This is a genomic window from Pseudomonas sp. NA-150, from assembly GCF_044336365.1.
Lineage (GTDB): Bacteria > Pseudomonadota > Gammaproteobacteria > Pseudomonadales > Pseudomonadaceae > Aquipseudomonas.
This window is the reverse complement of sequence record NZ_CP172305.1, coordinates 1487501-1545171: the sequence shown is the minus strand read 5'-3', so window position 1 is coordinate 1545171 and position 57671 is coordinate 1487501. Positions and strand designations below refer to the sequence as shown.

The following is a 57671-nucleotide window of genomic DNA, read 5'->3' as shown; positions in this document are numbered from 1 at the left end:
CTGTTGCTGACTGCTTTGCCATCGCCCGCAGCGCCCTTGTCGCCTTTGCTGGTACCCGATACCAGGCTCAGGTTATCCGGGGTTTCGACCTTGCGCGGCGCAGCTTCAGCCTTGGCGTGGCGAGTCGCATCTACCTGACGCGGGCCAGCAGGCAAGGCTCGGCGCTGACGCCAGGCGAGGTTTTGTTCGTGAACCTGAGCGACCGCCTGCGGTTGCGCAGTCGCGGCGACTTGCTGGGCATCGGGAAGACGCAACACCTGGCCGGTTTTCAAGCGGTTGATGTTGCCTGCGATAAACGCGTCGGGGTTCAGCGCCTGAATCGCCAGCATGGTCTGTTGAACGGAGCCACCGGTGCGCAGACGCGCTGCGATTACCCACAAGGTATCGCGCTTGGTGGTGGTGTATTGAGCTGGCTTGGCCTCGACCGCTGGCGTTGCCGCTGGCATTTCCACCGGAGCGGGCGCTGATTGAGGCGCTTCGGCTGGCGCCGGGGCAGTGGCAGGCAGTTGTGCCGTGGCTGCGGCTTCCGGGGTCGCCTTGGGCGGATCAAGCAGAACACTGTACTCGCGCAGCAAGCGACCGTTCGGCCACAGCACTTGCACGAGGAATTTCATGTAGGGGTCGCGGATCGGTTTGGTCGATGTAATCCGCAGCACGCTTTTGCCGCTGGCATTGATCACTGGGGTAAACGTCAAATCATCGAGAAACGCCTGGCGATCAACCCCCGCGTGGGCGAAATCGGCGCTGTTCGCCAGACTCGGCACCACCTGCCCTGCCCTGAGATCTTTGGCATCGAGCAGTTCGATTTCCGCTACCAAAGGCTGGTTCAGGGTCGACTTCAGGGTCAATTCCCCGAGCCCCAGCGCGTGGGCCATACCAGACGACAGCGCAGAAGCAGCAGCGATTGCTAATACCAGTTTACGAACCTGAACCATAGCCCATCCCTTGTCTTGATAATCCTCGGTAACCGAGAAGGTAAAGCCTGCGTTAGATGTTCGCTTAAAATTGTTGCCAAGTATCTTTTACACAAGATCTTTTATCAACAATTCAGCCACTTGCACAGCGTTCAACGCTGCACCCTTACGAACGTTGTCAGATGCTACCCACAGGTTAAGTTCCGCCGGGTCATCAATTCCCGCGCGCACTCGCCCTATATAGACCACATCTTGACCGACTGCATCGCCGACCGCCGTAGGATAATCGCCTGCTTCGACCAGCTCGATACCCGGCGCAGCCTCTAGCGCGGCATTTACAGCCGCCAGGTCGACTGCCGTAACGGCTTGCAGAGAGACGCTGAAACTATCGCCAAAAAACACCGGAACTTGAGCGCAGGTGGCGGAGACCCTCAGTAAAGGCATCGCCAACAGTTCGCGCAACTCCGCGACCAGTCGTTTTTCCAGTGAACCATGGCCTTGGGCATCTGGCTTGCCGGCCTGAGCCAATACGTTGAATGCCATCTGATGATCGAAAAAGCGCGGTTCCAGCGGACGCACATTCAACAACTCGGCGGTTTGCCGCGCCAGTTCGGCGACGCCTTCGCGACCCTGACTCGAAACGGCCAAAAATGCAGTGATATTGACCCGTTGTACGTCGATGATCCCGCGCAACGGCGCCATTGCCATGGCCACTGCGGTGGCGGAAGGACTTGGGCTGGCAACAAGCCAGGGCTTTTTCAACGTCGAGATCAAGGCAGCATTGATTTCCGCAACGATATTGGGCGCTTCTTCAGTCGGCAAACCGCCCGACAAATCGATCACCGAACACCCCGCCGCCGTCGCCCGCGCCACATAGCTGCGCGTGATCGCCGGACCTGCGGCGAAGAAGACCAGTTGAACCTTGCTGAAATCGAACTCGTCCACTTCGCGCACGCGCACGTTCTTGCCACGAAAGGGTACTGAGTGACCGGCCGATTCGGTGCTGGCCAACAGGTGCAGCTCAGCGACCGGGAAATCGCGCTCTTCGAGGATCTGGACGAGGGTTTCGCCGACAGTACCGGTGGCGCCGATCACGGCAATATCAAAGGACTGGTGCATGCAAAAACCTCAGGGGTAAAACGGGGAGCGGCACTTTAACTGCCGAGTCAATGACAGGCAATTAAGCGCCGGGTGACAAACAGTGTTTAGTTCACTTCAGGGCTCAAGGCCAATGCGGAAGAACTCGCCGCGGCTCCATACACCCAGCCAGGTCTGTCCGTCGATTTCTCGCGTCACCGCCAGATCGACCAGTTGATAAAAGACGTTGCGGTGGACCAACGCCTCCAGATTGACCCGCACGTTGATATAGGGCGCGGGTTCCTGGGTCAGCGGGTCGATTTCCACGCGCAGGGGATGAGCGGGGCCGGCTTCGGCCTGATCGTCGACATTGGTGGTAAAGCGCAGAACCTGCTGCTCACCCTCGCCCTCCACTTCCAGACTCACGGCCACGAAGGGTGCGTCGTCGACCTTGATCCTGACCTTCTCCACCGGAGTGATCAGAAAATAGTCGTCATCGTCGCGGCGCATGATGGTGGAGAACAGGCGCACCATAGGCTTGCGCCCGATGGGCGTACCCAGGTAATACCAGGTGCCATCGCGGGCGATACGCATATCGATATCGCCGCAGAAATCGGGGTTCCACAAGTGAACCGGCGGCAACCCTTTCGATTTCGGAATCTGTGCGAACAGATCATTGGCCTTGCCCGGGTCACTCATTTTTTATTCCTTGGCCCCACCGATCAAACTACGAGCGTAATCCTCCAACGGTGGACCAAGCAAATCTTCTGGCTTGGTATTGTGCATCGTCAGCAAACCGCCTCGGCTGCGAATGCGCGCGGTATCGATCAAATAACGGGTATTGGTTTCGATCAGCATGAGCTGAATCACCCCGCTGTCGACACCCAGGCGATCCAGCGCTTGCTGGTCGTGCCACTCGTCAGTGTTGCCAATGCGGTCATCGGCCTTGGCAAAACGGGTGTACAGCAAATAGTTCGCGCCGGCAGCCCGCGCCTCGCTCAGCGCGTCATCAAGCCCCATAGGGTTTTGGGCGCGACGGACCAACGGGAAGTACTCGATGAAACCGTTGAACGCTTCCTCGGCCACTACGTTAGGCCGTGGATAGGCGCCACCCGGTGGCACGAAAGCACCTTGGGCGATATAGATGAAGGAGTCCGGCTGTAGACGCCGGTTGTAGGCACGGGTGGTATTGCTGTGATCAAGAAAACCCGCATCACTCATCGAGTCGTGGACACCTTCCCCCATGTCACTGACATTCATGCAACCGCTCAACGCCAACAGTGTCAGTAGCAAAACCAGGCTACGCATCATTCCCTCCAGGTGCCGGTGACGGAAAACCGGCGAATGGCCCGGAGATGCAGCTTCCGCGCCAGCGGACGAAAAGACATGAGAATAGAGCCGGGAATTTGAAGGGGTGCTAACCGCCGATGATTTTCATGATGGTGGCGCCGCCGGAAAACGCGACTTCCTGCTTGTCACCCAAGGCTTTCATCAACAGCCCCTGCAATGCCGGCAACGCTTCATGGCGCGGCTTGTTCAGCAGATTGCCAATGTAATGACGATTACTCGACGACAAACAACCATGCAGCCAGCCGGTGGACGACAGGCGCAAGCGCGAGCAGGTACGGCAGAACGGCACGCTTTCATTGGCAATTACACCAAAATGGCCGTGACCGGGGATTTGATAACGCACGGCGGTGGCGTCCACCGGAGCGTCGGCTTGCAGGTACTCGTATTGCTCACCGATCACTTCCAGCAGCTGTTGCAGGCTGACGAACTGCTGCAGGAAGGCGTTCGAGTCGCTGGCCAGGTGGCCCATGCGCATCAATTCGATGAAGCGCAGCTCGTATCCGCGCTCAAGGCAGTAATCCAGCAGCGGCATTACCTGATCCAGGTTTTGCCCGCGCAATGGCACCATGTTGACTTTGATCTTGATCCCGGCCGCCCGCGCCTGGGCCATGCCGTCGAGCACGGTCGCCAGATCGCCACCCCGGGCGATCCTGCGAAAAGCTTCGGCATCCAGGGTATCGAGCGAGACGTTGATCCGGCGGATACCGGCGTCCAGCAACAGCGGCAGCTTGCGTGCGAGCAATTGGCCGTTCGTGGTCAGGCTGATGTCCGACAAACCCAACTTGCCGACCTGGCCCATGAAGGATTCCAGCTTCGGACTCACCAGAGGCTCACCCCCGGTAATGCGCAAGCGTTCGATACCGGCCGCTTCGATCAAGTAGGCCACGCCCCGCGCCATGGCGTCGGCCGACAATTCATCCTGCGCAGCCACCAGCCGCTTGCCGTCGGGCACGCAGTAGGTACAGGCGTAGTTGCAAGCTGATGTCAGGCTGATGCGCAAATTGCGAAAACGCCTGCCTTGACGGTCAACGATCATGAACAGCTCCGGCGAGGAAAATGAAGGCCGCTAAAACCTGACTTAGAAATCAAGTTTTAGCAAGCCCCAGACTTCAGTATATTCCTGCGCCACGACACCCGCTCGCATCGCGTGATGCCATAAAGCCGCCGAATGACTCAGCTAACGGGAGGGACATCCGTGTCGCGCTTGCGCTTATTACCCATGCGCACGCCGATATCCATCAGGAACTGGAAGAAACCTTCCTGATCTTCGAGCACGTTGCTCCAGAATGGCGAGTGATACAGCGCCACGGCGCCATGCACCAGCGCCCAAGACGCGCAGTAGTGGAAGTACGGCGGTACGTCTTCCAGCTTGCCTTCGCTGATTCGCCCCTTGATCAGCAGCGTCAGGCGTTCGAAGTTCGAAGCACGGATCTTGTGCAGTTCCTCGACCATCTCCGGCACCTGATTGCCCTTGACCACCTTTTCTTCCAGGCGATCAAACAGCCGATAACGCTGGGGATCGCGCATGCGGAATTCGAAATAGGCGCGGGATAACGCTTCCTTATCCTTGTCGACGTCGGCAGAGTGCAGCAGCTCGTTCAAATCACGCTCGTAGTCGAGCATCAGGCGCAGGTAAATCTCCGCCTTGGACTTGAAGTGCTTGTAAATAGTGCCTTTGCCGATACCCACGGCGTCAGCGATCATCTCGACGGTGACACTGTCTTCACCTTGATCGAGGAACAGCTTTAGCGCGGTATCGAGAATTTCTTGCTCGCGGCGACGAAACTCACGGACCTTACGAGGTTCTTTTTGCATAAGAGAAGGTCTGTAGGGGTCAAAATCGAAGCCGCGTATTATGCCTAACTTGCGCCAAATTGCACGGATCATCCGACCATGTCTATGTTTCACGATGAATTTACACAAGCACCAACTTTGAAATATTTGAACCACGCGGCGGTGGCTCCATGGCCAAAACGTGCGGCCGTGGCCGTCGCCCGTTTCGCGCAAGAGAACGTTTTACTGGGCGCGCGGGACTATCCGGACTGGATGGTCGTCGAACAACGCCTGCGTGAACGCCTGATGCGACTGCTGAATGCGCCGTCGACCGACGACATTGCTTTGGTCAAAAACACGTCAGAAGCCCTATCATTTGTCGCTTTTGGCCTCGACTGGAAATCTGGCGACCAGATCGTCATCAGCGACGAAGAGTTTCCGTCGAACCGCATCGTCTGGGAGGCCTTGGCTCCTCAGGGCGTGGAAGTGGTGCAGGTCAGCCTCAAGGGCGATGATCCGGAAGCCGCCCTGCTCGCCGCCTGCGGCCCTCGCACCCGTTTGATGTCGATCAGCGCCGTGCAATTCGCCACCGGCCTGCGCCTGAACCTGGAAGTCCTCGGTCAAGGCTGCAAGCAGCGCAACGTGCTGTTCTGCATCGATGCCATCCAGCAACTGGGCGCCCTGCCGCTGGACGTCCAGGCTACTCAGTGCGATTTCGCCATGGCCGATGGCCATAAATGGTTGCTGGGTCCTGAAGGGTTGGGCGTGTTCTATTGCCGCGCTGAATTGCGTCCGCAACTCAAGCTCAGCGAGTTCGGCTGGCACATGCTTGAGCACATGGGTGACTACAACCGTACTGGCTGGGAGCCCGCGGTTTCCGCTCGTCGTTTTGAATGTGGCAGCCCGAACGTGCTCGGCAGCATGGCGCTGGAAGCCAGCCTGTCGCTGCTAGAAGAAGTGGGCATGGTGCAGGTAGGAAAACTGATCGGCGAGCGCGTGCTGCAACTGGAAGAAGGTCTGAAAGCCATTCCGGGCGCCCGCCTGCACACCTCGTCCAACCCCGAGCGCCGCGCCGGCATTCTGTCGTTCAGCCTTGACGGCGTGGAGAACAGCTCGGTTTTCCAACAGCTGATGCGTGAACAGGTGGTCTGCATCACTCGCGGGCCGGGCGTGCGTTTTTCTCCGCACTTCTATACCGAAGAGCGCGTAATCGAAGAAACTCTGGCAATTGTGCGTCGTTTGGCCGTTTTGTGAGAACTCAACGGAAGCGGGGGTATTCCAAAAACGTTTAAGCAAAGAGCCGAACGGGCTGGACGCCCGTCAATCCTGACCAATACTTAATTCGTTGGCGCTGCATCTCCCCCAAGTGAAGCGCCAGTAAAGGTACCAATGGATAGTGTGCCTTTGTTTTACTCCTAATGGTCTTAACCCGGATTCACCCCCCAGAACCCGGGTTTTTTTTGCCTGCCAGAAAGTGCTTAGCGGGCAACGTGCGCCAGTGGAAACAGGCGCATGAAGTTGACGGTGGTCTGCTCGGCAAAGCGCTCGTAGGCCTCACCGCGCAACATCGCCAGAAACTCCGCCACCTCCCGCACATATTGCGGCAAATTCGGTTTGCCACGATAGGGGATCGGCGCCAGATAAGGCGAATCGGTTTCCACCAGCAGACGATCGGCAGGCACCTGACGCGCCACATCGCGCAAGGCATCGGCGTTGCGGAAGGTCACGATACCCGACAGCGAGATATAGAAGCCCATGTTCAGCGCGGCCTTGGCCATGTCCCAGTCTTCGGTGAAGCAATGCAAAACGCCGCCTTGTGGCAAGGCTGCGTCACGGATCAAATCCAGGGTGTCCTGGCGCGCGCCACGGGTATGGACGATCACCGGCTTGCCAGTGACCTTGGCCGCTTCCAGGTGCAGGCGAAAGGATTCCTGCTGCAGCTCGGCGGCTTCGGGTTCGTAGTGATAGTCGAGGCCGGTCTCGCCAATCGCCACCACACGCGGGTGATTCAACTCGCCCAACAACCAGTCCAGCGCAGGTGCGGCACCCGGCTGCAGATCCAGCGGGTGAATGCCCACGGAGCAATCCACATCTTCGTAGCGCTCAGCCAGCGCTTTCACCGCACCGGCGTTCTCGGCACTGACGCCGATGCACAGGAAATGTCCGACACCGCGCCCGCGCGCTGCCTCCAGCGCGGCATCCAGGGAGCCGGCGTGTTCAGCGAGATCGAGGCGGTCGAGGTGGCAATGGGAATCTACAAGCATGGTTAGCGTGACAACTACATCGTGTGGGTAGGACGGTCGGACTTGAGAGCGCCGGCCAGGTACGTTTCTATTTTGTTGCGCGCGGCGTTGTCGCCGTCGTTGAACTGCACGCCCACGCCAGCGGCACGGTTACCCTGGGCGCCCTTGGGGGTGATCCAGGTTACTTTGCCGGTTACGGGGATTTTTTCCGGCTCGTCCATCAGATTGAGCAGCATGAACACCTCATCGCCCAGCTTGTAGCTTTTGCTGGTCGGGATGAACAAACCACCGTTCTTGATGAATGGCATATAGGCGGCATACAGCACCGATTTGTCCTTGATCGTCAGGGACAAGATGCCGTTACGCGGACCTGGACTCAGCGGCACACTCATGACAACTCCTGGGGGGGGTGTTCCGAATAGCGGAGTCTACCCCTGTCCGGGCAAACCTGCCCACTGCACCAACAAGGCTTCCAGCAACAGCACGCGGTTGAGGTTGGCCTTGGCCATGACTTTCTGCCGCTGCGCCAGCACCCAGTCCTGAATAGCCAGCACTTTGCCCTGCGTGGATTTTTGCGCCAGGTATTGCACCACCTTGCGCATATCGCCCAGGCCAAGCCCTTCTTCATCTTGAGTCAGCTGATAGCGCAGCATCAGGTGCGACCAATCGCAGAACCAATCGAATAGCAGCAACAACGGAATATCCTTCCACCCTTCTGCTAATTGCGTCGGCGATTGCTGTTGCTTGAGCAGCTTTTTCACCCCGTCGACCACCTGTGCGCGCTGCTCGCGTACACCTTGCGCGTGCAGGCTCACTGCCGCCAGTGGCGAACCGGCGGCCAGGGTCAATAGTTCGAAACGCTCCTCTTCAGCGCAATCCGGCAAGGTCTTGGCCAACCACTCCAGACTCATCGCCTCGCTCGGAAGCGGGCAGGCCTGCTGCACGCAACGGCTTTTGACCGTCGGCAGCAAACGGCTTGGCTGGTGACTGACCAGCAGCAACACGGTATTGCCGGAAGGCTCTTCAAGACTCTTGAGCAGGGCGTTGGCCGCGTTGATGTTCATCGACTCGACCGGCTCGATCAACACCACCTTGCGCCCGCCCATCTGCGCGGTCTGCACCACGAAGCTGACCAGATCGCGGACCTGGTCGACCTTGATCGCCTTGTCCGCCTCTTCGGGCTCCAGCACGTAATTGTCCGGGTGACTGCCGGCCGCCAGCAGCATGCATGACTTGCACTGGCCGCAGGCGTTCAAACCGTCTGGGCGCTGACACAGCAGCAGCGCCATCAGCCGTTCGGCCAGGGCGCGCTTGCCGATGCCGATCGGGCCATGCAACAGGTACGCGTGGGCGTGCTGCGTGCGGCCCGCCATTTGCTGCCAGAGCTGGTCCTGCCAGGGATAGGCTTCAGCCACGGTGCAGATCCAATAATTCAGGCAACAACAGGTCGAGGGATTGCTGGACCTCGGCCAACGACAGGGCCGCATTGACCAGGCGATAGCGCTGCGGATCGGCGGCGGCGCGATTCAGATAGGTGGTCCGTACCGCATCGAAAAAAGTCCGGCCTTCCTGCTCGAAACGATCGAGCCGACCGCGCGCAGTGGCACGGGCCAGGCCGACTTCTACCGGCAGGTCGAAGACCAGTGTCAGGTCAGGCCGCAGGTCGCCCTGAACAAAGCTTTCCAGGGTCGCGATACGCTCCCGGGACAGGCCACGGCCGCCACCTTGGTAGGCGTAGGTGGCATCTTGTATTCGTTCTTGAGAAAGTGTAAACATAAGGCTACTATACGCTCCTTGAGATAAATGTAAACCCTTGCCCTTGACCCTGAAAGCCCTGTAAACACGGGGCCTGGAGCCAGAAATGCCTACCATCATTGGCCTTGCCGCAGTAGCTCGATCGGGGAAGGACACTGTTGCCTCGATGCTGCTGGAGCACGACGGGGTAGCCGCGCATGCCTTAGCCGATCCGCTCAAAGCAGGATGCCAAGCCCTGTTTGGCCTGTCTGATGAAGAAGCGTGGTCAGATGATTTCAAAGAAAAAACAATCCAGATCTGGAATGCGTCCCCTCGCCAGATGTTCCAGCGAGTAGGTACCGAATGGTTGCGAGATCATAACTCAGACCACTGGTTGCTGCGCGCAGATCGCCAGCTTAACCACCCAGAGATCATCACTCACCCGCCCACCTCTGAAGTCCTGGCCTCACCCTCTTCATCTATATGGCTAGCGGTGCAGTCGATATGGGGCCTCAGTTATGAGCAGACTTGGCAGCCCGAAGATCGCGATCAGCTCGACCCGTTCTGGTCGCTGACACCGAACGATATGTTCTCCGTGCTATCTGGCTACCTACACAACGACTTTCCACAATACGAAGCTCTTCGAGCAAAACTTCCAATTGTGACTCCGACTGCGAAACTTGCGAACAGCACAGGAAAGAGCATCTTTGTAATCAAAGACATTAGATTCGAGAATGAAGCCGCTTTCTGGCGTAGTCATAGCGGTGTGATCTGGCACATCACAAGAAACAGCGCCATGAAAGTTAACTCACACTCTTCGGAGCATGGGATAAAAGTCGCACCCGGCGATAAAGTCATTGAAAACAATGGTACACTAGAACAACTTAGAACAAAAGTGGACCACGCTTGGAACAGCGTCCACTCATGATTGAGCTTTTATAATGATTATTGAAGAAACACTTGCGATACGTGAAGTAGAAGCGCGTTGCGGCAGGACTGTCAGAGCCCCATACCTTGATCACGCCTATTTTGATGTGTCGTCAAATCTTTGCCTTACGCTGCACTACATATTCGTTCGGTACGCTCCGGCTGTCGTGCATATGAATGGATTTAGATTAAGCAGAGCTATCTACCTATTTTTTGACTATCTTGTTGAACACTTGACTCACAATCCCATCGAACTGCATCCCAACCAGTTCACAGATATTACGATTGAGATCATCCTTGGGTATCAAGATTATCTGCTTCGAAACAAGCTGCCCATAGCGCATGCCGAAAAATTGAAGAGCGCATTGAGTAGTGTTGCTAAACAACATGGCACTATTCCGCTGTTACTTTTTCCAATCGTCGGACGCCCAAAACCAAAAAAGACAGAGCCGCTGAGTGAAGGTGCGTACGAGGCACTTAAGACTGCGCTCGTAATTCATATTGACTCTCTGTATGAAAAAATAGAATTTCGTAAGGTTGTAGACCTTGCCCCACCTTATGATTACCACTCAATACCGCCTAATGATCCAGATAACCCTGTAAAAGTTAGGTCCTGGGAAGTCGATCACGGCAGAAGTTTGAGAACCTTGTTGGATCACGGGTTCCCCATGTCCATGTCGCTGGACGAGCTTTCTGCATTAATGAGTAACAACGGGCTGAGTAGCTATAAGCGTGACTGCGATACCATCCTGAAAGTCATACTACACAAATACGTGATTTGCTCTAGGCATAAAGGGGATCTAAATCTCGACGAATTATTGGGAATGTACTTCCCAAGCTCAATGGATCAGAGCGCAATCGTTCTATTCCTCTTAATGCAATCCGGATGGAATAAAGAGTCTGTTCTAGGTATTGACGGTACTGATTTTGAGCACGTTTTGACAGGCTCAATAAACGAGAGTTTAGCTGTCATTTTTTCCGAGAAATATCGATCCCAGGGTTTAGAAAAGCCTTATGACGCTCCGAAGCAAATTACTGCATCGAGTGATCGGGAAGATCGGTACTCTATCTACAATCTCATTTTGCTTGCGGGTAAACTGTCCCTCCCACTCAAAGATTTTGCGTTCGACACAAACCCTTTCCTCAAATCTTGGGACGAAAAAAATGAGCTGTTTCTGTTCTTGCGGGCTTGGGGCGACTGGTTCAAGAATGGAAGTCGGCACTCTTCGATTTCGATCCTCAACTCCTATCTGAACGGGGTTGAGCGTTTCCTTAAAACCTATGAGGTTGTCGAGGACGGCAAACGCTTGCTCAGATCGGGTGATGTGACGAGACGGTTGCGGCCAACTTGGTTGCTTCACAAAAAGCGAACCACCGCGTTGAGCATCATCTCATCCCATTTTGGCCACACCACCACTACAACCACCGACATTTATTACGATAGTTCTGGTGCTGCTATGCAAGAGCGGACGCAGCGCTTACGAGACGAATTGGAAGAGGTTGTGACACTCCTCGTGAACCGCCAGTTTACCGGCCTTCTCGGTAAGCAAGCGAATGAGCGCGCAAGTGCTGTTGTAAAGATTTTCACCCTCCCGGGCAAGGATAAACCTTTGTGGGGCTGTGAAGACCAGCTCAATCCGGATTGGCTTGGTCATGAAACTCACGTTCAACCGGGCCGCAAATGCTATCACATCGAAAAATGCATCGGCTGCTCTCGCGTGCGCATTTACGATGACTCTGTCCCCTATCTCATGGAACGCTCAGCTCACATTGAGTATGAACTTGAACTTGAAAGTGAGGGACCCCGGACTGCTGACCTGAAGTGGGAGAAACAGATCCTTGAGTATCTCATCAACGATTGTCATGACGAAGAAACGGTCAAGCAAGCTATTCGATACCGTCGCCGAAATGCTCCGCTCTTGCCGCGCGACATGTCGAGCCTTCAGTTAATTTTCGATGACGAGGTGAATGATGACTGACCGTTTAAAGGCTGACAATTCCGATACTGATTATCTCGATGAACAGGATCGTATCATTGCTGAGTTTGAGGCTGATGCTGATGAAGCTGCCATGGCGGCCTTTGAAGCACTGCTTGAAGAAACTGCCGGGAGTCTTGACTCTACCAAAAGCGGCTTACTGAACAAACTGGCAATGTTCCCGGATGGAGATTTTCCAGTATCGTTATATTCCAATTATAGAGATCCGGTCTGGAAGTTTACAGACGAGGCCAAGGGCAACCCTCATAACCTTTACCTTGACCGGGATCTCCCAGGTTCGAATGAGCTGAAGAGCGCAATCGTTTATCACCTGATACCCGCGTTCACGCCATTTACCAGAATAAAATCTTTTGCATCGACAAGATCTAAGTCTCACGACTACCGGTTTGTAGAGCTGTATCTGTTGGCCCCGAATCGGCTGAGTGCCATACCTGAGCATATCAATCTCATTACGACGCCAATGCTTAACCAAGCGCTAGATGACGCCAAAGCCAGCGGTCAATCGAGCCACTATTCAGGTCTGTTTTTCTTTTTGCGTTTCTGGATGGCGCTATCGACTCACAAGCTCATTCCGGAAGGCATGCGATTAGCCGATAGCATTGGAAGCATCGACTCAAGAGAGCGTCACAGGGACGTTGTGGACCACTTCAATGGCTCATTGCAGTCCTGGATCCCGTTTTCTGAATCCGAGCTTGAAAAACTTGTCAACAATTCGCTGTTCTGGCTGGAACAAGCGACTCCGCGCCTTCTGAAAGCACGAGAGTTTGCCATAACGAGTGGAATTGATAAGTACACGAAAGGTAAGCTAAGGCGCGTGAAGAGGCAATACGACTTCGAAGAAGCGATGAGTATTGAGATCGACGGCACTGTTGTTATGAAATACACGATGAGTGATGCCCCGCACCAGGGCTATGTCACCTATTCGTACCACTGGGTAGGTGAATACGCTCAGGCAGTCGATAAAGTCCGAAATGCGGTATTCGTATTCGTTGCACTTGTCACCGGTATGCGTCGAAGCGAACTCGGTATGTTGACGTTTGACGATGTAACGCGAGACGAAGCCGGCCGATATTGGATTGATGTTACACGGTTCAAAACATCTTACGATCCGAACTACAGCGGTGAAACGGAGCGAGTGCCTTTGCCCGGGTACGTTGGTCGCATTATCGAAAATCTCAAGACGCTTCGAAGTGTCTATACCTTTTACAAAAACGGCTTGATATTTCAGACCACGTTCGCGGTAACTGCCGTCGTCAACGAGCAACCAATACTGCCTCAGAACATCATTTGGTATCTCGAAGAGGCTTGTGGCATTGAGCGTATTCACCCACATCGATTCCGCAAGACTATTGCTGAAATTTTGATTAACAGGAGTGAACGGAACATCGACGTCATTCGTTTGCTCTTTGGACACCAGAGTTACGCGATGACGTTGAAATATATCTCCAGGAATCCCTATCTTGTGCGTTCAGTCGCCATGGCCTTGGAAGAGAGCTACTCCAAAGAGTTTCATGAGATCGTTTCCGCCGTCCGAGACGGTAGTTATTCCGGCGACGCGGCCGATCGTTTGGCGAAGCAAATTTCGTTGCGCCCCGAGGAGTTTAAAGGCAAGCGGCTCAAGGTCTCGATTCTGATCTATGTTACTCACCTCCTTAGCGCAGGCACCCCGATCTATGTCGGCCGGACGGCGGTGGGAACGTATTGTGTGACGGGCGAAGATTTTGATGAAACCAGCCTTCCGCCTTGCCTCATTGGTAGAACCCGGCCTGAGGGTCGCATTCGCCCAGACCCTACAAATTGTCAGATCGAGTGTCGAAATGCGGTGGTGGTCGCCAAAGCAGAACAGGCTATGCAGGAAAACGTAGTCTTCTATGAAACCCTGCTGCGGGAGGGGAGCGATTCGTTGAGCGCAAAGGCCAGACGGAAAGTTCAGAGTAAAATCGATGCTCACAAACATCACCTGGCCAATTTGCATAATAAAGGAATGGCCCACTCCTTGAGCATTCCTGTACTGGAGGTCTCATGATGGTATCCAAAGTGAAACCGGATGAACTAAAGGAGACACGGCGCAAACTCATAGATCTCATAGCAGAACACCAAGCCACTCTTCCCAACAAGAAGCTGAGTATTATCGAGCTGTCGAAACGCGCTAAATTATCTCCACAAACTCTCCACCGCTACTATAAAGACCTTAAAAAATATGCATACGGGGAAAAACCTATTGGCGACTTGATTACTGATAATACCAGCCCTCGCACCAAGGAGCTGATCAATCAGAGTCAAGCTAACCTTAAACAGCTTCAGAACAAGATGGGAGATTTGGAAGCCGATCACGATAAAGAGATGAAAAAAACGCTAGATAGCTACATCACATCACTCATGATGAATGATGTGACCCTGCATGGCGCAAATGACATCCGCGCAACGCTGGAAAAGCAGACTCTTCATAACCTGGAGCTTAAGAAGCAGCTTAATAAACTAGAGATCGACCTGGCGCGCGCTCAATCAGCCGCATACGTCACGGCCAATAACGGCACTGTCAGCGAAGGCAAGGGAGAGAAAATAAAGGTCGACGTTGACCTTACAAAGGCTTTCGAACTGTATGCGTCGACAGGGTCAAGAGATGACTTCGAAGATAAGAAAGACGCGGCGATAGCGGCTGCTCAGAAAAGCATCAATAAGCTCGCGGTGGACAAACAGTACAGCATAGTACTTTTTGCGGAACGCTATTTGGCGCGTTTCGCTATATTCTTCGACAGGTTCAAATGCACTGATGACAGTTTGCACATAGTCGTACGTGTTCCAATTTTTGACCGAGATTCGCTTCGTATATTTCTATCGAAACTGCCGCCAACTCAATCCCTAACAATATATGTCCCTCATCTGGAATCAACGAGTGAAGTGAATGCTCAAAGAGGGTTTTATTTCGGAAGCGTTCCAAAGTTGGAGATCGATGCGGCAGACAAGGCCGATCCAATATTGCTAAAGCAAGGTTTCCATAGTGTCATTCACTACAAAATTAAACAGGGTGAATGAGAATGCTGCATATAGAACGAAAAGTACTCCAGTATGAATCTCCTGATCTCGGCATTGAAGTCGCTCATTACGCGTTGATTGCTCACGAGCCAAAGCGTAAAATTTTACTGAGCCATCCTAATTTATTTCTATATTCAACGACTCGCTCATCATTAAAAACATCTTCTAGATATTCAAATATTATATCAAGGTTCTATAGATTTCTCTCAACCGAAGATAAATTCAAGGAACGTGATATTTCTGAGTACCATGCGTTTGCAGATAACAGAGACATCAAGCGCTGGCAGCTATCAAGACAAGAAACAAGGGTTATAAAGCAAAGCACCAAGCCGACATTAGAAACCACGTACGAAGACGCGAAGATTGTTTTATTCTTTTTTAACTGGCTCAATACTCATGGCTATGTAACCAATGTCAATGTTGAGTTGAAAACCTCGATCGCTAACTTCAAAACGGACAGATTGCTGAACTACATTCAAGCTAAAGCTCGCGTCACTATCAATGCAAAGAACATTCGAGTACTAGAAAAAGAAGCTAGGCAGAGTCAGAGACGCTCTCTAATCAATGAATCGGAGATTCGTCTTTACTTGAAATGCTTCACTGACCCTGTATATGCGGTTATGTTTAAGCTGGCCCTTGGTACCGCCATGCGGCCAATGGACTTATGCACCACGCCTTATATTGGAAACGGAAAAAATCGACATATCATGCCTTATTCGGAAATGAATAAGGAGCCTAAAACGTTTGAACTCACAATATATGGGAGTAAGGGGAACAAAACTCGCACAATTGTCGTTCACCGTGATGACCTCAAAGAATTGGATGAGCAATACATTAAGCCGCACTTGGAAACGCGTCGAAAAAAATACAAGGAGCGGGTTGGACAAGACTGCCCACTGTCGATCTTATTTCTAAATGAACAAGGATTTCCAGTTACCCCAGAAAAAATCACATCTCGCGGAAATGCTGCAAAAGTAAAGGCAATGACACTTGATGAGAATTTCCGGGAATCCGTTAATTTCTATGAATCAAGACACTGGTGGCCAACCATGTTTCTCATCCGGTTTTTTAAAGAGGACTTGTTATCAAATTCTGCCGACGTAATGTGGGCAGCTTGTGGCCAGGCACTTATTAATCAAATGGGACATGACGATATAAAAACCACTTTCGCTCACTATGTCGACATGGCGCGAATAGTGATGTTGGCGAACAAGGGCCGAGTGACGGAACTCATCACCGAGGCGCACGACGGGGTCCACGCTTTTATAAACCAAGTCACTTCCGGGAAACTTGTGATGGGTGATTGAAGCGTCCACAAGCTGGTCGGCATGCATACTGAGGCTGCGAAAGAGCGGGATTCGCTTGCGCTGGAAGTGATGAGGCTGAAGTGGGAGTTGAGTGACAAGCTCCGAGGCCTGAATACACCGGCGAGTCGATGACCGCGGTAGTTAGCGCAGGTTTTCCGCTTCCCCTTAACCTCTGGTCAATCTGGAAAGACTTCAAGCGCGGCCGACTTATGACTAAAACGCCACCTTCACACCGAACATTCCTTCATAGCCGTGGCTGTTACCGTCAAATGCTTGCTGATAACCGGCAGAGACGTAAAAGGTCGTACGTTTGTCGGCCTCAACGTCGAGGCCCAGGTTGACCTCGCCAAAGGTGCCGCCAATATCGGACTCGAAGGGTACGAACCCGCTTTCTGAGGAGAACTCTGTTTTCGGCTGTCCCTTAAATTCGCGCCAGACACTGGGGCGCACCCAGGCATTGGTCCGCAGCCACTTGCCTTTATCTTCGCGAAACCAATCTTTGGCGATGCGCACACCCAGCCGACCGATCAATGAGTTAACGTCTTTAAAGCGGACATCGGCACCGATGTCGCTGCTACTGTCCAGATCGACGGTGGTGTATATCAACTGCGCTTGCGGTTCGACGAACAGGTCCTTTTTGACCTCGAACGGATACCCGCCTTCCAGCGACGCGGTGTAGCCCCAGCCGTGGGTGGTCAGCTTGCCGATTTCATTGGGTCGGGACTCGACGTCGAAGTGGTTGAACTGCAAGACGCCATCCACGTACCAGCCTGCCGGGCCAAAGTGCGTCCAGTACCCACCCAAACCCACGGTACGCAAGGTGTCGTCGCCAGCGTTGAGGCGGGTGGTGTGTGTGACGCCGCCTCTCAGGGTCCCGGCCGACAGCGACAGACCGGCCAGGTCGGTTGCGCCATGGGTGTCCACAGCATGATAGAGGTCCAGCCCGACCTGGAAGGCGTTGAGGTCATAGTTGTAACCCAGACTGCTGCCGGAAGCACTGCCGCCTTGATCCTTTTCACCACTGCGATAAATCAATCGTCCCCAACCCAGCGATGGGCCATAGTTTTGTTGATCCTCGGTAGGAAGAGGGTCGGTGCTCAGGCGACGCTCCTCACCTACCCGTTCATGCAGGGTGTCGATGAGCGCGCGGCTGTAGACCAGCGCCATTGCCGGCACCGCGCTGTACAACGAGGTTTCCGGGCGATAGTTCGGGCGTGGTGGTTCAGGTGGTTCAGGTGGGGTCGGTGGAGTCGGTGGCATCGGTTCTTCCGTAGAGCGCAAATACCAAGCTTGATCGTTACTACCGTCAACGCTGGAACGCTGCAATGTGTACTCATAGGGTCCCGCAACTACCCTGTGACTCAGCACGAAGGCCGTCTGCGCCGTTGTACCAGAATTGGTGGCGTCTACAACCTCAATGCCATTGCCCAACGTGACTGCGCCTGCACCGCCCGCATTCGTGATGCGCAGACCGGTGTTCCCCGAAGCCGAGCCGCCGCTAACGACGAGCTTGTCCGAAGGTGAGCCGTCGCCCCCCAACACAGTGTTCAAAGCGATCACACCATTGCTACCTGTGTAGTTCGTCGCCGTCAGGGTCTTGAATACGCCCCCCGACGGAGGCGTGAAAGCAATCAGGCTGGCCGAGTTGGTCAGGTCCGTTAAATTCGAATCGGCAGTTACGTTCCAGATCGAGCGGTCTTGCAACGACAGGTTGGAGGTACTTCCCGACTGAGTAGCGGCCCTGCCGGTGAGGGTCGATGCGCTGGCATTGACGGTGGATATGCCAGGGGTTGCTCCGGCAACAACATCTATGAGTGCTGTTCCACCAGTCACTGTCGCATGAGTTAGATTGACAGTGGCATCGGGCCCGGAGACGTGGATAGCGGCACCATTATCTGAAGTCAATGTGCCGTCGCTCAGCGAGGCGACTTCGCTCGATGATGATGGGGCCGATATCGCTCCGGTGTATTCGTCGGAAGATTGAGGCCCGCCCGCACTATTCTCGATCCCCAAGTCGCCACCTGATGATCCGCCGGGCACTGCCGCCGGGCGACCGACCGAGCCAGAGGCGCCAATCAGAGAGATGCCATGGGCTCCTGCGCCTTGGGCATGAATTATCGTATTGGCCGCCGAGAATACGCCGCCGCTGCCTACCCGCACGCCGTCGGAACCAGCGCCGCTGGTGGTGATCGTAGCGGATGCGCCGGCTGCATCAGCACCAAACTGCGCCTTTGCGCTGGTGTCGACTACGACCCCAACAGCACCTAAGCCCTGGGTTGTCAGCTGAAGCCCATTAGCGGATAACGTCGCAGCATCCTCCACATAGAGACCGTGAGCGCCTTGACCACTTGTCGTCGTGGTGCCGTCAGTTACTTGAACCGAGCTGCCAGAGCCAGTGGAAACAATGCCCATGCTAGAGATTCCGCTGGTGCTGACACTGGGATTGATCAGCGTGGCTGCTCCTCCCGCTTTGGCGATGACGCCATGTGCGTACTGATTCCCCGTCGTCGTGATGCTGCCTCCAGACATCGCTAAGGTGCTGCCAGGGCCGGTCACCGAGGCACCATAAGAAGTGAGTCCTGTGGTAAGTACAGTAACGTTCGACGTCGTAATCTTGGATGCGCTCAGTGCCGCCACGCCATTAGCCGTGTTGCCGCGCGTCTCAACGCTGATGCTATCCGCGGACATCGTCGAGCTTTCTGACCCACGCAGGCCGGTCCCGGTCACGCCCTCGGTGAGGATGGAACCACCATTAACCGTGGCGTTGGTACCGTGTTGTACATTGATGCCATAGCTGCCATAGCTGGCCCCGCCACTGAGAACGTTTGTGCCCGTTGTGTGGATGGCTGTGTTGTCTACGTTGAGAGTTCCAGCATCTCCAATGATGCCGGCGCCGACTGAGCCACTCGAATTGATAACACTGTTGGACACCGTTGCCGTGCCTCCGTTATCGGCCAGTACGGCATAGGCCCCCGTTATTCCACTGGCGGGTCCGCTGGTCGTGATGGTCGAATTGTTCAACGTCATCTTCGCTTGGCTGCCGGATATCCATGCCCCAGTGGCCGCCTGTCCGCTTGTACGCAGCGTGAGGTTCGCGGCAGTGACCGTCGATGTACCTAGCGCATAGATACCGTAGCCAAAGACCCCGCTCGTAGTGATCGCCATGTTCGAGCTGCCTGCAAGGATCGTGACGGCACTATTGCTGGCGTACAGCCCGATAGCGAAGGTTGTAGCCGCCGTCGTTGTAATTCCAATGGGGGGGACTAGCGCTGAAACCGAGGGGTCAAAGGTCAGGTTCGCATTACTCAGCTGTACGCCGATGCCTGAAACCGGCCTGAAATATGTATTGGGACCAACGGTGTTAACCCCGCTGTAGAACTGGGTCGTTGTATAAGTACCCGTCGGAACCTGGGCATAGCAGACGATGGGAACTTGCAACAACAGCATCAATGCACTGCGGCCAAGCACGCAATTATTATTGTGCTTTCCGTTTTCGGAGGACGGTTGGGTGCGGCAGAGCAAACGAGTACGCATGGTTCTAGCTCCTTGAACGTTGTCAGCCACCACTCACTCTGACAGGAAGCCTTCAGGGCAGACTTTCCTGCTGTTCCAAGTTCGTGTCTCCTGCCGGGCATCCATAGGTCATGTTTGTGGCGCTTTAGACCAGAAGCCAGACCCCCTACTCAACCCACTAATCCGCTGGAAAATTATGAGCAGCCGCCTAACGTTGTCGGCCATTTCAACGGGTTCGCATGCTGATCTAGAATTTCACTTTGAACCCGAGCATTCCTTCATAGCCGTGGCTGTTACCGTCAAATGCTTGCTGGTAACCGGCAGAGACGTAAAAGGTCGTACGTTTGTCGGCCTCAACGTCGAGGCCCAGGTTGACCTCGCCAAAGGTGCCGCCAATATCGGACTCGAAGGGTACGAACCCGCTTTCTGAGGAGAACTCTGTTTTCGGCTGTCCCTTAAATTCGCGCCAGACACTGGGGCGCACCCAGGCATTGGTCCGCAGCCACTTGCCTTTATCTTCGCGAAACCAATCTTTGGCAATGCGCACACCCAGCCGGCCGATCAGTGAGTTAACGTCTTCAAAGCGGACATCGGCACCAATGTCGCTGCTACTGTCCAGATCGACGGTGGTGTATATCAACTGCGCTTGCGGCTCGACGAACAGGTCCTTTTTGACCTCGAACGGATACCCGCCTTCCAGCGACGCGGTGTAGCCCCAGCCGTGGGTGGTCAGCTTGCCGATTTCATTGGGTCGGGACTCGACGTCAAAGTGGTTGAACTGCAAGACGCCATCCACGTACCAGCCTGCCGGGCCAAAGTGCGTCCAGTACCCACCCAAACCCACGGTACGCAAGGTGTCGTCGCCAGCGTTGAGGCGGGTGGTGTGTGTGACGCCGCCTCTCAGGGTCCCGGCCGACAGCGACAGACCCGCCTGGTCAGTGGCGCCACTGGAGTTTGCTGCATGGTACAAATCCAGACCGACCTGGAAGGCGTTGAGGTCATAGTTGTAACCCGGACTGCTGCCGGAAGCACTGCCGCCTTGATCCTTTTCACCACTGCGATAAATCAATCGTCCCCAACCCAGCGATGGGCCATAGTTTTGTTGATCCTCGGTAGGAAGAGGGTCGGTGCTCAGGCGACGCTCCTCACCTACCCGTTCATGCAGGGTGTCGATGAGCGCGCGGCTGTAGACCAGCGCCATTGCCGGGACCGCGCTGTACAGCGAGGTTTCCGGGCGGTAGTTCGGACGTGGTGGTTCGGGCGGCGTAGGTGGTGTAGGTGGCGTCGGTGTCGGTGGTGTTGGCCCAGGCGGGCCGGGTGGGGTCGGTGGTGCAGGCGGTGTCGGTTCTGCTGTGGAGCGTAAAAACCAAGCTTGATCGTTACTACCGTCAACACTCGCACGTTGCAATGTGTATTCATAAGGTCCGGCGACAACACGGCCCCCCAGGCGAAATGCATCGGCCGCGGTGGTCCCTCCATTCAACGTATCGACTACCAGGATGCCGTTTCCGGTCGTCAGTGCTCCTCTCCCGGCAGCGTTCTTGATCAGCAGGCTGCTGCTGCCCGTGGCACCGCCACCATTGATTATCAACTTGTCCGAGGGTGAGGCGTCGGCGCCCAACACCGTGTTGAGCGCGATACGGCCGTCGCCGCTATAGCTGTTCACGGTGAGCGTCTTGAACACACCGCCGGCCGGTGCCGTGAAATTGATCAGACTGGGATCGTTGATCAGACTCGTCAGGTTGGAGTTGCCGGTGAGGTTCCAGAGGCTGTTCACCAAGGTGAGATTTGCAGTGCTGCCGGTTTCGGTCAATGCCGCGCCGGTAATGGTCGAGTTTGTTGCGGTGATCGTTGCGCTACCAGGGTTGGTTCCGGCTTGTAGCGTCTCCACGCCGGGTGTCGCCGACAATTCGCCGAGCGGGTCTGAGGACAACGGTTGTGCGCCGATCAGCAGCCCCTCCCGTGCCGAAGCAACAAAGGCGTTTGCAGTGGCAACGCGCAACCACAGCTGGTCGCCGGTGACATGGGTATCACTCAGGTCGACCCGTGCTCCGCCGCCAGCAATGGCGATCGAGGGAGCCGAACTACTGGTCAGGTTGCTGCCAGTGAAACTGGCGTTACCAGTGGTACCCGCCGCGCCGGTTATAAATAAGGTACTGGCATCGGCCGCGTTGGCATTCACCGTTACACCGGATCCCGTTAGCGTGGCGCCATTAGAAACCTTCGTGCCATGGCCGCCGGCGCCCGTCGTGGTCACCGAAAGATCGGTCAACGCCACAAGACTGCCCACGCCGTCAGCGACAGCACCCGGAGCCGAGCTATTGGTTGTGCTGATATTTCCGCGCAGCATTGTTGCCTGGCCGCTGTCCATGGCGTAGACACCGATCGCAGTGCGACCTGACGTTTGCACGCTTACATCGGTGGCGTTCACCACAGCCCCAGGCCCACTGGCAACCAGCCCCGATGCCCGCGCGCCCTGCGTCGCTATCGAGCCACGGTTCAGCGTGATGTTGCCATTAGCCAACGCATAAGCGCCGTAGGCATCGGCTCCCTGCGTCGCGACGGTGGTGTCCGTCCCGGTGATGCTCGCGCCCGCGCGCCAGGCATACATGCCATATCCCAACGAACCGAGCGTCTGCACCCCGACCCGCGTTACCTCAGTGATGCTGCTATCCCTGGCCTGGACCCCATAGCCGCTGCTGCCCCGAGTCAGAACAGTGAGGTCGGTTGCTGTCGTTTTCGCATTCACCCCGGAGGATCTCACGCCAATGCCGAACGCGCCGTCGGTGACCACCGAACCTCCGTTTGCCGTGAGCTGCCCACCTGCTGCCGTATTGATGCCATAGGCGCCGTACGAGTTGCCAGCGAAGAGGAGCGCGGTCAAGGATTCGGTGTGGACTGCCACATTGGACAAGGCCAGTTTGCCGCCTTGGACGTAAGCACCGATGGCCGACTCACCCGTGGTGGTGATCGAGCCGCCGGTCAGGCTCATCTGCGTGTTGGCTCCCAGGGCAAAGGCACCATAGGCGCCGATAACGGAACTCGTCACAGTGGCGGCGCCTGTGGTCCGAATAGTTGCGCCAGAAAGCGTGACGTTGCCACTCCCTTCAGCCTGGACTGCCGATGCCCCTGCACCACTCGCCGAAATCGACAGAGGTGACAACCCGGTATTGGTGATGAGCCCGCTGCCCAGAACGTACAACGCGTGTTGGAGCGAGGCGCTCGACATCACCACGATTGGACCGGCGCTGCTGTTCAATACAAGCTGCCCGGTCCCGCTCAAACGGATGGCCGAGCCGGAAGTCGGTGAAATAGTGGTGTTACCGACGACAGTATCGGTTCCGCTGGTCCGAGTGACCGTTGAGGTGATAGTGCCTGGTCCGACCTGACTCCATGCCGGTAGGGAGGCAATCAGGAGGACCGGCCCAAGCATCGTGACCAGATACGCCGCTCGGAGATGTCCATAATAAAAAGCCTGGTTCAAAGTGCCTCCATGCAGAATATAGATTGGATCTCGGTATCGCAGTAATCGCCAGCGTTGAAGCGCGGTAAAATGGCAGGGTTCCGCTTGGCGCACCCATTTGCTCAACGAAGATGGCGTCGGTCTGTCCTTTGCAGCTGGGAGGCTGATTGAGGTGGCTGGTATGTCCTAGTTATAGATGTAGCCCTACTCAATTCGGCATTTCGGTGGACGTAGTTCCTTGACAAGTACTCTCACGAAATGCGCTGGGTATATGTATTTTCCTCCAAAGCCTGTTGATAATCGACAAACAGTGGGTAATTCAGCGATCAACACCCTCGACAGACGGTTCTCGATTTTTTACCGTTAGCGAGGACGTCTGATTAATAAAATTTCGTCATTATGGGTGCGACTATGGATGTTCAATCAACACCACCATTGAGTCATTCTGTCGCTACCGCTAGAACTTAGCACCTCTATAAATCCACTCAAGCAGGCAGCTGTGTCCATTCATGCCGTCGAACTTGTTGTGTAAAGTACTGTAGCTCTTGGATCCAAACCTTGCAAAATTATTGCACATGCATAAATGGCATTAAACAGAGGATCTAATAGAGCGATTTGATCTATAAAGCGAATTTTACAAATTTAAGCAGTGATACCAATTCCCCTCTTACTTGGGAAGTGGGCAGTCTAGTAGTTGCTTGGTTTTCAATGTCTGTCTGAAAAGCCTCGCTGAATTAGTCGGACTCTAACATCGTAGTGATGTCACCTACAGGCTCATCGTTATGGCAACAGCTATTGTCCGGGATTGCCAAGACCGACTGGGTGCGGGACACCACAAACATCAGTCGGCCCAATCCAGCACAATTGTTGCGCGTGCGTAAGTAGAAACGATTTACTAAACTACGGCCGTGGCGGCCACGCGAGCGTAAAGGCATGACCATTTCCCTCGCAGCTTATTTACCCATGTTGGTGTTGTGTAATGAGACAGAAACCGCCGCACACTCTCACTGGCTGCCGGCCTCGCACCTTTCAAACTCCGGCAGTACGTTGGTGTGCTTGCTGGACATGTGCTCAATACTCAGGTTCGGCGGGAAACGGATAGGGATCGTTTCCACGCTGAAGCGGGTTTGACCTCAGATCGCACGCGAGAAATGTATCGGCGATCACGTGTGCATCGTCGAGGCCTGCGATGATTGGACGAAGCTCGTCCGCTGTCATGTCAGTCACCAGTTCGACTTCAACATCTGGGAAAAGCTGATCTGGAAGGATCGTCAGACGGTGCACTGCTCTGGTGCCAGGCGAAAGCATCAACTCGAAGACATGCTGGATAGCATCTGCGCGGAAAGAAAAAATATTCATGGCGATGATGGGACTTTGGAGAGAGTGGGTGGAATTAGCTGGAGGAACGCGGGTGGAAAGATTTGCCACTTATGGTTGAGGTCCAGGTGTGTACAGAATCGAAGGAGCTGCAACCAGCCTTTGATGCTGAGCATCATGCCAACAGCGACATCAATTAGCCACCACCCTGAAAAACTGTTGACCGTAGCTTTTCTGATTTGTTGGATCTTCGCTGGAAGCACCTGTAGCCGCACTCGTCTCAATACTCGAACTGCCAGGTTACTGAGGGCATGGGTTACAGCGTTCATCGATAGGTCCCGTTAGGAATCCGCTAGGCGGAATAGGTTCAGGGGGTGGGCGGCGTCCCCCCCGACCTTTTACGGCTCGTTCATAATTACAGTATTACGCTTAAACCCGGTGATCAAACCCAAGCAACCTGTAGGGGCAACTGCATGGCGTTGAGCACTTGTCTGCAATCCAGCTGACAAGGCATGCGGTCGTGCTGACCATCAGCCTGGATTCAATTTGACCACCTCACGCCGCACGCCATCGTCAAAAACGATACAACGAAGGCCCTCGTGCCGGTCGGGAGTCGGCAGTCGGCAAAAATGCGGACTGTCGTTTTGGCAGCTACCCAACCCAACAGCCGTTGAATCTCTTTGCCAGTTGCTTGCAGGTCCATCGAGCGTGCGGCTAAGCAGTGAGCACGCGCCTTGCCAGTGATCCTCGTAGTTGGGCGCACGATGCAAAGCGCGATTGTGTTCAGCCCTTAGCCTGCTCTGAACCCGTATCGGAAGTGACGGCCGGCACGAGCGCCTTTGATTTCTCCCGACTACGCCATTGGCTGCGTTGCCGCGAAGCTTGCTGCTTCGCATGTAGCGCCTGATCGGCGGTTACAGTGCCCACGTGCTGACCGCTCAAGTCTAAGCGGGGTGCATTCTCAACCATGGCTACCCAGTACCGAGTGCCTCGACACCACGTGGAGATGCCAAGCTTAAGCTGTTCGCGTGTTATTCCGAGTAGTTCCAGGTGTTGCTCAGCATCCTTCAAAATCCCTTCTTTAAGCGAAACTTTGGGAGCTGGATTCACAGGGAAGGCCAATGGAAAATGCTTCTGCAATGGCCAGATCGCTTTAAGCGCTGGATCCTGGTCACGAGGTTTCGCCTGCGGGGAGGACTTCGGCTTGAGGTGTATCGCGCTATCGGCTCCTGCATGCGCTTTTTCAGCTTGCAGGCGCTCACGTAGTTCAGCTAGTTGTTCAAAACCCATCGTTCAATTCACTGCTTTAGGAGATTGCGTGGCGCAAGGATATTCCATGCAGCGCTTGAGAGCAGCTGAAACAGGATGAATCGCCGCAGGTTTCGTGGGCGCACGTTGAGCGCACGTTGAGCGCTTCTGGCTGACTGCCGCCAGGCGCGAAGTGCTCTATTGCATCGAGAATCGCCGGTCGTGACCGGCGACTATCGACCCAAAGCTGCCGGTGGCGAATGGTAGCGTTCGGCCAAAAACAATCGTTGGCGATGGACTGCTTCCGGCCATGAACCGAAGCACTTTCTACTCTTTACAACTGTTAGTCTGGTGAGGCAGTTGATAAGCTGAGTTCAGTACGATAGGCCGACGGGCGAAGCTCAGGCAAGGCAAAAATAGATGATAAAGTGAAATCTATTATGCACTCGTGTGAGCACAATTTACTAGGAAAGGCTAATGTCTGATTCCACTAAAGCACAAGAATATACAAGGGATACCTCGATTCAGATACCCGAGCGTCGTTCAGAAACAATATTGGATGATCTGGGAATCGCTCTAAATGATGCAATGGCTAGTAGCGTGCTAACGCCCTATGGACCAGTACCATTGGCAAACGCGCTGGAATCCACCGACATTGAAATTTCCAGACCCGCCTCGATACAGCTTAATGCGATCATAAAAAAAATTGAACCGATTCTAAGGCGTGATAATCGGTTTCCTGGAGATGATAACTATGCTCTCCGGTCGGCGATAACGAGAAGCGGAATATATCCAAACAAATCTATTGAGGCGATGTTGTATCGAGCAAAAAAAAGTGGCTCCACGCCAGATGCAATTGCTTGGCTTATTCGCGTCTTAGCTACAAAGAATGGCAATGTTAATTTGGTTGAAACCTTGTGGGGGCTTTCAATTCAAGAGCCTTTGCAGTTGACTGAGAATATTCAGTTATTGCCTTTGTCCAAGCTGCCGGAAAGTGCTCAGAAGAAATTTTTCGTCCCTGGTGCAGATAGAGGATTTAAGTGCAGTTGGACAATACCAAGGGTAATCAGTGATTCTCCCGGGGGTGCGCTTGTAGGGCAGATGGAACTGAAATATTGCGTGCATAAATATGCTCCAGAGCAGCAGCAATGGGATGAGCTGGCGAAAGATCAGAATTTAATTGCTGGCCTAATGGAAGAGTTTCACGACATCGCCATGCTTATAACTTTGATTGGTTATAATCCTGTTATAGGGACAGCCATCTGGATGGAGTACGAAGACGCCGATTTGAAGTGCTATGGCGACTTCCTAAGCTCTTGGAGCGCTCGTTCAATTGAAACCATTCCACGCGCGGGTCAAGTTTATCAGCCTGTGGATCTCTCAGAAATTCAAAATATCATTTCTGATTTTCAGCGCTTGAACACTCAAGCCAAATTAAAGGTTCGCGTGGCCTTAGAGCGTTTTAATCTCGCGCTCCGCCGAGGTAGTTTGGGCGATAGGGCAATTGACCTTTCGATTGCGCTGGAATCTTTAGTAGGAGGAAACGAATCGAGTGAGGTCACTCATAAGGTTACAACACGAACAGCAAGGCTTCTTGGTAGCGATCTAACCCAGCGGAGCCGTATACGAGACATCGTCAAGGCAACTTATACTTATAGAAGCGCAATGGTGCACAACGGCCAGCAGCCAACTAAAGCAAAAATGATTTTAGAGGAAAGAACTGAAGCGAAAGAAATTTTAAAGCAGGCAGGTGTTGTCTGTGCGGACTTAATAAAAACTATTTTGCGATTGGGTGACACTCCAGAGTGGCAAAGTTTCGATATTGCACCTTAGTTTGCCGTCAGTGGCTGTTGGCGTGCAACCATTTCGAAAGAGTCTGGCTTCTAAGAAGATAAATAGGGCTTTTTACCCCTTGTTTGTTAGTGGTGGCTTTTTCGTTGATTGTCATTAATAGATAATCACATTTGAATTGAATTGACATAGTTTAAGTAGGTCATTAGCTGCCCTCCACGAAGGGCATCTTTTGGCCGATTCTGTTGAAAAAGTCGATTTTCTCAAACTGCCAGAAGACTGGTCGGTGAAAGCGCCTTTTTGCACGCACCTACGTGAAATCTGAGTTCGAATGCCTCTGCGACGATTCTAGAATTCAATCTCAGACACGCACTTTTTGGCAATGGAAACGAAGGTCGACTTTTTCAACAGAATCGGCCGATAGCTGCCTTTCGTGGCCGGCAAAACCGGGGGGGCAAGGCGTTTTGTCCTTGTGTAACGATGCAACAGCATGGTTCAGCGAGCCGCTGATTCCACAGGGCTGTCCGCAGCAACTCTAGCCAACAACGCGTCCATCATTTTCGATACCGTGCCGTACCTGGATTCGACGATGTGCCGGGCGAACGCCGAATACTCATTGTTCGCTTCGGCGTGCCTAAAGAATTTATCGATGAGCATTTGCAGCACGGGCATCCAGCCCCTGACTCCCTCGTTAGTTGGTTCGTCTGCAATTTTGCTGATGGTTGCCTTCAAACATAGAAACTCTTCGTCCAGCTTAAGTTGCAGTTCTCTTCTCGCTTCCGCGAGTTTCGAGCGATTAAGGCCAAGAAGGTCGATGCTTGCCTGGCCGTTTTGCGAGACGGCGACAGCCAGCGGTTGGTCGACCATGACCTTCCAGTAGATATGCTCGCGGGGGTCCACGCTGGTTGGGTCTATTAGCAACGGGGCCTCCAGCGCGTGGTCGTCGGTGGCGCAAGTGGCCCGGGGCCCGGACACTGGGAAGTGATCGTGCTTACCACTTAGTCTTTCGCCCTGGGTCAGTTGCTCGTCATCTTCGCTGCCCAGCAGCGTCTGGTTTCGGCTGCGGTTACAATCGATGCAGGAGGCGAGCAAGTTGGTCCATTCAGTGGCTAGCCACCAATATCCGGGATGGTTGAGCACGCCCGCTACTCGGCCCTTGGGGCGGAAGTGTTCAACGTCGATGGGGCCAGTGTTAGTTATTTTGCCCTCGCAGTAGGCGCATTTATTGTGAAACAGCGTGTTCAACGCCATGACCACATCGGGCTCTTTGTAATGAGAGAAACCATATGCAGTAGTGTGCGGGTTCTGGTAGTGGATCTCTGCGCGCAAATGCTCACGGTGGCCCGCGCCATTCGGCGCGGTTAGGGATGCCGGCTTTTCGACCAGGCTGCGGTTAACGGGTACCATACTTTTTCCTGTTGCGTTCTAGTACCTCGATAATTGCCCGCACAGATGCTTCCCTGGCGCTAGCATGCTCGAAGGGTGTGGCGATGTCCGTATCACGGATGTGACGGGTCAGCGCTTGAGCGATGATCTGTCGGTCGAGGGTATCGCCGATCATGGGGAGGCTGCCGTAGTTTTCCAGCAGGTCGTCGCGGTGCCTCCGCTCCGTTTGCGTGAGGTGCTGTCTCCGTGCGCGGCATATTTGGCGAGCTGTTCCAGTGCATGCTGACGCAGCGGGTCTTCGGTGGTGGCCAGCCCGAAGTAGTCAGACGTCAGGATCTGCTCAATACGTAAATTTGCCACGTTGGGTAATTGCTCAACGCGTTGCAGGTGTCCAACGCGATCTCGATATAGCACTTGCACCTCGCCTTCGAGCATTCCCCGCAAGCACAATGGATCGTGAGTAGACGTAATAAACTGTACGCGCGGGAACGAGTCGCGCAGCGCTCTCATCACGCGCATCTTCCAGCGTGGGTGCAAGTGGTTTTCGATTTCATCGATCAGCACGATGCCTTGCGCGAACTCCAAGTTATCCCAGTGTTTGAGCATTTCTCGCATGATGTCAACGGCCATGGCGAACAAAGACTTATAGCCATCACTAAGATGTTCAATGGGCAGAGGCGAAGTGTGGCGCTGGATGAAGATCGAAAGGTCGTCCCGGGCCACGAACTCACCGGCGCGCAGGGAAAGCAGAGAAGCCAGTGCACGTGCCACAGCGTCGAATTTTTTCTCCTCCTTGAGATTCAGCAACCAGTTAGTCGGGTCCGGCAGACTGGCTGCCTGATTGAACAGCGTCCTGTTGGGGCAGGTCTGTGCTTTCGTGGACTTCCCTAGTACGAAGTATCTTCGGGAACCATAACCGAAGACCACGTTATGTGGGGAACCGACGGATTTCAGGCGGCCCGTTTGCAGGTTCATGCTGAGGGCTACTGCCTCACCATTGCTGAAGCGCAATGTAACTGCTGGTTGAAGAGGGGGCATCAAGGTGTCGTCGATGCCATAGGGAATAATGCTCTTTTGGTCGAGACGTAGGCGCTGGCGCTCTCCACTGGGCATTAGCGCCAGCGCAATAGCTTGCAGGATCGAGCTTTTTCCAGTGGCGTTTTCCCCCAACAGCATTGTGCAGGACGTTTCGCTACGACTCTGGCCAGTTGGGCCTGCGTCGAGATCCAACGTGAAGTGTTCGACCCCCTTGAAACGGCCGATCTCAATACGGTTGATGTAGGCATACCGCCGAGGTTGTAGCTCGCCCAGTTCGTTGTTCTGGATAACGAACGCCAGATCATTGCTCTTGCACCGTGAAACAGCCTCTTCCCAATCATGGACCGAAAACTCATTCCTGAGTCGAATGATCTTTTTGATCAGATCGGTGTGAGCAGAGTATCTGCCATGGCGGATCTGGGTTTGCAGTATCCGGCAGACATGCCCCAGGCAGTTCCTAACGGCCCCTCCGTGGAGTACCTCATGATCGGTGTATTCTCGTAGTGCCTCTCTTAGTGCATGCTCGTTGCTGTTGCCTAGAATGATTTTTAGCCCCGCACCGATCTGCTCCTTACGTTTTATGCAAAGCGCTGGCCGATTGAGGTTGAGAATGTTGATAGTCTCTTTTCCGGCGGCAGAGGTAGAGCAAGCGACACCATCCGTATCGAACATGAGGTGATCCGAAGGATTGTCCTCGAATGGGTTGAGCAGGAGCGGCATTTCCCGGAGCTGGGCCGCTCTCCAGGACGAAAGTGCAATAGCGGTTCTGCCTGATATCGGGAAAAAATTGAGTTTATGGTTATCGCAGTCCTTGCAGATAAGCATCAGGTTCCGCCATTCGTAGGCGAACCATGCATAACACTCAAGATGCTCTGCGTCCTGATGAGGATCAAACGCGTTGCTCAACGGTCGATAGTGGGACACGAACCGACTCGGTTTGTGTTCGAGAATAGTTTCACAATAGGCACACTTGCTGTGCTGGATCCGCTTGAGTTCCTGGAGGACAGACTGCGCGTCAAGTACATCCTTGTCGAACGGCGGCCGGGTGCGTGCCCGTTCGGTTGGGTTAAGCTTGAAGTAGGCCCTAAGCTTAGCCATCTCCCGGACATACAGGGTGTTTTTTGTAGAGATTTCAACGGGCTTAGGATTCGACAGTTTTTTTAGCTTAATCAAAACGCGCAATCTTCCGTGAGAGTGGAAATGTAGGGAGCCTTGGGTGATCGACGCGAAGGTCTGCGCAACGGGCGTGATGCGTAACATCATCGCACAATCAATAATCTTAGGTTCCACTGCGCGCGCATCTAGTCAACGCCTTGATTTGGTCATGCCGAATGCAATCTTTGACCGCATTACGTCGGCCCGAGGTAAGCGTCCGCACATGGCCGACTTCCGCCCTAGCGCTGACCGTCTGCATTGGGTCGAGAGTCGCCGGTCACGAGGGGCGAATCGACCCTGTATAGATAGTCCGTCCCACCGCCCGAAAGGGATGTTCAACGCAATATCGACGTGGGCAGACGCTGACGATGAATTAGCGGCTCTTGACCCATAGCCCAAACTGCTTCATTACCTCCACCACGGGCTCTAGGCGCCTGCCGTCATCGGTGAGTTCGTACTCAACCGTTACGGGCACTGTCGGAAATACTGTGCGTTTTACAAGCCCTGCTTCCTCAAGGGCACGCAAGTCAATGGTCAGCATTCGTTGCGATATGGCAGGAATGTCTCGCCTCAACGCATTGAATCGCTTAGGCCCATCGAGCAGGTAGGATGCAAGGAGTAGACGCCAGCGGCCACCCAGCAAACGCATCGCTTCTTCTACCGAGCATCCTGATACGTTGTCTTTCATTCTCGGAATCTCTGAACGGATGTAGGTATATTTTATGTACCTATACTACAAAATAGTGCGTTCTTCCTATTTTATACCTGACATCTAGAATGGGCTGAAGCCGTCTCTCCATTGGAAATGACAGCGCTCACTCATGCTCTGGAGTCTGTAATGAAGCTGTACTACATCCCCGCGTCTTGCTCCCTTTCGCCTCACATCGTACTAAATGAACTAGGTCTCGATGCCACGTTGATCAAGGTCGATTACAAGAAGCACCTCACCGAATTGGGCGAGAATTACTGCGACGTCAACACGTTTGGCTATGTGCCAGCAATTGAGTTGGACGACGGTACACTCCTACGCGAAGGCCCAGCAATTGTGCTGTATTTGGGCGATCTGAAACCGGAGCTTGGACTTGTACCCACTCATGGCACCCTTGATCGATATCGACTCCAAGAATGGCTGAGCTTCCTGACGTCTGAGATTCACAAGGGGTACATTCCCCTGTTGTACGCAACACTCGCCGGTAAATATGTGGAAACTGCCAGGCCAAAACTGGAAAAGCGCTTTGACTGGATTAACGAACAATTGGCTACCCGCCCATACCTTATGGGAAATTCCTTCACTGTGGCAGACGCTTATCTCTTCGCACTAACAGGCTGGGGGCAGGCCGCTTGGCTGACCAGCTACTACAAGGCCGACATCCATTTCGACAATTTGCATAACCTTCATGCGTGGTATGACCGGGTTCGGGTTCGTCCTGCGGTTCAAAAAGCACTGAGTGAAGAAGGGCTTGCGTAGACGGGAGGCAGATAGATGACTTTGCCGGACGCATACGCCACCGCCAGACGATGGCATGATTAACACGTTGCTTCCCTCCATCAAGGCGACATTGGCAATCGAGGTGTTAGGCTGCGCACACTCGGCAATGACTTGGGTCTTGAAGGATTTGGAATAGGAACGGCGTACTAGTGGCGTGGGCGTACGCGTAACAAGGCTAAAAATGGTGTCAGATCACATTATGTGGCCACCATCTCCTTAAGCGACGGTGTCAGGAAGGAGCGTTGCCCGAACGGTTACTGCTGTGCTCTCTTCCGGATCGACCATCGACCAGTGTGTTGGGAGCACCTAGATTTTCGAGATCCTTCCACCTCTGTAATTGCATTGAACTAACACTTTGACCTCGCGATCTTTTTATTGCGCATCCAGCGTATGCCAGCCCATCCCAATTTATTTGCGCCGGGGTCGGCCTAGGGTTGATGAACGATAAGGAGCCACCGTGACCGACACTGCCGATTCTCCCTACCGCGTCCTTCCCGGCCCGCTTCACGCGGTCCTGTTGGCGGGAGCGGTGCCGCTGTTTCTTGGCGGATTATTAAGCGATATCGCTTACTTCAAAACCTACCTTATTCAGTGGAGCAACTTTGCCTCCTGGCTCATCGCTGGCGGCATGCTTTTCTGTGGATTGGCGTTGCTGTTCGCGCTGGTCAATTTGATCCGCTCAAGCCAAAAATCAGGCCGTCCGGTAGTTTATCTCTTGCTGCTTCTGGTCACTTGGGGACTGGGGTTGGTTAATTCTTTCGAGCATGCCAAGGATGCCTGGGCCGTCATGCCTTCGGGTCTGATTTTGTCTGTCATCGTGACGTTGCTGAGCTGCGTTTCGGCATGGACAGGACTCACTAACCTACGTTCTGGAGGCGCACGATGAGACATTTCCATGCATTGACGGCACTGTCCATGGCCCTACTGTTGAGCGCCTGCGGAGGCGAGAAAGACAGCACTGAAGAGCACGGTCCAGACCCTAAGATGCCTGAGGCCCAACGCGGGCTGTTGCCGAGCATGAAGATTGCTGAACCTACGGCCTGGGGCGATCAGAGACCGACCGTACCCGAGGGCTATAGCGTTTCGGCGATTGCGACCGATTTGCTAGTGCCGCGTCAGACGCTGGTTTTGCCCAATGGCGACATACTTGTGGCGGAAGGCAAAGGCGGTACTGACGCGCCCAAGCTCAAGCCAAAAGACATCATCGCAAGCTATATCAAGGCTCAGGGCATTACCCCGGTCAAAGGTGGCAATCGTCTTACACTGCTACGCGATGCCGATGGCGACGGGAAGTACGAACTGAAAACCGTTTTTGCCGAAAATCTCAATGCTCCGTATGGGCTAGCTTTCGCCAATGGCAAAATTTATGTTGCGAATCAGGATGCGCTGGTGAGCTTTGATTATGTAGAAGGCCAGACCAAGGCTACAGGTGCGCCAACGACAATCACTGAACTGCCCTCCAAGATCAATCACCATTGGACGAAGTCACTGGCAATAAGCCCTGATGGCCGCACTCTGTATGTCGGTATTGGCTCCAACAGCAATATTACCGAGGGCGGTATGGAGATCGAGCTGGAGCGAGCGAGAATTTGGCAGGTCGACGCCCAGACGGGAGCACACAAACCCTTCGCGACGGGCGTCCGCAACCCTACAGCGCTGAGGATTCAGCCTGGGACCGGTCAGTTATGGGCGGTCGCCAACGAGCGTGATGAGCTTGGGCCTGATCTTGCTCCCGATTTTCTGACCTCAGTGCGTGAAGGCGGATTCTACGGATGGCCTTATAGTTACTGGGGCCAGAATGTCGACTCGCGAGCCCAGCCACAAGATCCAGCCAAGGTCGCCTCGGCAATTAAACCTGATTACAGCCTGGGCTCGCACGTCGCCGCGCTCGGCGTCGATTTCTCAATCCCTGCGATGGGTAACAAGTTCGCCGACGGTGTATTCGTAGGTGAGCATGGCAGTTGGAACCGTGATAATCCGGTGGGCTACAAAGTGGTCTTCGTGCCGTTCAGCAATGGCCATGCTGCGGGTGAGCCAATCGATTTTGCGACGGGCTTCCGGGGATCTGATGGAAAAACCCGTGGCCGACCTGTGGGTGTCACTGTCGATCCCCGCGGTGCGCTCATCATTGCCGACGACCTCTCCAATACTGTCTGGAGAGTGACTCGCAATTGATAAGGACAGAAACAACGGGGCACTTCTTCCCCGTTGTGCCGTCTAGCTCAAATGGGCGCCCTTGTTGCAAGTAACAAGAATCGTCCGTCGTAACCTTCGACCCTGCGATGCCGTGAAATCAATGGTGGAGAGACAAGTCGTCGCCTAGAAAAGCTCACCTGAGCCCCGCCACTTTACTTTGGGCAGTTCATTGGAACGCATTTCAATATGACTAAGCTCTGTGAGCACTATGTAAGGTGCCTGCCTTCACCGCATGACCCAACCGCTTCGCGGATAAGCCCAGCGGGTGTGGCTTAGAGTGAGTCGGCAGGTATCGCTCAGCGCATTATTTACCAAATGGCCCTGTTGCAATGCAGGTAATATTTCAACCTAGTACCTGCCTCAATAGGTGACGGAGCATGCGGTGGCGATCCGCTACAATTGATTGTTATCTGTGTATGGCAGTCCAAAAAAATGCGTCAAAAAATATATCTTTATGGCTACACCATCACCGGATAGCTGAAGCTGCCTGGATCCACAGACTGGATGGATTATCTACCCAGTTACCAACCTCTTCCGTACCGCCCCCGGCTCCGTGCGACATTTCCCATCTAGTAGCACTAGGCGTAGAACCAAAAACTGCACCCGCATCAGCTAACCATCGACCTTGCTGGTCTTCCACTAAATAACAGTGCTTCAAAGCTGGATGCCCGAGGACTCCATCAATATTGGTGACTGGAAGCACAGAAATCAGAATTGTGTGGTTGCCGCTGCATTCTGAGTGTCCGCAATCAAAACTGACCCGAAAATCCGGGACCCAATCTGCCACCGAAGCCGGATTTGCCGCCCACGTCCAACCAGCCAGATTGAAAAAAGCTGCCCACTGAGCATGGAGCTGAGTCGGAAAAGCTAATCCATCGTAAATCATCATCGAGAGCTAACCTTTTTCACAGAAGCGCTTATGAAATTTGCTATTCGAACACCCAGCTGGATACCTCCATCGCGTCAGCGATGGTCAACCGACTGTCTTGACAGAAACAACATCGAAATACTTAAACTTTTGCTTTTTGGCAGCTGCTTTTGCGTCGATTTCAGCGGTCAGTGTGCTTAAAGAATCTGACTCATAAATAAATAATTCGGTTACGCCTTCAAACTCCTTCGACACCTTCATGGTCACTTGGATTCGCGGTCTGCGGACCCTTGCACGAGCAGCCTGTGGCGGCTCTGCCGGTTTCAATGGAGTAATAGGCTCGGTTCCTGATGTCGACCCGAAAAGGGCTCGACGCATTTCTTCTTCCAAGTCGCTCATATCCACACTCTCATTTCGGTACTGCAATCTTCATTATTGGGGACCAGTAATATTTTGGGTCGGAGACAGCCCTGCCCAAGCATTGGGTTCAATGCTTGGGCATTCCGAGAACTACGCTTCAAATCAGGAAGACCAGGACTCCACGACATCAATGCTGTGATCACTGCTCTACTACTTCAGCGTTTTGTGATTACCGCCCTTGGTTTCAACTGTCTCACCGCTATAACAAATCTAGACCACGCAGATCAATTGCTCTCACCGACCAATAATCCGACGTCAGCGACAACGGCGTCACTGAACTCATTAGGTACTAGCGTGACTAATGCTGTCAGTAGCGCCTGAGCCTTAGCGATAGCATGAAACGTGAGCGGCCCTTTTTTTCCTTCCTTCGTCTTACCCGGGGCATCGGGACGAAACCAGCCGATGTGGATCTGTGCCGCATCGATACCGAAGCTCAAAAGCAATTGGCCATCAGGTTTTTTGATTACCCATTTTTCAGTTTTTTGCATGTGGATTACCTAGATTTCCTATTTCGTTCATCCGTGGACGTGGCAGTAATTACCCTGCAATGACACCCATTCCTGAGGGGAGGTAAGCATCGAGCCGCCCTTAATAATCATTTTGCAAGGCTCGTCACGGGCTGTATGACCCGCGCACACTACCGAGAATTGGGTATCCTGCCAAAGCCTGAATTGTCTGGCAGTCACACCATAGTAAGAGCTGAAAAACTCGGCTGGGTCCTTCAGGAACGACTCAAGATCTTTGCGGGGGACCTCCAATGTTACCTCCCCGCCTGGAGCCTCATGTTTTCCAATGAAGCCGATGCCGCCATTTGAGAGCGCATCAATGCATTTCGAAAGCTCCATCACATTCCCTCAACAGTAGCCAAGCCTGACTTAATAGCCTGATCAACGGCAGCAGTAAAGAATGCTTCTCGCGCATTACCCCAAAGAACTTCTGGATCGGGCAAATTTTGAAACAATCTATGAAGCACGTAATCGGCGGTAAGGTCGACCATGTCAGGAATTCTTTGGCTGTCGATGTAGAGCAGTGAATTTGCTACCGATGGCACGTCCGAAAGGCAGTAATGATCATCTTCACCTTCGGATGAAAACACCGCTCCACCTTGGTAGTGGATGGATACCTCGGCATCCAAGTCATCCTCTTCATAAAGCGATATTTCGTACCACTCCACCCAGCGCTTTTCTGGTCGGATTAAAAAGCCAATGAATGACGCCTGCGGGTCTGTGCCGACAGCGAGGACGGCTTCTTCAAAGGTTCGCATGTATTCGGGATGGGCGCTCATTTGTCCTTTTCCTTGATCACTTAGCTTTTCGTAAACTGCCATAGTCGGTCGCCCATAATGGCCGCCGCCGTGCAGTCACTCGGTGGCTGCTGGACGTCCAATCCCTTCCTCGATCTTCCCGAAGTAGTGTTTCACCCGCAGGCGCAGTACTTCTTTGAATGGAGCAATGTCGGCATTAGCCATCACCAGCAAGTGGCTCTTCATTTCACCCAACCAATCGTACTCATCCTGGAGCGGGGAACCGCGTTGGTAATTATGCTCAAATCTTTTGATCAAGCTTGCAAAAAGATGATCATTAGAGCAGGAGTCGACGATCAACAGCCGAGAGAAATCAGCGACATCGATATGGTGCAGAAAAGGCGCATTTCCGTATTTCTTTTCCTGAACGCCGAACTCGTAGAGCGAAGAATAGCTATCAGGATTGGATTCCAATCGTGCCACGTAGCTGCAAGCTACGGTCTTCATCTGCCTGCGTTCGACACCATCAGCCGCTTGTTTGACTATTTCATAGATGGCTTTAAATTCAGGGCTATTCGCGGATGAGTACCCTAGGCCCAAGGCTGCCATACTGTCGAAGCCGAAAGGCCCTCGATTTGAAGTCAACGCATTTTGCTCGACCAAGGTAGCTACGTATTCGTTGAAGTACGCCTCAGGCTCAACCCCTTCGCCAAGGATCTGATCACCGTATTCTCGAAGAGAGATCGCGATCCCTGCCACATGCAAAATGAGGCCAGGATGGATGAGCTTGTGGTCGGCTAACTGAGCCTGCAACTCTTTTTTAGCCTTAATGTATTCGGTCTTGGGCAACTGGTTCCAATTCCACAGGAGCCGCCATGCAGGAATGTTTGCGTGCCCAACCACCGCAGGATGCTCTCCCAAACCCTTGTTGATTTCCTCAACATTGATGACCCCTGCGGAATACAGCTCTGCCAGATGCTTTGGACTAACGATTGGGTCCGCCCAGTTAACCTCGGGGTAGCGGTTCGACAACTCACTGAACATCTGCTCTGACGGTGTCTTGGTGGTGGTACCAGCGTACAGGCTGACACGAGCGATATGGGTGCTAGGTAGAGACTTGAACGCCTCGCCCGATAGCGCACCGCTCCGAAACTCGCTGCCCGTAGCGACCATATACAGCAGCAGTTGCTTCAAGGCATCGGGCTTATCCCTCAACCGTACATCGACGGCCTCAACGAGGCGCTCGTAATCTGCCAGGATAGCCCGAAGATTGCGGAAATTTAGTTTCCCAGACGCACAAAACGTATCAAGCAATGACGATTTTTCACGCGCCACAGTCTGCTTAACAGGCTCCAAACTAAAACGCTCGCTAAGCTTCAGCAACACCTCTTCAGGATCGGATTTGACCTCTAAGGTCTTGCCCACGAGCTTTTCTTTCTGGCGATCATAGACGGCACGCTGATCAGAAGGAATGTCAGCCTCATTGACGAGGATGATGACTTTAAGACCTTCATGCTCAACAAACGTATTGATGAAACCCAGGACGTCAGCGATCTTCATCGAGCAACGTTCCAAGTCGTCGATGACCAAGACCTTGCCCTCTAGCTTTAACAGCATGTCACGGACGAGTTGATCGCTATTCTTGGTGCCAGATATTTTGTCCACCCAGTGGGCTGCTACCGATCCGATAACCCGCGAAGCCTTCGAACTGAGCTGAGGATGAATCTGGGCAAAGAACTGATCGTTAATCGCTGATGTGGAGGTTACCCCATAGAGGCTCGCATACAGGTAGCAAGGCTTTTGTACCTGATCAATGCGGTCTGATCGGCCCTTGAGATAGTTTTCGATGAAATGGGTTTTACCTGCTCCCCAGGGTGCGTTGAGCATGACGGCGAACTCCGCATCCGCCGCGTCATCGAGGTAGTAATCCAGAAATCGGACAGCTTCGTTGGTGTAGTGGGTGGCCATGCGTTCAAAACTCCGGAGTGGCTGGCAGCGGGTCGAAATCAATTCCGCGCTGTAGCGGGTTCGACCCCAAGTCGCATGCGAGGAAGGTATCTGCCATGACATGCGCATCGTCGAGGGCAGCGATGGTTATCCGAAGCTCCTCTTCCGTCATGTCACTCACTAGCTCCACTTCAACATCAGGGAAATGCTGGTCTGGCAAAATGGTGAGGCGGTGCACGGTACTCATATCCGCTGAAAGCATCAGCGCGAACACGTGTTGGATGGTGTCAGCTCGAAAAGAAAAAATGTTCATGAGGATTTCAGGACTTCGGAGAGGGTTAGTGGACTGTGTCTAAGGATCGCTATCTGGCGCTTCAGCAGTGGCTCAAATGGGCGGAAAGGAGACGCCGTGATGGGCGCATTTCAGCGCAGTTCTCCGGTCGGCACGGATAATTTTTGTTAAGACGCCATAGGTTGGGCGACTGCTTTACGAATGGTTCGAATAAACATCGCCGTACCCTCAAAACGCATGTCAATGTCGAACAATTCAGATGCCCGGATCAAATCACCCAGCTTCTTGAAGCCATAATTTACTACCGAGAACGAGCTATTATTCCTGATGTACTCGGATACGTGGCTCAAATGGGACCAACCATCATCACTCGCCGTTTGCTCCACGGCATTTCGCAGCAGGCGAACAAGCGTTGTGTCGCTTCGCAGCTCGTTGCGGCCCTTCTTCTTGGGCTGGTCAGCAGCAACAAACTTGTCCTCGCCCTTGTCTTCGCCACGGGTGGACCTCAAATTCTCAACGTAGATAAACGAGGTACAGGCAGATACGAATGGCGAAGGGGTTTTGGTTTCACCGAAGCCATAGACTGGGAATCCACTTTCTTGCAGCCGAAGCACTAGGGGGGTGAAGTCGCTATCACTGGTCATGAGAGCAAAGGCATCGATGTTTTTGCTGTAAAGCAGGTCCATGGCATCAATGATCATGGCCGCATCAGTGGCATTTTTGCCCTTGGTGTAAGCGAACTGCTGCATCGGACGAATTGCGAAGGGATGGAGGCGGTCCACCCATCCAGAAAGGTGCTCGCTTTTCCAATCACCATGGGCATGACGAACATTCACCATTCCGTATTTCGCCAATTCCTCCAGCACACCCTCCACGGCGCAGTGGCTGACGTTGTCGCAGTCGATTAGCAGGGCTATACGCTTTTGTTGCATTCAAACATCCTTGTTCAGATTAGTGTGCGGTGGTCGGATGGTGGTACGACCTTAAGTGACCGCGTGATTTTTCAGGAGGAACCAGCACATGTTGAGTGCAAATGACCGACCTAGACGTGTCATCTGATCCTCAGGAATGCCAACAGGTCGGTGGGCTCCAGGACTGAGAAAGCCGAATACCCCAGCCAGCCCCTTCTCCCCTTCAATGGTTATCTCGCCGTTGATGCGCAAATATGTCAGCACCTCACCCCACTTCGCTGGGTTGTAGGTCCCTTGGGCGTCCGGCCGTGTCGCCACATCACCTGCGACATCTCCAGCCAATGTTTCCAGCGCGACACGCACATTTGTGAGGGCTGCATTGTAGTCTGGAGGGGTGCGTCTAAATGCATCTGCGGAATCATTGATCTTGGAGAGTATTTCCTCACTCCTAGGGGCACCGCAAGACTTGAGGCCCTTGATCAAGTCATCTTCAACAGGGGAATCGGAAAGTGCCGGATCCGTCTGGACAAGCTTTTTGTTGTCCACCACATAGCCGTCTAGGATCAGGCATTGCTTCAGATCTTGTTCACGCTCGTCAAAGCGATACTTCGGACTCACCCTGGCGCGAAAATCACCGGCAGTGGCGAACACTTCAGCGACAATCCGCATAACCGTATCGGAAGATGATGATTGCAGCGAGTTGAGGATTTCTATGAGCAGTTGTTCTTGGTACAAGCTGGCATGAGGCATGCCGTGCTTGCTGAACAGCACCTCTGTATTTTGCGAAGGTTATAGCTCTAGAAACTGAGCAAGCGAGTGAAGCGTTCTTGACCCGATCATTTCACAGTTTTCCTTTCCATGTGTGTTGCATGATAAATCAGAGAATCGTGGTCCGACTCAAACACTCGGCATCCATTCGTGAATAGCAACACAGCTGATTCTACAGTGCCTTTCGAGCCTAGAACTACGATCCGTGTGGCCCACCCCGTTGATAGTGATCAAAGCTGGCGGGCTCAAACAAACTAGCTGCCTAAGGGGTGGCAGAAAAAAATAAAGTCGAGCCATTGCATGTCGATAACCAACAGCGATATTCGCCCTTAGCAGAACAAAGCCCGTATTTCAGCCAGCAAACGGTTCAGAGCAAACCCTAACCAATGCGATCATCCTAATCAGATGACGTTGAAATGCATCCATTTCCCCACCAATACCCCGCAGGGTAGCAAACCCAGTTTAGAAGGAAAGACTCTTGAATCAACCACCATCTGGAATTACAGCAAACGCGGATCAACCCTCTGAAACTAAGAAGCTGATCCGGAAATTACTGAGGGGCGCGCCAAAGCACTGGAAAAGCATTACCGCTATAGTATCTCTGTATGCGTCAGGCACTGCAATATTTGGGTTATATGTCTACCTATCAACTATCGAACGCGTGGATTTGTTCATGCCATCCATCGCGATAGGACCAGCGCTTTTTGCATGGCTATTCTGCGCAATGCTCGTGCTATTGTCCGTAATAATATGCATAATAATGCCGGCGTTCATTTTTGGAGGCTTAATATCATTATTTGGGCTGCCAGCAAAACATACGGCTAAACTCGGCATTAAATTCGCGACACTCATGGCCATTGGATTTGGGCTGCTAACTTTAGCCGCCTTCAATCTCGACTCAGAAAAATTTGGACTATCAATTCCTGTGGTATGGCTTTTTGCAATATTAGGCCTAAGCGGAATAGTGGCATTTACTGAAAGACAACGGTTAAAGTATTTAGCTAAACTCACTGGAACCAAGTGGTACCGCGCTAGAGCCTCAGGGCTCATCCTATTTGCCTCTATGATATACATGCTCGCTGTGCTAACAGGCATATATCCTGCAATATTCATTTCTTGGACACATTCGGAACTGACCTACAACCAGAGTCCGGTCTGGATAGGAGCAATCTCTATTTTTTGGATGTTTTTGCTTTGCATTCCTATAATTACTTTTTACGGTAGCAAGGGCAGTCTATCCAAAAAATTATCAAACTGTATTATTGCAGCAATCGTTGTCATATTAACTTTTTTTGGGATGTCCCCCTCCCTATTCGGATTGGTAGCGTATTCGGCCGCATCAGCGGTCAAGCTTCGGGACCAAAAGGTTTCAGAATATATTATTAGCAAAAAATACCCCATAGGGACATTTGACTCACAACTTTGGGAATTGAAAGAACTAAAGGATGATGAAAAAAATATCACTATTAAAGGATTTCCTTTATTTAAATTTGGCGACACACTGCTGCTCTGTCCATCTCGGTATGCAGGCTATGGCCGTGACTATGTGGCGACCATATCCAAATACTGCTTCGCAACCACTAAATCCGAAGTAACTCAAGCGGCGCCAACTCATACGATACCTACTTTCGATCTAAGGGAGATTTACTGCGGTCGCGAGTTCACTCATCCTCCTAGAGCCCTTACCACTAAGCAGCAGTGTGTGTTTGCCTCACCCAAAAGCGCCCCTCAAGCCGATCAAAAATAAGAGTTAGCCCGCAGCCATGCTGACTGAGGGCAGCTAAATACCGGCCGAATGTCGACTCGGCGCCGCTCGATGCAGCACCCTCGGCATTCTGAAGGGCGGCTTGCTTGACAGACTTTCAATGAGGTCATATAAAAAATATGACCTCATTGGAGATTTGCCATCATGACTGATTCAGCAATGCTTTCGGCTAAACAGGTACGAGCTGGTCGCGCGCTTCTGGCTTGGTCCCAAGAGGAATTGTCGAAGAAAGCCGGCATCGCAGCGTCAACACTGGCAGATTTCGAATGAGGACAGCGCACCCCTGTCCCAAATAATGCTCATGCAGTCAGAGGAGCCCTAGAAAGCGCAGCAGAGCACTCGATTACAGCCTGAAACGCTGGGCAGCGCTTTCACGCTACCTCGATGACGGGGCCGTACCCATTGACAATAATTGGGCCGAGAACCAGATCCGACCATGGGCTCTTGGACGCAAGAACTGGCTCTTCGCCGGGTCACTACGCAGCGGAAAACGGGCGGCGGCGATCATGAGTTTGATCCAGTCGGCACGGCTCAACGGGCATGATCCGTACGCCTATTTGAAGGATGTCCTCACGCGCCTGCCGACGCTGCGGGCGAGTGAAATTCCCGAGTTGCTGCCGTATAGGTGGCAACCGCTTTAGTTACGCAAGTCGGTGGTACCCGCACGCATATATTTGGCGAACCTAACTTTGCTCTTGGCTTTGAACGCGCTTCTGCATGAAAAAGCGACTGTGCCCTGGAGGATAATCCTTCAGTTCGCCAAATACGCTGAAGCCAAGTCGATGGTAAAAGTCTGGTGCCTGAAATGAGAATGTATCCAGCCAAATACCCAGACATCCTTTTTCGAGAGCCAATTGTTCTGCCATGTTCATTAGCTGCGACCCAAGTCCTTGTCCTCGGGCGACTTCGGGTACGGCAAGCAACTCGACAAATAGCCACTGTCCGAACACCTTGGCATACAATCCGCCCAAGGGTTTACCCACGTCGTCCTTGATCAGCAATGCTATTTTTTCGGCATTTGTCAGCGTGGCCTGTTCTTGGTTAAACGCTCTTAACGGCGCCAGAATCGCCTGATAATCGGCTTCTTGAGGTGCTAGTTCGACTTCAATCCGTAAATTCACAGTGTCTTCCTTTGAACTGATATCCAAGAATGCTCTTCAATATAACGGAAGTCGCCAAAGAGACAATGCTCAACCAATGTCACCGTCCGAGAAACACACCTTCCGGATCCCATCGCTTTGGGCGATGGTGGACAGCAAATACGCGGACACCTTCGTCCTTGCTGGCGTTCGCAATGTGTGTTGGCTGAACGCTTACGGAAGGTGTGTTGCCCGGACGGTTACGCTGGTTGCAAGGTGTTATCGACATATGCTTACACCCTTGTCTTACTACACGTTAGATAAGGATGCCACGGCCAGCGAAATACCTTCCAAAATCTTGCGCATCCATCGTCACATTTTCCTGTGACTCTACGCTGTGACCAGACGGATTATGGAATGTCAGATAGTCCCCCGAAACGTTAGTCACCAAAACGAGGTGTCCTCCTTTCTTCGGTGGCTCACGCTCTGGCCACCTAATGAATGGATGCACGGAGGCAATGAAGAATTGTGCGTTTCCTAAAAGTGCTCCTATGTTCTCAACCGCCACATTCGTAACTATTTCGGCGTCAATGCTAAAATCCTTCTTCAGCATTTCGTTGAAGGGTGCGTATATCATTCCCCGAATGCTGCCTTCCTCCTGTAGGTAGGCCCCATACTTTTGCGCACGTTCCAAGAGGAAAAATGTCGGGTGAACGATGCCCGTCCTTGCGGCGAGTACCATCTTCAGGCAAGCCATTCCGCAAATGTGATTGGCCCAGAGTGCGTACTCTTCCGCAGACGGTGCACCGGACTCTTCCCACAAAGGATCATCATAGAGAGGGTGGTTGCCGGCAATAATGGCGGAAGCTAAATGCCGTGATTCCCATTGGCTGAAGTAGGGCGCGGTGCTTGTTAATGTCATGCATCACCTCACAATAGTGACCGCTGATAGAGAGAAAAATAGAATTCGATTTTCGATTCAGGACAGGCACTGTCGTCCTTGATGCAAGGCTTCCGGCGCGATTGTCTAGCACTAGGCCAACGAGACCTGAGCTTACGTACGCCATATGGTAAGCTAGTTCACCAATCGGGTTTCGGGGTTAGCAAGATGCGTTACACACCCTCGGCTCTGCGCATGCTCGACAGCCTTCGCATACCATTACAGTCCATTATCAGTCGCAATCTACAAGAGTTCGCTGAAGCCAAAATCCTTGACCTTGCTGAGACTGACGAAAACGGTAGAGAGCATTGGCTACAACCCGATGCTGCCGAGGCATGGCGGAAGCTGAAAGCCGCCGCCAGCATGGATGGGGTACAAATCTACATTATTTCGGCATTCAGAAGCATTGAACGGCAGGCGGGAATAATCAAAAGAAAATCAGACTTAGGTTTGAGCATTCAACACATTCTTACGGTCTCGGCGCCCCCATTCTTCAGCGAGCACCATACTGGGTGTGCAGTCGATATAGGTGCTCCCGAAAGTCCTGCCTTGGAGCCCGAGTTTGAAAATACACGAGCCTTTAGATGGCTGGAAGAAAACGCAGAATCTTTCGGTTTTCGGATGTCCTATCCAATCAACAACACCAATGGATACGCTTTTGAGCCTTGGCATTGGCGGTTTATGCATGGGTAACGTCAAATCAATTTGTTACGCATGATCCATCTGGGCGGTAGCCATATGCTGGCCTGATTCATCAAACTGGGTGAAGGTGTATTGCCCGGACGGTTACTAAACAGCGTGTGTTCACAACGAAAGACAGCCCAATGGAAAGGAATATGAAAACCCAAGGACTAGCCTGGCTTTCCAAATGACACAACGCAAGGCCAGAAATTGGCCTATTCGGCCCGCTCCTCATCGGCTGCCAAAGCATTAGTGCAGCACCGTTATCCTCCTATAGCTCTTGATCCAACCTGCCTAACTTTGCAGCGACCTATGACGAACGTTCACAGCGGGTGTGCTACCGACACCCTTTATCAACGCGCGTTGCTCGCTTAGTCTTTCCTCTACCTGGACACCCAGCCTCCAGCGATTTCGATCACCGACCGTGGAAGGACAGCAATGAGCACAGCGCCAAAGCCAGACGAACTTGCAATCCCCTACCAACTGCCGCAAGTGCCGTACATGACCCCAGACATGGTGCATCCGGGGGTGCTGACCGACTGGCTGGAGGACGACAAATTGTGGGTGCCTGTCACCAGCTCAGTGTCGTTCAAACCATTGCTCTTGAGTACCACAGGTGGGTATTACATCAATCTGCTCCGGGTTCGTCAGTCCGGAGTGCTGTCGCGACACCGCCATTCCGGGGGTGTACACGCCCTGGTGTTGAAAGGACGCTGGTACTACCTGGAGCATGATTGGATCGCTACCGAAGGTTCCTTTGCCTACGAGCCACCCGGCGAAACCCACACACTGTTTGTGCCCGAAGACGTTGAGGAAATGATCACCTGGTTCCACGTTCAGGGTGGCTACACCTACGTTGATCCACAGGGCGTTGCGGTGGGTTACGAAGACGTCTTCACCAAACTTAAAGCGGCACGTAAACACTACAAGGAACTGGGCTTACCCGATGACTACATCGAGCAGTTCATCCGCTGATAACAAATATCAGAAGCACAATCGCGCCTTGGGGCGCGCTTGTTGTTTGAGGGGCAAAATGCTGGCAGGCTGCATTTCAAGTGTTTGCTGTCGAGAGGTGCGGATGGATAACTACTCACAGATGCTTGCCTTCATGTGGGCCAACGAGCATGGGAATTTCTCGGCCGCCGCACGCGCCAACGGGTTGACCCCCTCGGCCATCAGCAAACTGATCACCCGCCTTGAAGACCGGTTAAAGGTGCGACTGTTTCAACGCGGCACCCGCAACCTGACGCTCACCGAGGAAGGCTCGGCCTACCTGGTCAGCGCCCGCGAGGTAATCAATGCCATGGCTGAGGCCGACTCATTGGCCGAGGCCTTTCCGAACCGAGTCAGTGGTTCGTTACGCATCCATACGATGACCACCTTCGCCAAACACCAGATTTTACCGTGGCTCCCTGAATTCCTCGCGTTGTACCCCGGACTGACCGTCGACATCCAGGTCGGCGCGCAATACGTTGACCATTTCGAGCAAGGCCTAGATCTGGCCATCCACAGTGGCGTGCTTCCTGATTCGTCAAGAATCGCAAAAAAAATTGGTGAAAGCGCATGGATCACCTGTGCTTCACCAGCGTACCTGGCTCGCAAGGGCAGTCCTAGTCAGCCAAGAGACCTGCTCAATCACGACTGCTTCAACTTCGGTTTTAACAGCGCATGGAACAACTGGAGATTTCTAACGAACGATGGGCAAGTAACGATTCCCATCGCGCCAAAAGCAGTCTTCGCCCAAGGAGACTTATTGCGAGAGATGGCTCTGGGGGGAGCCGGAATCGTCAAACTTGCCCAATTCCACATTGGCGCTGATATCCAACAGGGTCGACTGATTCCACTGCTGACTAATTACGACATCCCCACAAAAGAACCAATTTATCTAATCTATTCCAACAGAAAACATTTGAGCCCGAGAATCCGCGTGTTTCGCGACTTCATGCAAGCGAAATTGCTAGAAACGCCTTGGGATTGAAGCCACGGACATTCTACGCCCAATGAACGCTCACCGAGGGTTTAGAACGTGGGAGGTGAAACCGCACTCACCACCACGCAGACCTCGTCGAACGGATTTCTCATCCGGTGCGGCAGACGGCTGTCAAAGTAGTACGCGTCGCCGACCGACAAAATACGCACCTCATCGCCAACGGTCATTTCCAGTCGTCCTTCGATGATGATGCCGCCCTCCTCAGCCTCGTGGGAGTAAAGCTCTTCGCCTTCCTGCCCCGTATCGGCACCCGGCGCATAGCGTTCGTGAAGAATCATCATCGAGCTGTTAGCCAGATTCGCACCTACCTGCCGGTAAGAAAGTTTCTTGCCGTCTGCCAGCTCAACCAGTTCGTTGGCCTTGTAGAACACCGCGCGATCCACAACCGCAGAGTCAGAGAAAAACACGCTCAAAGTGATATTCAGCGGCCGCAGCAAACGCTTGAGGATGCTGACCGACGGACTGGATTTGTCCCTTTCGATAATGGACAAGGTGGCATGCGGAACCCCGGCTTGCTCAGCCAGACCGCGTATCGACAATCCCCGGCTTTGCCGAAGGGCTTTGAGCCTTTCACCTACCGACGCAGTTTCTTCGCTCGGAACTGCCTCTGCGGGCGACTCCTCGGGCGCATGTGGATTCCGGCTGATTGCCGATGTTTCTGTCACGGTTGATTCCTCACATGAGCTGACCACAGCCATGGTCAGCCGCTCTATACGTCACTTACGAAGTAGACCGGGATCTTTGGGTGAGTGATCACGCACCCTCTTGGGTTGATTCGCACCATCACGACTCACCTGTGGAAGGCAAAAGTAACACGGCGAGGACGTTAGTCGTCCAGCGCGCCACTACTCAATGGGCTATTACTGCAAAAAATTAACCCGGTTATTTGCCGCTAAAAACCAAATTTTAGACGTTAAAAATCAACCGCTTGCCGTTTACACGGGCGATTTTAGTTTTTTACGCGCACAAAAAATAAAACTTGCATCGTTGATTTCTGAGTGGTAAAAATTTTTACCACAACAACACCACATCTGCGTCGAGGTTACAAATGCACAAGCCATGCCACGCTTTAGCCGTTCTCGCGTTTGCCGTTGCAGCTATCACCGTATCCCAAACGGCTAGCGCTCGCGACCTAACCATCGTGTCTTGGGGAGGAAGCTTCCAGGACGCCCAACGTGAAATCTTTTTCACACCGTTCGGCCAGCAAACCGGTAAGAAGGTCCTCGACCAAAGCTGGGACGGCGGTGTCGGTGTGCTTGACGCCAAGGTCAAGGTGGGCAGCCCGAATTGGGATGTTGTCGAAGTAGAGGCCGAAGACCTCGCGCTGGGCTGCGATTCTGGTCTATACGAAAAAATTGATTGGGCCAAAGTCGGTAACAAGGCCGACTTTGTCCCTGAGGCGGTTAACAACTGCGGCGTCGGCGCAATCGTCTGGAACACCGGCGTGGCATGGGACAGCGACAAGCTGAAAACAGCACCCACCTCTTGGGCCGACTTCTTTGATACCGACAAATTCCCAGGCAAGCGCGGCCTGCGCAAAGGGCCGAAATACTCCCTGGAATTCGCCCTTATCGCGGACGGTGTAAAACCGGCTGACGTTTACAAAGTGCTGCGTACCCCTGAAGGCGTGGACCGTGCGTTCAAAAAGCTGAACTCCATCAAATCAAGCATCGTCTGGTGGGAAGCCGGTGCACAGCCGCTGCAAATGCTCTCCGCAGGTGACGTGGTGATGAGTTCCGCCTACAACGGCCGCATCACCGGTTTTAACCGCAATGAAGGCAAGCACTTCAAATTCCTATGGAACGGCAGCGTGTCTGCCATCGACTCCTGGACCGTGCTCAAAGGTAGCGAGAACAAAGCTGCTGCCATGGACTTCATCGGCTTTGCGAGCAAACCCGAAAACCAGGCCAAGCTACCCAAGTTCATCGCCTATGGCTTGACCAACAAAAAAGCCAACGACCTGGTTCCCACCGACCTGAAGGCTGATCTGCCGACAACCCCGGAAAACATGGCTCAGGCATTACCGCTGGATGTTGAGTTCTGGGTGGACAACACCGAGGCACTCACCGAGCGCTTCAACGCGTGGATCGCCCAACAGTAACACTCTGCCCCAGCCACTCCCGCCACCTGTTGCTGGGTTCAGTTTTAACAATACGCAGTGCCGCCCAGTCGCCGTGCGCGACTGGCGCGTTCAATGATTGCTTCTTCATTTTGCATGAATAGGCAGATGAGTAGCGAAGACGGATCCTGCCTACTCCCTAATGAGGGTTGCGACATGAAACACCTAGTCAGTTTTAAAAACATTCAAAAGACTTACGACGGCTTTCGCCCCGTTGTGAAAGACCTGAACCTAGATATCAAAGAGGGCGAGTTCGTTACCCTCCTCGGCCCCTCCGGCTCGGGTAAAACCACCAGCCTGATGATGCTCGCTGGTTTTGAAACGCCCACCCATGGCGAAATTTTTTTGAACGACAAACCGCTGCATAACCTTGCACCGCACAAACGCAATATCGGGATGGTGTTCCAGAACTACGCGCTGTTCCCGCACATGACCATCGAGGAGAACTTGGCGTTTCCGCTGTCCGTACGCAAAATGAACCGCATAGAGCGCAGCGAAAAAGTTCGTCGTGCACTGGACATGGTAAAGCTCAACGATTTCGCTAAACGCTATCCGGCACAAATGTCCGGTGGTCAGCAACAACGAGTTGCCCTCGCCCGTGCCTTGGTGTTCGAACCCAAGCTGGTGCTCATGGATGAGCCACTCGGCGCCCTGGACAAGCAGTTGCGTGAACACATGCAACTGGAAATCAAACACCTGCACAAACAGTTGGGCCTGACTGTGGTCTACGTGACTCATGACCAGAGCGAGGCACTGACGATGTCGGATCGGGTCGCGGTATTCAACGATGGCGTTATCCAGCAAATCGACACCCCGGCAACCATCTACGAAGCGCCGACCAAAACCTTCGTGGCTCAGTTTATCGGCGAAAACAACACGCTGATTGGCACCTTGTCTTCCCAGGAAGGCCCGCACGCCCTGGTGCGTCTTGCTGATGGCAGCCTTATCCGGGCGATCAGCGTTGCAGCGGCGCAGATTGGTCAACAGGTGGCGCTGTGCATTCGCCCGGAGCGGGTCAACGTCAGCCCGGCTGGCAGCACCCCGCTGACCGCGCGGATTCAGGAATACATCTACCTGGGCGATCACGTCAGGATGATCACTGAGATCGCCGGGCAAGCCAATTTCATGATCAAGCTGCCTGCCACGCAAATGGACAGCAGCTGGACAGTGGGCAGTTCCATTTCCCTTTCCTGGGCGCCTGAGCATATCCGTACGCTCGACGTGACCAAACATTGAGCCATCGATCATGAGTCAGATAGCCTCCATCGTTCAAACCTACGACGACACCACAGACCTGAGGGCCAAACTCAGAAAGTCCGAACGCGCCTATAAAATGAAATCTTTGGCGCTGATCGCGCCGCTGTTTTTGTTCATTCTGGTGTGTTTCGCATTTCCTATTGGCACCATGCTCAGCCGCAGTGTCGACAACCCCGAAGTCAATACCTCGCTGCCTGCGACCACCGTTGCCCTGAGTTCATGGGACGGACAGGCGCTGCCAAACGAAGCCGCCTACGCTGCCCTGATCAAAGATTTAGTGAACGCCAAAGAGAACGGGCAGATCCTCGCCCTCAGCAAACGCCTGAGTTATGAGATTGCTGACTTTCGCACCGTGATCAGCAAGACCTTGCGCACGCTCCCGAACGACAGCGTGGTGTCGAAACGCGATGCCTTGATTGAAACGGATAAAGCCTGGGGTGACGTCGCCTACTGGAAGGCGCTCAAACAGGCCTCGTCAAAGCTGACGCCGTACTATCTGCTGGCGGCACTTGATCACCGCTTCGATTCAGCCACCGCAAACATCGTCAAGGCTGAGCCTAATCAGTCGATTTACGTCGATATTTTTGCTCGCACCTTTTACATCGGCGCCATTGTCACCGTGCTGTGCCTGCTGCTTGGATTTCCGGTGGCTTACTGGCTGGCCATGCTGCCAGAAGGCAAAAGCAACCTGCTGATGATCTGCGTGCTGCTACCGTTTTGGACGTCGTTGATTGTTCGGACCGCCGCATGGATCGTGCTGCTGCAATCCGATGGGTTGATCAATCGCACGTTGATCTTCCTGGGGGTTATCGACGCCCCTATCCAGCTGGTTTTCAACCGAACCGGCGTCATCATCGCTATGACCCATGTCCTGTTGCCGTTCATGATTTTGCCGTTGTACAGCGTGATGAAAAGTATACCGTCGAACTACGTTCGCGCCGCCATCTCCTTGGGTGCGCATCCGTTCGTGGCGTTCTGGCGGGTGTACGTCCCTCAAACCTACGCAGGCCTGGCAGCGGGCGGGTTGCTCACGTTCATCCTTGCCATCGGCTATTACGTGACACCTGCACTGGTGGGCGGCGCTGCGGATCAGATGGTCAGCTACTTTGTCGCGTTCTACACCAATAAAACCGTGAACTGGGGCATGGCCTCGGCGCTGGGCAGCCTGTTGCTCATCGCCACGCTGCTGCTGTACGCGGTGTACGGCAAGCTCACCAATCAGACGCAGGCGAGGTAATCGACATGTTGCAGCCCTACGCATCACTCGCCGAAAAAATCGCCCGGTTTGGACTGGTGGCCGCCTCCATTCTGATCCTGTTGTTTCTGATCGTGCCGATACTGGTGATCATTCCATTGTCCTTCAACTCCTCGTCGTTTCTGACGTACCCGATGGATGGCTTTTCGTTCCGTTGGTATCAGGAGTTGATGTCATCGCAAGAATGGCAACAGGCGTTTAAAAACAGTTTCATCATCGCCCCCGGTGCAACCTTTCTGGCCATGATATTTGGCACCATGGCTTCGGTCGGTTTGTGCCGAGGCAACTTCCGCTTCAAAAGCCTGGTCATGGCGTTTCTGATCTCGCCGATGATCGTGCCGTTGATCATTGTCGCGGTGGGCCTGTACTTTTTCTTCGCCAGGCTGCAACTGCTCAATAGCTACATCGGGCTGGTGTTGGCGCACGCCATGCTTGGCGTTCCCTTTGTTGTGATCACGGTCAATGCAACCCTGCAAGGTTTCAACACCAACCTGAGTCGAGCCGCCGCGAGTCTCGGCGCGCCGCCACTGACTGTGTTTTTCAGGGTCGTGCTCCCACTGATCGCACCCGGCGTGATTTCCGGTGGTCTGTTCGCCTTCGCCACCTCGTTTGACGAAGTCGTGGTGACCCTGTTTCTGGCCAGCCCGGAGCAGCGCACCTTGCCGCTGCAAATGTTCGCAGGGATCAGAGAGAACATCAGCCCGAATATCGCCGCCGTTGCAACCATCATGGTGGTCCTGTCCGTGCTGATGTTGCTGACCCTGGAAGTGCTCCGGCGGCGTAACGAAAAGCTGAAAGTAAAACAAGAATAACGATACCGACGCCGTCCATCACGCCCGTCAAGAATCCTGTAATACCTCCCGGTTTGTATTCTGGGGAAGCTAATTACTGCCAAAGTTCAGAGGTTTAGAATGACTAATTTAGTGGGTGATGTATCAAGTGCCGCCCGAATCCTTCCTGAGCTTAACGGTGAAAAACTGTTTATTCAGAAGGGAAAAGGCGCTTATCTGTGGGATGACAAGGGTCGCAAGTACATCGATACCGCACTGGGTTTTGGCGCAGTTTTACTGGGCCATTCCAATGACTTGGTGAATGCCGCCGTTGCACAGGCATTAGCCGACAGCGCAGCCCCGTCTTGGGCTCATGTACGCGAACATGGCGCTGCGACCGATCTGGCCCGGCACACCGGCGAACTGAGCAAAGTCATCTTCACCAACTCTGGTAGCGAAGCCGTACACCTGGCCTGTCGGGCGGCCCGCGCGTACACCGGTCGAGGCAGGATTGCCAAGATGGCAGCCGGCTTCGACGGCTGGTTCGATGACGTCAGCTTCGGCAATGTGACGTCGCAGGAAGCCTGCTTCGAAGACGGCGCCCGTCCTTCCACCGAAAGGACCACGCTGATCCGCTTTAACGACTTCCTCGACGTTGAGCGGCTGTTCGCTGAAGACAACGACATCGCCGCCATCATCCTGGAACCGATGCTGGCTAACGCGGGCTGCATCATGGCGCTGCCTGGATATCTCAAGCATGTGCAAGACGTCGCCCACCAGCACGGCGCGCTGGTGATTTGTGACGAGGTGCTGATGGGTTTCCGCCTGTACGCCGGGCTTGCAGGTGTGCGCGAAGGCCTGGACCCCGATCTTGCGAGCGTCGGTAAAGCGATCGGTAACGGCGTACCAGTATCAGCGGTGGTCGGCAAGCCGCACATCCTTGCGGGCTTCGAAGAAGGTCGTGTCGCTCGCGGGGGCACCTTCAGCGGCAACCCAATGGCCTGTTCCGCCGTCACCAGCACCTTGTCGCAACTGGACGACAGAGACTATGAACACCTGATCCGCCGAGGTAACGAACTGCGTGTTGCCATTGAAGCCATATTCAATTCCCATGGCATGACGGTCACCACCAGCGGATACGGCAACGTCTTTGGTATATGGCTCGCTGCCCACGCTCCGACGACATACGAGGAAGCGTTGCGCAGCGCAAACCTGGTGTTCACCAAAGCTCTTCACCTTGCCTTGCGTGAAGCTGGTGTATTGATGATGCCGTCCCCCTATGGACGCATCTATATTTCTTTCGATCACAACCACATCGTGGTTGGAGAGATGAAAGTCGCGTTCGAAAAAGCCGCTACAAAACTGAGCGAGCAGTTCGCCAACGCTTGAGCCGGGAAGGAAGCCGTACAGCCTCCTTCCCTTCCGCCTTCAAGCAAACGCCACCGTTGAGGAAGTGCAAGCGTTCGGGGGTCACACTTTCCGAACTCCAACATTTCGGGGTTAGACCAAATTATCTAGACACCATCGCCTTTGGCGTCGGGGTCCGGAAGGCGTGTTGTCCGGCCGGTTACGAAAGTAGACGTAGAAGGCTGGAAAACGGCTTCTACAACGGTTGATACTTGCGATCTACTAGTCACCGGACCGACGATTAGGGGTACCCGATCCGAATGATGGCGCGGTGCCTATTGATAACAACCATATCGAGCAGCATATTCGGCCATTGGCTCTTTGGCGCAAGAATTGGCTCTTTGCAGGGTCATTGCGCCGCGGAAAACGGGTGGAGGAGGTCATGAGTTTGATCCAGCAGGCCAAGCTCAATGGGCATGACCCATATGATTGATTGAAAGACGTCCTGGCGCGGCTCCCGACGCAGCGGGCGAGTGAAATTGCCGAGCTGTTGCCGCATAACTGGATGCCGTTACGCAATCTATGATGCCCATTTGCTTACCGCAAGACAGAATGTCTAGCCATATATCTTTAATCAGCTTGATTCCTCTCAGTGTCCAGCGGCGCATCGGATATGCTGTTTTTTTTGCACATGAAAGGTGAGTCATGCGGTTGCGCAAAAAAAAATTTTACGCGGTTTCCTTTCTGTTTGCGTTAGCTGGGGCTTTAATAGTCTGGCAGCTTTGCCTCATTGGCCGTCAGCCCGGCCCATTTGGTTATGGTGAAGCAGCCATCCAAACCATGCGTGGAAAACTGGTTTATGCGATTGTGCCCGGCAGGAGACAAATTCAAGTGGCTCAATACCTGTTTGAGGACACTGAAACGGGAAAGCTCAAGAAATTTTATGATCTGTTCACCAGCGATTCAATCAGGTTCGACAGGGACAAAGGGAAAGTTTTTGAGCTATCTGTCATAAACGACCAAATTCTTTCTTGCGGGCTGGATGGACAGCAATTTTGTTTTGCAAAGTGCGGTTCCGCGCCCCAATGCGAAGCTCGTATGGTGATATTTGAGGCCGCTAGAGAGGATCAGTCCTGGTGGAATCTTCTGAACTGTCTAATTGTTTTATGCTTTTTATATTTCTGGAAAGTGTGGAGGAACAGACCTTTGCACCAGGCCACAAGCATCCCTTGAAATCAGAAAAGCGGATCGGTGGAGATCACCTTAGATAAACACCATCGCCCTATGCGATGGCATCAAGTGTGTTGGCCGGACGGTTACGTTTTTTGCCGCAAACGATTCGGTATTCGACTTAATGGTGTGCCGACGTCCTCATCTCACCTTCGTACGCCCAGCTGGATACCTTCATCGCCTTAGCGATGGTCAACCGATTGTCTTCACGGAGACCACATTGAAATACTTGAATTTCTGCTTTTTGACCGCTCCTTTTGCGTCGATCTCCGCGGTCAATGTGCTTAAGGAGTCTAACTCATAGAAAAATAATTCGGTGATACCCTTAAAATTCTTTCGAGACCTTTATTGTCACCTGAATTCTCGGAGAGTGAGCCCTTGCCTGAGTGACTGGTGATGCTCTGCCGATTTCAGTCACACCATAGTAAGAACTGAGGAACTCGGCTGGATCCTTCAGCAAAGGGGACCTCTAATTGGCCAACTAGGGGAGAGTTTTTCAATAGAATCGACCGGAAGCCGACGTTTTATGCCGGCTGCTTATTAATTCTATTTAGCTTGGCTCGAACTGGCCTACCACCGAGCCTATGAACATATAAGTCGGCATCGACACCGTGCTTTCGTAGATAGTGGGGTGCTCAGTGCGGCGAAGCCACGTTATTCTTGCCGGCCAACGCGTATTTCGTGACAGTCTTTGAATACTTTTTTTGATGACAAACAAAACCCCTATCTGTATGCGCAGATAGGGGTTTCGGAATTTAATCTTGACGATGACCTACTCTCACATGGGGAAACCCCACACTACCATCGGCGATGCATCGTTTCACTGCTGAGTTCGGGATGGGATCAGGTGGTTCCAATGCTCTATGGTCGTCAAGAAATTCGGGTACTGACGCGTCTTTCAACGTTTCAGCAAATCGGGTATGTGATAGCAATCTGTGTGCTGCAAATTTTCGTCGTTTGCGTCTTCACACCTGCATTTGCTTGTCTCTAAGCAAATTGCTTGGGTGTTATATGGTCAAGCCTCACGGGCAATTAGTATGGGTTAGCTCAATGCCTCACAGCACTTACACACCCCACCTATCAACGTCGTAGTCTTCGACGGCCCTTCAGGGGACTCAAGGTCCCAGTGAGATCTCATCTTGAGGCTAGTTTCCCGCTTAGATGCTTTCAGCGGTTATCTATTCCGAACATAGCTACCCGGCAATGCCACTGGCGTGACAACCGGAACACCAGAGGTTCGTCCACTCCGGTCCTCTCGTACTAGGAGCAGCCCCTCTCAAATCTCAAACGTCCACGGCAGATAGGGACCGAACTGTCTCACGACGTTCTAAACCCAGCTCGCGTACCACTTTAAATGGCGAACAGCCATACCCTTGGGACCGGCTTCAGCCCCAGGATGTGATGAGCCGACATCGAGGTGCCAAACACCGCCGTCGATATGAACTCTTGGGCGGTATCAGCCTGTTATCCCCGGAGTACCTTTTATCCGTTGAGCGATGGCCCTTCCATACAGAACCACCGGATCACTAAGACCTACTTTCGTACCTGCTCGACGTGTCTGTCTCGCAGTCAAGCGCGCTTTTGCCTTTATACTCTACGACCGATTTCCGACCGGTCTGAGCGCACCTTCGTACTCCTCCGTTACTCTTTAGGAGGAGACCGCCCCAGTCAAACTACCCACCATACACTGTCCTCGATCCGGATAACGGACCTGAGTTAGAACCTCAAAGTTGCCAGGGTGGTATTTCAAGGTTGGCTCCATGCAGACTGGCGTCCACACTTCAAAGCCTCCCACCTATCCTACACAAGCAAATTCAAAGTCCAGTGCAAAGCTA

At 53.4% G+C, this 57671-nt stretch carries 50 protein-coding genes, 2 rRNA genes and 3 pseudogenes (2 of these 55 running past the window's edge); 23 read left to right on the top strand and 32 right to left on the bottom strand.

The genetic code is table 11. The annotated features are described in order from the left end of the window. From ACF0H7_RS07460 to ACF0H7_RS07435, 6 genes are all read right to left on the bottom strand, one after another. On the bottom strand, nucleotides 1-935 hold the start of the coding sequence (locus tag ACF0H7_RS07460; protein ID WP_397452134.1) for a FimV/HubP family polar landmark protein. The gene continues 1834 nt to the left of window position 1, outside the view; 935 of the gene's 2769 nt are visible here — the first part of the coding sequence; it begins with the start codon at nucleotides 933-935; its stop codon lies beyond the left edge, outside the window. A gap of 87 nt (nucleotides 936-1022) precedes the next feature. Continuing rightward, on the bottom strand, nucleotides 1023-2033 hold the full coding sequence (locus ACF0H7_RS07455; RefSeq protein WP_397452133.1) for an aspartate-semialdehyde dehydrogenase: 1011 nt from the start codon (nucleotides 2031-2033) through the stop codon (nucleotides 1023-1025). Between the two features lie 96 nt (nucleotides 2034-2129). Further along, complete coding sequence (locus ACF0H7_RS07450) at nucleotides 2130-2690, bottom strand: DUF1285 domain-containing protein (RefSeq protein ID WP_397452132.1); 561 nt, start codon at nucleotides 2688-2690, stop codon at nucleotides 2130-2132. Nucleotides 2691-2693: 3 nt separating this feature from the next. Continuing rightward, on the bottom strand, nucleotides 2694-3299 hold the full coding sequence (locus ACF0H7_RS07445; RefSeq protein WP_397452131.1) for a DUF4823 domain-containing protein: 606 nt from the start codon (nucleotides 3297-3299) through the stop codon (nucleotides 2694-2696). Nucleotides 3300-3408: 109 nt separating this feature from the next. Next, a complete protein-coding gene (locus tag ACF0H7_RS07440) occupies nucleotides 3409-4377 on the bottom strand; it encodes a GTP 3',8-cyclase MoaA (RefSeq protein WP_397452130.1) in 969 nt (322 codons plus the stop codon). 137 nt (nucleotides 4378-4514) lie between these two features. Beyond that, on the bottom strand, nucleotides 4515-5156 hold the full coding sequence (locus ACF0H7_RS07435) for a TetR/AcrR family transcriptional regulator (protein WP_397452129.1): 642 nt from the start codon (nucleotides 5154-5156) through the stop codon (nucleotides 4515-4517). A 78-nt stretch (nucleotides 5157-5234) separates the two neighbouring features. Here ACF0H7_RS07435 and ACF0H7_RS07430 point away from each other — a divergent pair, with 78 nt between their 5' ends. Then, complete coding sequence (locus ACF0H7_RS07430) at nucleotides 5235-6368, top strand: aminotransferase class V-fold PLP-dependent enzyme (RefSeq protein WP_397452128.1); 1134 nt, start codon at nucleotides 5235-5237, stop codon at nucleotides 6366-6368. Nucleotides 6369-6592: 224 nt separating this feature from the next. Here the strand turns inward: ACF0H7_RS07430 and ACF0H7_RS07425 are convergent, their stop codons facing one another. From ACF0H7_RS07425 to ACF0H7_RS07410, 4 genes and pseudogenes are all read right to left on the bottom strand, one after another. Continuing rightward, nucleotides 6593-7378 carry a TatD family hydrolase gene (locus ACF0H7_RS07425; RefSeq protein WP_397452127.1) on the bottom strand — a complete coding sequence of 262 codons (786 nt, stop codon included), beginning with the start codon at nucleotides 7376-7378 and terminating at the stop codon, nucleotides 6593-6595. A gap of 14 nt (nucleotides 7379-7392) precedes the next feature. Then, complete coding sequence (locus tag ACF0H7_RS07420; RefSeq protein ID WP_299830723.1) at nucleotides 7393-7749, bottom strand: PilZ domain-containing protein; 357 nt, start codon at nucleotides 7747-7749, stop codon at nucleotides 7393-7395. Nucleotides 7750-7785: 36 nt separating this feature from the next. Next, complete coding sequence (locus tag ACF0H7_RS07415) at nucleotides 7786-8772, bottom strand: DNA polymerase III subunit delta' (RefSeq protein ID WP_397452126.1); 987 nt, start codon at nucleotides 8770-8772, stop codon at nucleotides 7786-7788. Next, nucleotides 8765-9115 (bottom strand): annotated as a pseudogene (locus ACF0H7_RS07410) (dTMP kinase); the annotation flags it as partial. The pseudogene ACF0H7_RS07410 and the gene ACF0H7_RS07415, both read right to left, overlap by 8 nt. A gap of 103 nt (nucleotides 9116-9218) precedes the next feature. On the opposite strand from ACF0H7_RS07410, the gene ACF0H7_RS07405 reads away from it, so the two are divergent. The 5 genes from ACF0H7_RS07405 to ACF0H7_RS07385 are packed head-to-tail and all read left to right on the top strand — an operon-like array spanning nucleotide 9219 to nucleotide 16358. Next, a complete protein-coding gene (locus ACF0H7_RS07405) occupies nucleotides 9219-10019 on the top strand; it encodes a deoxynucleotide monophosphate kinase (protein ID WP_397452125.1) in 801 nt (266 codons plus the stop codon). Nucleotides 10020-10032: 13 nt separating this feature from the next. Continuing rightward, nucleotides 10033-11997 (top strand): hypothetical protein, encoded by a 1965-nt coding sequence (locus ACF0H7_RS07400; protein WP_397452124.1) that lies wholly within the window; start codon nucleotides 10033-10035, stop codon nucleotides 11995-11997. After that, nucleotides 11987-14041: a tyrosine-type recombinase/integrase gene (locus ACF0H7_RS07395; RefSeq protein WP_397452123.1), complete on the top strand. Its 2055-nt coding sequence runs from the start codon at nucleotides 11987-11989 to the stop codon at nucleotides 14039-14041. Before ACF0H7_RS07400 ends, ACF0H7_RS07395 begins: the two co-directional genes overlap by 11 nt. Then, nucleotides 14038-15051, top strand: coding sequence for a winged helix-turn-helix domain-containing protein (locus ACF0H7_RS07390; protein ID WP_397452122.1), 1014 nt, complete (start codon nucleotides 14038-14040; stop codon nucleotides 15049-15051). Before ACF0H7_RS07395 ends, ACF0H7_RS07390 begins: the two co-directional genes overlap by 4 nt. A gap of 2 nt (nucleotides 15052-15053) precedes the next feature. Continuing rightward, the gene (locus tag ACF0H7_RS07385) at nucleotides 15054-16358 is read left to right on the top strand and encodes a site-specific integrase (RefSeq protein ID WP_397452121.1); all 1305 of its coding nucleotides are present in this window, start codon (nucleotides 15054-15056) and stop codon (nucleotides 16356-16358) included. Between the two features lie 213 nt (nucleotides 16359-16571). On the opposite strand, the gene ACF0H7_RS07380 is transcribed toward ACF0H7_RS07385, so the two are convergent. Together ACF0H7_RS07380 and ACF0H7_RS07375 are read right to left on the bottom strand one after the other, a co-directional pair. Further along, nucleotides 16572-19892 (bottom strand): autotransporter outer membrane beta-barrel domain-containing protein, encoded by a 3321-nt coding sequence (locus tag ACF0H7_RS07380; RefSeq protein ID WP_397452120.1) that lies wholly within the window; start codon nucleotides 19890-19892, stop codon nucleotides 16572-16574. A 226-nt stretch (nucleotides 19893-20118) separates the two neighbouring features. Beyond that, a complete protein-coding gene (locus ACF0H7_RS07375) occupies nucleotides 20119-22920 on the bottom strand; it encodes an autotransporter outer membrane beta-barrel domain-containing protein (RefSeq protein ID WP_397452119.1) in 2802 nt (933 codons plus the stop codon). A 127-nt stretch (nucleotides 22921-23047) separates the two neighbouring features. Here ACF0H7_RS07375 and ACF0H7_RS07370 point away from each other — a divergent pair, with 127 nt between their 5' ends. Next, entirely contained in the window at nucleotides 23048-23260 is a 213-nt protein-coding gene (locus ACF0H7_RS07370; protein WP_397452118.1) for a hypothetical protein, read from the top strand. Nucleotides 23261-24405: 1145 nt separating this feature from the next. Here ACF0H7_RS07370 and ACF0H7_RS07365 read toward each other — a convergent pair. Then, a complete protein-coding gene (locus ACF0H7_RS07365) occupies nucleotides 24406-24762 on the bottom strand; it encodes a hypothetical protein (RefSeq protein ID WP_397452117.1) in 357 nt (118 codons plus the stop codon). A gap of 672 nt (nucleotides 24763-25434) precedes the next feature. After that, nucleotides 25435-25941, bottom strand: a complete 507-nt coding sequence (locus ACF0H7_RS07360; protein ID WP_397452116.1) for a ProQ/FinO family protein — start codon at nucleotides 25939-25941, stop codon at nucleotides 25435-25437. A gap of 435 nt (nucleotides 25942-26376) precedes the next feature. Between ACF0H7_RS07360 and ACF0H7_RS07355 the strand changes: the two genes are divergently transcribed. Next, on the top strand, nucleotides 26377-27732 hold the full coding sequence (locus tag ACF0H7_RS07355) for a hypothetical protein (RefSeq protein WP_397452115.1): 1356 nt from the start codon (nucleotides 26377-26379) through the stop codon (nucleotides 27730-27732). A 453-nt stretch (nucleotides 27733-28185) separates the two neighbouring features. Here the strand turns inward: ACF0H7_RS07355 and ACF0H7_RS07350 are convergent, their stop codons facing one another. The 4 genes from ACF0H7_RS07350 to ACF0H7_RS07335 all read right to left on the bottom strand — a co-directional run bounded on the left by ACF0H7_RS07350 (nucleotide 28186) and on the right by ACF0H7_RS07335 (nucleotide 31957). After that, entirely contained in the window at nucleotides 28186-29097 is a 912-nt protein-coding gene (locus tag ACF0H7_RS07350) for a hypothetical protein (protein WP_397452114.1), read from the bottom strand. After that, nucleotides 29084-29251 (bottom strand): hypothetical protein, encoded by a 168-nt coding sequence (locus tag ACF0H7_RS07345; protein WP_397452113.1) that lies wholly within the window; start codon nucleotides 29249-29251, stop codon nucleotides 29084-29086. The genes ACF0H7_RS07350 and ACF0H7_RS07345 overlap by 14 nt, the downstream gene beginning before the upstream one ends. Further along, entirely contained in the window at nucleotides 29248-31377 is a 2130-nt protein-coding gene (locus tag ACF0H7_RS07340) for an AAA family ATPase (protein WP_397452112.1), read from the bottom strand. Before ACF0H7_RS07340 ends, ACF0H7_RS07345 begins: the two co-directional genes overlap by 4 nt. 265 nt (nucleotides 31378-31642) lie before the next feature. After that, nucleotides 31643-31957, bottom strand: a complete 315-nt coding sequence (locus ACF0H7_RS07335) for a winged helix-turn-helix transcriptional regulator (protein ID WP_397452111.1) — start codon at nucleotides 31955-31957, stop codon at nucleotides 31643-31645. Nucleotides 31958-32107: 150 nt separating this feature from the next. Between ACF0H7_RS07335 and gstA the strand changes: the two genes are divergently transcribed. From gstA to ACF0H7_RS07320, 3 genes are all read left to right on the top strand, one after another. After that, nucleotides 32108-32737, top strand: a complete 630-nt coding sequence (gstA, locus tag ACF0H7_RS07330) for a glutathione transferase GstA (protein ID WP_397452110.1) — start codon at nucleotides 32108-32110, stop codon at nucleotides 32735-32737. A gap of 478 nt (nucleotides 32738-33215) precedes the next feature. Then, on the top strand, nucleotides 33216-33644 hold the full coding sequence (locus ACF0H7_RS07325; protein ID WP_397452109.1) for a DUF2231 domain-containing protein: 429 nt from the start codon (nucleotides 33216-33218) through the stop codon (nucleotides 33642-33644). Next, nucleotides 33641-34933 (top strand): PQQ-dependent sugar dehydrogenase, encoded by a 1293-nt coding sequence (locus ACF0H7_RS07320; protein WP_397452108.1) that lies wholly within the window; start codon nucleotides 33641-33643, stop codon nucleotides 34931-34933. Before ACF0H7_RS07325 ends, ACF0H7_RS07320 begins: the two co-directional genes overlap by 4 nt. A gap of 487 nt (nucleotides 34934-35420) precedes the next feature. Here the strand turns inward: ACF0H7_RS07320 and ACF0H7_RS07315 are convergent, their stop codons facing one another. From ACF0H7_RS07315 to ACF0H7_RS07275, 9 genes are all read right to left on the bottom strand, one after another. Continuing rightward, complete coding sequence (locus tag ACF0H7_RS07315; protein ID WP_397452107.1) at nucleotides 35421-35843, bottom strand: hypothetical protein; 423 nt, start codon at nucleotides 35841-35843, stop codon at nucleotides 35421-35423. Nucleotides 35844-35927: 84 nt separating this feature from the next. Next, a complete protein-coding gene (locus tag ACF0H7_RS07310; RefSeq protein WP_397452106.1) occupies nucleotides 35928-36221 on the bottom strand; it encodes a hypothetical protein in 294 nt (97 codons plus the stop codon). Nucleotides 36222-36392: 171 nt separating this feature from the next. Continuing rightward, complete coding sequence (locus ACF0H7_RS07305) at nucleotides 36393-36452, bottom strand: hypothetical protein (protein WP_397453850.1); 60 nt, start codon at nucleotides 36450-36452, stop codon at nucleotides 36393-36395. Nucleotides 36453-36466: 14 nt separating this feature from the next. Beyond that, nucleotides 36467-36730 (bottom strand): hypothetical protein, encoded by a 264-nt coding sequence (locus tag ACF0H7_RS07300; protein WP_397452105.1) that lies wholly within the window; start codon nucleotides 36728-36730, stop codon nucleotides 36467-36469. A gap of 356 nt (nucleotides 36731-37086) precedes the next feature. After that, nucleotides 37087-37527, bottom strand: a complete 441-nt coding sequence (locus ACF0H7_RS07295; RefSeq protein ID WP_397452104.1) for a hypothetical protein — start codon at nucleotides 37525-37527, stop codon at nucleotides 37087-37089. A gap of 75 nt (nucleotides 37528-37602) precedes the next feature. Then, nucleotides 37603-39453: a P-loop NTPase fold protein gene (locus ACF0H7_RS07290; protein ID WP_397452103.1), complete on the bottom strand. Its 1851-nt coding sequence runs from the start codon at nucleotides 39451-39453 to the stop codon at nucleotides 37603-37605. Between the two features lie 4 nt (nucleotides 39454-39457). After that, nucleotides 39458-39745, bottom strand: a complete 288-nt coding sequence (locus ACF0H7_RS07285; RefSeq protein ID WP_397452102.1) for a hypothetical protein — start codon at nucleotides 39743-39745, stop codon at nucleotides 39458-39460. Nucleotides 39746-39891: 146 nt separating this feature from the next. Next, a complete protein-coding gene (locus ACF0H7_RS07280) occupies nucleotides 39892-40656 on the bottom strand; it encodes an NYN domain-containing protein (RefSeq protein ID WP_397452101.1) in 765 nt (254 codons plus the stop codon). Between the two features lie 51 nt (nucleotides 40657-40707). Further along, entirely contained in the window at nucleotides 40708-41385 is a 678-nt protein-coding gene (locus tag ACF0H7_RS07275) for a hypothetical protein (RefSeq protein ID WP_397452100.1), read from the bottom strand. A gap of 496 nt (nucleotides 41386-41881) precedes the next feature. Between ACF0H7_RS07275 and ACF0H7_RS07270 the strand changes: the two genes are divergently transcribed. Together ACF0H7_RS07270 and ACF0H7_RS07265 are read left to right on the top strand one after the other, a co-directional pair. After that, nucleotides 41882-43150 carry a hypothetical protein gene (locus tag ACF0H7_RS07270; RefSeq protein ID WP_397452099.1) on the top strand — a complete coding sequence of 423 codons (1269 nt, stop codon included), beginning with the start codon at nucleotides 41882-41884 and terminating at the stop codon, nucleotides 43148-43150. 347 nt (nucleotides 43151-43497) lie between these two features. Beyond that, a pseudogene (locus ACF0H7_RS07265) lies at nucleotides 43498-43809 on the top strand (transposase); the annotation flags it as partial. Between the two features lie 42 nt (nucleotides 43810-43851). On the opposite strand, the gene ACF0H7_RS07260 reads toward ACF0H7_RS07265, so the two are convergent. Continuing rightward, nucleotides 43852-44289: a GNAT family N-acetyltransferase gene (locus ACF0H7_RS07260; RefSeq protein WP_397453849.1), complete on the bottom strand. Its 438-nt coding sequence runs from the start codon at nucleotides 44287-44289 to the stop codon at nucleotides 43852-43854. A gap of 274 nt (nucleotides 44290-44563) precedes the next feature. Then, nucleotides 44564-45169, bottom strand: a complete 606-nt coding sequence (locus ACF0H7_RS07255; RefSeq protein ID WP_397452098.1) for a hypothetical protein — start codon at nucleotides 45167-45169, stop codon at nucleotides 44564-44566. A gap of 186 nt (nucleotides 45170-45355) precedes the next feature. On the opposite strand from ACF0H7_RS07255, the gene ACF0H7_RS07250 reads away from it, so the two are divergent. From ACF0H7_RS07250 to ACF0H7_RS07240, 3 genes are all read left to right on the top strand, one after another. Continuing rightward, entirely contained in the window at nucleotides 45356-45880 is a 525-nt protein-coding gene (locus ACF0H7_RS07250) for a D-alanyl-D-alanine carboxypeptidase family protein (protein WP_397452097.1), read from the top strand. A 426-nt stretch (nucleotides 45881-46306) separates the two neighbouring features. Next, nucleotides 46307-46843, top strand: coding sequence for a 2,4'-dihydroxyacetophenone dioxygenase family protein (locus tag ACF0H7_RS07245; protein WP_397452096.1), 537 nt, complete (start codon nucleotides 46307-46309; stop codon nucleotides 46841-46843). A 103-nt stretch (nucleotides 46844-46946) separates the two neighbouring features. Next, the gene (locus ACF0H7_RS07240) at nucleotides 46947-47846 is read left to right on the top strand and encodes a LysR family transcriptional regulator (RefSeq protein WP_397452095.1); all 900 of its coding nucleotides are present in this window, start codon (nucleotides 46947-46949) and stop codon (nucleotides 47844-47846) included. 41 nt (nucleotides 47847-47887) lie between these two features. Here the strand turns inward: ACF0H7_RS07240 and ACF0H7_RS07235 are convergent, their stop codons facing one another. After that, on the bottom strand, nucleotides 47888-48556 hold the full coding sequence (locus ACF0H7_RS07235) for a cupin domain-containing protein (protein WP_397452094.1): 669 nt from the start codon (nucleotides 48554-48556) through the stop codon (nucleotides 47888-47890). Between the two features lie 350 nt (nucleotides 48557-48906). On the opposite strand from ACF0H7_RS07235, the gene ACF0H7_RS07230 reads away from it, so the two are divergent. The 7 genes and pseudogenes from ACF0H7_RS07230 to ACF0H7_RS07200 all read left to right on the top strand — a co-directional run bounded on the left by ACF0H7_RS07230 (nucleotide 48907) and on the right by ACF0H7_RS07200 (nucleotide 55839). After that, on the top strand, nucleotides 48907-49959 hold the full coding sequence (locus ACF0H7_RS07230) for an ABC transporter substrate-binding protein (RefSeq protein WP_397452093.1): 1053 nt from the start codon (nucleotides 48907-48909) through the stop codon (nucleotides 49957-49959). 174 nt (nucleotides 49960-50133) lie between these two features. Next, on the top strand, nucleotides 50134-51213 hold the full coding sequence (locus ACF0H7_RS07225; protein WP_397452092.1) for an ABC transporter ATP-binding protein: 1080 nt from the start codon (nucleotides 50134-50136) through the stop codon (nucleotides 51211-51213). A gap of 10 nt (nucleotides 51214-51223) precedes the next feature. Further along, a complete protein-coding gene (locus ACF0H7_RS07220) occupies nucleotides 51224-52471 on the top strand; it encodes an ABC transporter permease (protein WP_397452091.1) in 1248 nt (415 codons plus the stop codon). A gap of 5 nt (nucleotides 52472-52476) precedes the next feature. Beyond that, nucleotides 52477-53301, top strand: coding sequence for an ABC transporter permease (locus tag ACF0H7_RS07215; RefSeq protein ID WP_397452090.1), 825 nt, complete (start codon nucleotides 52477-52479; stop codon nucleotides 53299-53301). Nucleotides 53302-53400: 99 nt separating this feature from the next. After that, nucleotides 53401-54648, top strand: coding sequence for an aspartate aminotransferase family protein (locus tag ACF0H7_RS07210; RefSeq protein WP_397452089.1), 1248 nt, complete (start codon nucleotides 53401-53403; stop codon nucleotides 54646-54648). Nucleotides 54649-54925: 277 nt separating this feature from the next. Next, nucleotides 54926-55192 (top strand): annotated as a pseudogene (locus tag ACF0H7_RS07205) (transposase domain-containing protein); the annotation flags it as partial. Between the two features lie 119 nt (nucleotides 55193-55311). After that, entirely contained in the window at nucleotides 55312-55839 is a 528-nt protein-coding gene (locus tag ACF0H7_RS07200) for a hypothetical protein (RefSeq protein ID WP_397452088.1), read from the top strand. Nucleotides 55840-56595: 756 nt separating this feature from the next. Here ACF0H7_RS07200 and rrf read toward each other — a convergent pair. Next, nucleotides 56596-56711, bottom strand: a 5S ribosomal RNA gene (gene rrf / locus ACF0H7_RS07195). 136 nt (nucleotides 56712-56847) lie between these two features. Then, nucleotides 56848-57671, bottom strand: a 23S ribosomal RNA gene (locus tag ACF0H7_RS07190) (it continues 2067 nt past the right edge of the window).

Excerpts from the sequence above, each read along its gene's own strand:
- ACF0H7_RS07455 (WP_397452133.1), bottom strand. The coding sequence starts at position 2,033 with ATGCACCAGTCCTTTGATATTGCCGTGATCGGCGCCACCGGTACTGTC.
- ACF0H7_RS07450 (WP_397452132.1), bottom strand. The coding sequence starts at position 2,690 with ATGAGTGACCCGGGCAAGGCCAATGATCTGTTCGCACAGATTCCGAAA.
- ACF0H7_RS07445 (WP_397452131.1), bottom strand. The coding sequence starts at position 3,299 with ATGCGTAGCCTGGTTTTGCTACTGACACTGTTGGCGTTGAGCGGTTGC.
- ACF0H7_RS07440 (WP_397452130.1), bottom strand. The coding sequence starts at position 4,377 with ATGATCGTTGACCGTCAAGGCAGGCGTTTTCGCAATTTGCGCATCAGC.
- ACF0H7_RS07435 (WP_397452129.1), bottom strand. The coding sequence starts at position 5,156 with ATGCAAAAAGAACCTCGTAAGGTCCGTGAGTTTCGTCGCCGCGAGCAA.
- ACF0H7_RS07430 (WP_397452128.1), top strand. The coding sequence starts at position 5,235 with ATGTCTATGTTTCACGATGAATTTACACAAGCACCAACTTTGAAATAT.
- ACF0H7_RS07425 (WP_397452127.1), bottom strand. The coding sequence starts at position 7,378 with ATGCTTGTAGATTCCCATTGCCACCTCGACCGCCTCGATCTCGCTGAA.
- ACF0H7_RS07420 (WP_299830723.1), bottom strand. The coding sequence starts at position 7,749 with ATGAGTGTGCCGCTGAGTCCAGGTCCGCGTAACGGCATCTTGTCCCTG.
- ACF0H7_RS07405 (WP_397452125.1), top strand. The coding sequence starts at position 9,219 with ATGCCTACCATCATTGGCCTTGCCGCAGTAGCTCGATCGGGGAAGGAC.
- ACF0H7_RS07400 (WP_397452124.1), top strand. The coding sequence starts at position 10,033 with ATGATTATTGAAGAAACACTTGCGATACGTGAAGTAGAAGCGCGTTGC.
- ACF0H7_RS07395 (WP_397452123.1), top strand. The coding sequence starts at position 11,987 with ATGATGACTGACCGTTTAAAGGCTGACAATTCCGATACTGATTATCTC.
- ACF0H7_RS07390 (WP_397452122.1), top strand. The coding sequence starts at position 14,038 with ATGATGGTATCCAAAGTGAAACCGGATGAACTAAAGGAGACACGGCGC.
- ACF0H7_RS07385 (WP_397452121.1), top strand. The coding sequence starts at position 15,054 with ATGCTGCATATAGAACGAAAAGTACTCCAGTATGAATCTCCTGATCTC.
- ACF0H7_RS07380 (WP_397452120.1), bottom strand. The coding sequence starts at position 19,892 with ATGCGTACTCGTTTGCTCTGCCGCACCCAACCGTCCTCCGAAAACGGA.
- ACF0H7_RS07370 (WP_397452118.1), top strand. The coding sequence starts at position 23,048 with ATGAGCCCGCTGCCCAGAACGTACAACGCGTGTTGGAGCGAGGCGCTC.
- ACF0H7_RS07360 (WP_397452116.1), bottom strand. The coding sequence starts at position 25,941 with ATGGGTTTTGAACAACTAGCTGAACTACGTGAGCGCCTGCAAGCTGAA.
- ACF0H7_RS07355 (WP_397452115.1), top strand. The coding sequence starts at position 26,377 with ATGTCTGATTCCACTAAAGCACAAGAATATACAAGGGATACCTCGATT.
- ACF0H7_RS07350 (WP_397452114.1), bottom strand. The coding sequence starts at position 29,097 with ATGGTACCCGTTAACCGCAGCCTGGTCGAAAAGCCGGCATCCCTAACC.
- ACF0H7_RS07345 (WP_397452113.1), bottom strand. The coding sequence starts at position 29,251 with ATGATCGGCGATACCCTCGACCGACAGATCATCGCTCAAGCGCTGACC.
- ACF0H7_RS07340 (WP_397452112.1), bottom strand. The coding sequence starts at position 31,377 with ATGATGTTACGCATCACGCCCGTTGCGCAGACCTTCGCGTCGATCACC.
- ACF0H7_RS07335 (WP_397452111.1), bottom strand. The coding sequence starts at position 31,957 with ATGAAAGACAACGTATCAGGATGCTCGGTAGAAGAAGCGATGCGTTTG.
- gstA (WP_397452110.1), top strand. The coding sequence starts at position 32,108 with ATGAAGCTGTACTACATCCCCGCGTCTTGCTCCCTTTCGCCTCACATC.
- ACF0H7_RS07320 (WP_397452108.1), top strand. The coding sequence starts at position 33,641 with ATGAGACATTTCCATGCATTGACGGCACTGTCCATGGCCCTACTGTTG.
- ACF0H7_RS07315 (WP_397452107.1), bottom strand. The coding sequence starts at position 35,843 with ATGATGATTTACGATGGATTAGCTTTTCCGACTCAGCTCCATGCTCAG.
- ACF0H7_RS07310 (WP_397452106.1), bottom strand. The coding sequence starts at position 36,221 with ATGAGCGACTTGGAAGAAGAAATGCGTCGAGCCCTTTTCGGGTCGACA.
- ACF0H7_RS07300 (WP_397452105.1), bottom strand. The coding sequence starts at position 36,730 with ATGCAAAAAACTGAAAAATGGGTAATCAAAAAACCTGATGGCCAATTG.
- ACF0H7_RS07295 (WP_397452104.1), bottom strand. The coding sequence starts at position 37,527 with ATGAGCGCCCATCCCGAATACATGCGAACCTTTGAAGAAGCCGTCCTC.
- ACF0H7_RS07290 (WP_397452103.1), bottom strand. The coding sequence starts at position 39,453 with ATGGCCACCCACTACACCAACGAAGCTGTCCGATTTCTGGATTACTAC.
- ACF0H7_RS07285 (WP_397452102.1), bottom strand. The coding sequence starts at position 39,745 with ATGAACATTTTTTCTTTTCGAGCTGACACCATCCAACACGTGTTCGCG.
- ACF0H7_RS07280 (WP_397452101.1), bottom strand. The coding sequence starts at position 40,656 with ATGCAACAAAAGCGTATAGCCCTGCTAATCGACTGCGACAACGTCAGC.
- ACF0H7_RS07275 (WP_397452100.1), bottom strand. The coding sequence starts at position 41,385 with ATGCCTCATGCCAGCTTGTACCAAGAACAACTGCTCATAGAAATCCTC.
- ACF0H7_RS07255 (WP_397452098.1), bottom strand. The coding sequence starts at position 45,169 with ATGACATTAACAAGCACCGCGCCCTACTTCAGCCAATGGGAATCACGG.
- ACF0H7_RS07250 (WP_397452097.1), top strand. The coding sequence starts at position 45,356 with ATGCGTTACACACCCTCGGCTCTGCGCATGCTCGACAGCCTTCGCATA.
- ACF0H7_RS07245 (WP_397452096.1), top strand. The coding sequence starts at position 46,307 with ATGAGCACAGCGCCAAAGCCAGACGAACTTGCAATCCCCTACCAACTG.
- ACF0H7_RS07240 (WP_397452095.1), top strand. The coding sequence starts at position 46,947 with ATGGATAACTACTCACAGATGCTTGCCTTCATGTGGGCCAACGAGCAT.
- ACF0H7_RS07235 (WP_397452094.1), bottom strand. The coding sequence starts at position 48,556 with ATGGCTGTGGTCAGCTCATGTGAGGAATCAACCGTGACAGAAACATCG.
- ACF0H7_RS07230 (WP_397452093.1), top strand. The coding sequence starts at position 48,907 with ATGCACAAGCCATGCCACGCTTTAGCCGTTCTCGCGTTTGCCGTTGCA.
- ACF0H7_RS07225 (WP_397452092.1), top strand. The coding sequence starts at position 50,134 with ATGAAACACCTAGTCAGTTTTAAAAACATTCAAAAGACTTACGACGGC.
- ACF0H7_RS07220 (WP_397452091.1), top strand. The coding sequence starts at position 51,224 with ATGAGTCAGATAGCCTCCATCGTTCAAACCTACGACGACACCACAGAC.
- ACF0H7_RS07215 (WP_397452090.1), top strand. The coding sequence starts at position 52,477 with ATGTTGCAGCCCTACGCATCACTCGCCGAAAAAATCGCCCGGTTTGGA.
- ACF0H7_RS07210 (WP_397452089.1), top strand. The coding sequence starts at position 53,401 with ATGACTAATTTAGTGGGTGATGTATCAAGTGCCGCCCGAATCCTTCCT.
- ACF0H7_RS07200 (WP_397452088.1), top strand. The coding sequence starts at position 55,312 with ATGCGGTTGCGCAAAAAAAAATTTTACGCGGTTTCCTTTCTGTTTGCG.